The 56,354-nt window shown below is 67.9% G+C and carries 50 protein-coding genes (2 of these 50 only partly in view); 16 read left to right on the top strand and 34 right to left on the bottom strand.

The window, feature by feature from the left end; genetic code table 11:
- On the bottom strand, positions 1-187 hold the 5' end (the start) of the coding sequence (locus D571_RS0103930; RefSeq protein ID WP_018935371.1) for a lipid A deacylase LpxR family protein. The gene continues 851 nt to the left of window position 1, outside the view; only the first 187 of its 1,038 coding nucleotides appear in the window; the start codon lies at positions 185-187; the stop codon falls past the left edge of the window.
- Here D571_RS0103930 and D571_RS0103925 point away from each other — a divergent pair.
- Positions 186-1,913, top strand: a complete 1,728-nt coding sequence (locus tag D571_RS0103925) for a potassium/proton antiporter (RefSeq protein ID WP_018935370.1) — start codon at positions 186-188, stop codon at positions 1,911-1,913. The genes D571_RS0103930 and D571_RS0103925 overlap by 2 nt on opposite strands.
- Before the next feature lie 9 nt (positions 1,914-1,922).
- Here the strand turns inward: D571_RS0103925 and D571_RS0103920 are convergent, their stop codons facing one another.
- A complete protein-coding gene (locus D571_RS0103920) occupies positions 1,923-4,034 on the bottom strand; it encodes a UvrD-helicase domain-containing protein (protein WP_051076151.1) in 2,112 nt (703 codons plus the stop codon).
- Between the two features lie 53 nt (positions 4,035-4,087).
- On the opposite strand from D571_RS0103920, the gene D571_RS0103915 reads away from it, so the two are divergent.
- Genes D571_RS0103915 through D571_RS0103905 form a run of 3 tightly spaced genes read left to right on the top strand, consistent with a single transcriptional unit; the run spans position 4,088 to position 5,669 of the window.
- On the top strand, positions 4,088-4,468 hold the full coding sequence (locus D571_RS0103915; protein WP_018935368.1) for a thioredoxin family protein: 381 nt from the start codon (positions 4,088-4,090) through the stop codon (positions 4,466-4,468).
- Positions 4,465-5,073: a 1,6-anhydro-N-acetylmuramyl-L-alanine amidase AmpD gene (gene ampD, locus D571_RS0103910; RefSeq protein WP_018935367.1), complete on the top strand. Its 609-nt coding sequence runs from the start codon at positions 4,465-4,467 to the stop codon at positions 5,071-5,073. Before D571_RS0103915 ends, ampD begins: the two co-directional genes overlap by 4 nt.
- Positions 5,070-5,669 carry a histidine phosphatase family protein gene (locus D571_RS0103905; RefSeq protein WP_018935366.1) on the top strand — a complete coding sequence of 200 codons (600 nt, stop codon included), beginning with the start codon at positions 5,070-5,072 and terminating at the stop codon, positions 5,667-5,669. The genes ampD and D571_RS0103905 overlap by 4 nt, the downstream gene beginning before the upstream one ends.
- 1 nt (position 5,670) lies before the next feature.
- Here the strand turns inward: D571_RS0103905 and D571_RS0103900 are convergent, their stop codons facing one another.
- Complete coding sequence (locus D571_RS0103900) at positions 5,671-5,988, bottom strand: DUF2322 family protein (RefSeq protein ID WP_018935365.1); 318 nt, start codon at positions 5,986-5,988, stop codon at positions 5,671-5,673.
- Positions 5,989-6,184: 196 nt separating this feature from the next.
- On the opposite strand from D571_RS0103900, the gene D571_RS0103895 reads away from it, so the two are divergent.
- A complete protein-coding gene (locus D571_RS0103895; RefSeq protein ID WP_018935364.1) occupies positions 6,185-6,964 on the top strand; it encodes an inositol monophosphatase family protein in 780 nt (259 codons plus the stop codon).
- Between the two features lies 1 nt (position 6,965).
- Here the strand turns inward: D571_RS0103895 and D571_RS0103890 are convergent, their stop codons facing one another.
- The 13 genes from D571_RS0103890 to D571_RS0103830 form a co-directional block, all read right to left on the bottom strand.
- Positions 6,966-7,295, bottom strand: coding sequence for a helix-turn-helix domain-containing protein (locus tag D571_RS0103890; RefSeq protein ID WP_018935363.1), 330 nt, complete (start codon positions 7,293-7,295; stop codon positions 6,966-6,968).
- Complete coding sequence (gene dusB / locus D571_RS0103885; protein WP_018935362.1) at positions 7,292-8,302, bottom strand: tRNA dihydrouridine synthase DusB; 1,011 nt, start codon at positions 8,300-8,302, stop codon at positions 7,292-7,294. Before dusB ends, D571_RS0103890 begins: the two co-directional genes overlap by 4 nt.
- A gap of 8 nt (positions 8,303-8,310) precedes the next feature.
- The gene (locus tag D571_RS0103880) at positions 8,311-9,144 is read right to left on the bottom strand and encodes a DUF3426 domain-containing protein (RefSeq protein ID WP_026287559.1); all 834 of its coding nucleotides are present in this window, start codon (positions 9,142-9,144) and stop codon (positions 8,311-8,313) included.
- Positions 9,145-9,171: 27 nt separating this feature from the next.
- Entirely contained in the window at positions 9,172-10,056 is an 885-nt protein-coding gene (gene prmA, locus D571_RS0103875) for a 50S ribosomal protein L11 methyltransferase (RefSeq protein WP_018935361.1), read from the bottom strand.
- A 7-nt stretch (positions 10,057-10,063) separates the two neighbouring features.
- On the bottom strand, positions 10,064-11,407 hold the full coding sequence (accC, locus tag D571_RS0103870) for an acetyl-CoA carboxylase biotin carboxylase subunit (protein ID WP_018935360.1): 1,344 nt from the start codon (positions 11,405-11,407) through the stop codon (positions 10,064-10,066).
- Between the two features lie 32 nt (positions 11,408-11,439).
- On the bottom strand, positions 11,440-11,898 hold the full coding sequence (accB, locus tag D571_RS0103865; RefSeq protein WP_018935359.1) for an acetyl-CoA carboxylase biotin carboxyl carrier protein: 459 nt from the start codon (positions 11,896-11,898) through the stop codon (positions 11,440-11,442).
- Positions 11,899-11,904: 6 nt separating this feature from the next.
- Positions 11,905-12,348 carry a type II 3-dehydroquinate dehydratase gene (gene aroQ / locus D571_RS0103860; RefSeq protein WP_018935358.1) on the bottom strand — a complete coding sequence of 148 codons (444 nt, stop codon included), beginning with the start codon at positions 12,346-12,348 and terminating at the stop codon, positions 11,905-11,907.
- Between the two features lie 138 nt (positions 12,349-12,486).
- A complete protein-coding gene (locus D571_RS0103855) occupies positions 12,487-13,059 on the bottom strand; it encodes a TlpA disulfide reductase family protein (RefSeq protein WP_018935357.1) in 573 nt (190 codons plus the stop codon).
- Positions 13,056-15,371 (bottom strand): protein-disulfide reductase DsbD, encoded by a 2,316-nt coding sequence (gene dsbD / locus D571_RS0103850; protein ID WP_018935356.1) that lies wholly within the window; start codon positions 15,369-15,371, stop codon positions 13,056-13,058. Before dsbD ends, D571_RS0103855 begins: the two co-directional genes overlap by 4 nt.
- On the bottom strand, positions 15,359-15,694 hold the full coding sequence (gene cutA / locus D571_RS0103845; protein ID WP_018935355.1) for a divalent-cation tolerance protein CutA: 336 nt from the start codon (positions 15,692-15,694) through the stop codon (positions 15,359-15,361). Before cutA ends, dsbD begins: the two co-directional genes overlap by 13 nt.
- A gap of 9 nt (positions 15,695-15,703) precedes the next feature.
- The gene (locus D571_RS0103840) at positions 15,704-16,510 is read right to left on the bottom strand and encodes an efflux RND transporter periplasmic adaptor subunit (RefSeq protein WP_018935354.1); all 807 of its coding nucleotides are present in this window, start codon (positions 16,508-16,510) and stop codon (positions 15,704-15,706) included.
- Positions 16,507-17,874, bottom strand: a complete 1,368-nt coding sequence (locus D571_RS0103835; protein WP_018935353.1) for a TolC family protein — start codon at positions 17,872-17,874, stop codon at positions 16,507-16,509. Before D571_RS0103835 ends, D571_RS0103840 begins: the two co-directional genes overlap by 4 nt.
- Before the next feature lie 16 nt (positions 17,875-17,890).
- Complete coding sequence (locus D571_RS0103830; protein WP_018935352.1) at positions 17,891-18,445, bottom strand: thioredoxin family protein; 555 nt, start codon at positions 18,443-18,445, stop codon at positions 17,891-17,893.
- A gap of 177 nt (positions 18,446-18,622) precedes the next feature.
- Here D571_RS0103830 and D571_RS0103825 point away from each other — a divergent pair, with 177 nt between their 5' ends.
- The 5 genes from D571_RS0103825 to D571_RS0103805 all read left to right on the top strand — a co-directional run bounded on the left by D571_RS0103825 (position 18,623) and on the right by D571_RS0103805 (position 24,778).
- Positions 18,623-19,123 carry an FxsA family protein gene (locus tag D571_RS0103825; RefSeq protein WP_026287556.1) on the top strand — a complete coding sequence of 167 codons (501 nt, stop codon included), beginning with the start codon at positions 18,623-18,625 and terminating at the stop codon, positions 19,121-19,123.
- 142 nt (positions 19,124-19,265) lie between these two features.
- Positions 19,266-19,556 (top strand): co-chaperone GroES, encoded by a 291-nt coding sequence (gene groES / locus D571_RS0103820; RefSeq protein WP_018869763.1) that lies wholly within the window; start codon positions 19,266-19,268, stop codon positions 19,554-19,556.
- 51 nt (positions 19,557-19,607) lie between these two features.
- Entirely contained in the window at positions 19,608-21,272 is a 1,665-nt protein-coding gene (groL, locus tag D571_RS0103815; RefSeq protein ID WP_018935350.1) for a chaperonin GroEL, read from the top strand.
- A gap of 289 nt (positions 21,273-21,561) precedes the next feature.
- The gene (locus D571_RS0103810) at positions 21,562-22,206 is read left to right on the top strand and encodes an OmpA family protein (RefSeq protein ID WP_018935349.1); all 645 of its coding nucleotides are present in this window, start codon (positions 21,562-21,564) and stop codon (positions 22,204-22,206) included.
- Positions 22,207-22,336: 130 nt separating this feature from the next.
- Positions 22,337-24,778, top strand: a complete 2,442-nt coding sequence (locus D571_RS0103805) for a transporter substrate-binding domain-containing protein (RefSeq protein ID WP_018935348.1) — start codon at positions 22,337-22,339, stop codon at positions 24,776-24,778.
- Here the strand turns inward: D571_RS0103805 and D571_RS0103800 are convergent.
- From D571_RS0103800 to D571_RS0103775, 6 genes are all read right to left on the bottom strand, one after another.
- Complete coding sequence (locus tag D571_RS0103800) at positions 24,735-26,948, bottom strand: bifunctional diguanylate cyclase/phosphodiesterase (RefSeq protein WP_018935347.1); 2,214 nt, start codon at positions 26,946-26,948, stop codon at positions 24,735-24,737. The two genes, D571_RS0103805 and D571_RS0103800, sit on opposite strands and share 44 nt — an antisense overlap.
- A 94-nt stretch (positions 26,949-27,042) precedes the next feature.
- Positions 27,043-31,230 carry a translocation/assembly module TamB domain-containing protein gene (locus D571_RS0103795; protein ID WP_018935346.1) on the bottom strand — a complete coding sequence of 1,396 codons (4,188 nt, stop codon included), beginning with the start codon at positions 31,228-31,230 and terminating at the stop codon, positions 27,043-27,045.
- Positions 31,227-32,993, bottom strand: coding sequence for an autotransporter assembly complex family protein (locus D571_RS0103790; RefSeq protein WP_018935345.1), 1,767 nt, complete (start codon positions 32,991-32,993; stop codon positions 31,227-31,229). The genes D571_RS0103795 and D571_RS0103790 overlap by 4 nt, the downstream gene beginning before the upstream one ends.
- Positions 32,994-33,085: 92 nt before the next feature.
- Positions 33,086-34,171, bottom strand: a complete 1,086-nt coding sequence (locus tag D571_RS0103785) for an ABC transporter ATP-binding protein (protein ID WP_018935344.1) — start codon at positions 34,169-34,171, stop codon at positions 33,086-33,088.
- Positions 34,171-35,973 carry an iron ABC transporter permease gene (locus D571_RS0103780; protein WP_018935343.1) on the bottom strand — a complete coding sequence of 601 codons (1,803 nt, stop codon included), beginning with the start codon at positions 35,971-35,973 and terminating at the stop codon, positions 34,171-34,173. Before D571_RS0103780 ends, D571_RS0103785 begins: the two co-directional genes overlap by 1 nt.
- 166 nt (positions 35,974-36,139) lie before the next feature.
- Positions 36,140-37,189 carry an extracellular solute-binding protein gene (locus D571_RS0103775; protein ID WP_018935342.1) on the bottom strand — a complete coding sequence of 350 codons (1,050 nt, stop codon included), beginning with the start codon at positions 37,187-37,189 and terminating at the stop codon, positions 36,140-36,142.
- A 168-nt stretch (positions 37,190-37,357) separates the two neighbouring features.
- Between D571_RS0103775 and glnE the strand changes: the two genes are divergently transcribed.
- Genes glnE through D571_RS0103750 form a run of 5 tightly spaced genes read left to right on the top strand, consistent with a single transcriptional unit; the run spans position 37,358 to position 43,850 of the window.
- The gene (gene glnE / locus D571_RS0103770) at positions 37,358-40,318 is read left to right on the top strand and encodes a bifunctional [glutamate--ammonia ligase]-adenylyl-L-tyrosine phosphorylase/[glutamate--ammonia-ligase] adenylyltransferase (RefSeq protein ID WP_018935341.1); all 2,961 of its coding nucleotides are present in this window, start codon (positions 37,358-37,360) and stop codon (positions 40,316-40,318) included.
- A 35-nt stretch (positions 40,319-40,353) separates the two neighbouring features.
- Positions 40,354-41,274, top strand: coding sequence for a branched-chain amino acid transaminase (locus D571_RS0103765; RefSeq protein WP_018935340.1), 921 nt, complete (start codon positions 40,354-40,356; stop codon positions 41,272-41,274).
- 39 nt (positions 41,275-41,313) lie between these two features.
- Complete coding sequence (locus D571_RS0103760; RefSeq protein ID WP_018935339.1) at positions 41,314-41,541, top strand: zinc-finger domain-containing protein; 228 nt, start codon at positions 41,314-41,316, stop codon at positions 41,539-41,541.
- Positions 41,542-41,589: 48 nt separating this feature from the next.
- Positions 41,590-43,014 carry a bifunctional D-glycero-beta-D-manno-heptose-7-phosphate kinase/D-glycero-beta-D-manno-heptose 1-phosphate adenylyltransferase HldE gene (gene hldE / locus D571_RS0103755; protein ID WP_018935338.1) on the top strand — a complete coding sequence of 475 codons (1,425 nt, stop codon included), beginning with the start codon at positions 41,590-41,592 and terminating at the stop codon, positions 43,012-43,014.
- 26 nt (positions 43,015-43,040) lie between these two features.
- Positions 43,041-43,850, top strand: coding sequence for a sulfotransferase (locus D571_RS0103750; protein WP_026287553.1), 810 nt, complete (start codon positions 43,041-43,043; stop codon positions 43,848-43,850).
- Positions 43,851-43,874: 24 nt separating this feature from the next.
- Here D571_RS0103750 and D571_RS0103745 read toward each other — a convergent pair whose 3' ends face one another.
- From D571_RS0103745 to D571_RS0103700, 11 genes are all read right to left on the bottom strand, one after another.
- On the bottom strand, positions 43,875-45,158 hold the full coding sequence (locus D571_RS0103745) for a hypothetical protein (protein WP_026287552.1): 1,284 nt from the start codon (positions 45,156-45,158) through the stop codon (positions 43,875-43,877).
- Positions 45,133-45,813: a sulfotransferase family 2 domain-containing protein gene (locus D571_RS0103740; RefSeq protein ID WP_018935335.1), complete on the bottom strand. Its 681-nt coding sequence runs from the start codon at positions 45,811-45,813 to the stop codon at positions 45,133-45,135. Before D571_RS0103740 ends, D571_RS0103745 begins: the two co-directional genes overlap by 26 nt.
- 48 nt (positions 45,814-45,861) lie before the next feature.
- Entirely contained in the window at positions 45,862-46,464 is a 603-nt protein-coding gene (locus D571_RS0103735; RefSeq protein ID WP_018935334.1) for a hypothetical protein, read from the bottom strand.
- Positions 46,461-47,603 (bottom strand): glycosyltransferase, encoded by a 1,143-nt coding sequence (locus tag D571_RS0103730; RefSeq protein WP_018935333.1) that lies wholly within the window; start codon positions 47,601-47,603, stop codon positions 46,461-46,463. The genes D571_RS0103735 and D571_RS0103730 overlap by 4 nt, the downstream gene beginning before the upstream one ends.
- A complete protein-coding gene (locus D571_RS0103725) occupies positions 47,600-48,361 on the bottom strand; it encodes a 3-deoxy-D-manno-octulosonic acid kinase (RefSeq protein ID WP_018935332.1) in 762 nt (253 codons plus the stop codon). The genes D571_RS0103730 and D571_RS0103725 overlap by 4 nt, the downstream gene beginning before the upstream one ends.
- A gap of 87 nt (positions 48,362-48,448) precedes the next feature.
- Positions 48,449-49,405, bottom strand: coding sequence for a sulfotransferase (locus D571_RS13540; protein WP_156815756.1), 957 nt, complete (start codon positions 49,403-49,405; stop codon positions 48,449-48,451).
- Positions 49,402-50,157, bottom strand: coding sequence for a hypothetical protein (locus tag D571_RS14535; RefSeq protein WP_232196929.1), 756 nt, complete (start codon positions 50,155-50,157; stop codon positions 49,402-49,404). The genes D571_RS13540 and D571_RS14535 overlap by 4 nt, the downstream gene beginning before the upstream one ends.
- Positions 50,158-50,175: 18 nt before the next feature.
- Positions 50,176-51,240 carry a sulfotransferase domain-containing protein gene (locus tag D571_RS14215; protein WP_198003769.1) on the bottom strand — a complete coding sequence of 355 codons (1,065 nt, stop codon included), beginning with the start codon at positions 51,238-51,240 and terminating at the stop codon, positions 50,176-50,178.
- Positions 51,233-52,165 carry a glycosyltransferase family A protein gene (locus tag D571_RS0103710; protein ID WP_038046660.1) on the bottom strand — a complete coding sequence of 311 codons (933 nt, stop codon included), beginning with the start codon at positions 52,163-52,165 and terminating at the stop codon, positions 51,233-51,235. Before D571_RS0103710 ends, D571_RS14215 begins: the two co-directional genes overlap by 8 nt.
- 2 nt (positions 52,166-52,167) lie before the next feature.
- Positions 52,168-53,568, bottom strand: coding sequence for an O-antigen ligase (locus D571_RS0103705; RefSeq protein ID WP_232196928.1), 1,401 nt, complete (start codon positions 53,566-53,568; stop codon positions 52,168-52,170).
- Positions 53,569-53,585: 17 nt separating this feature from the next.
- Entirely contained in the window at positions 53,586-54,314 is a 729-nt protein-coding gene (locus D571_RS0103700; RefSeq protein ID WP_018935327.1) for a sulfotransferase family 2 domain-containing protein, read from the bottom strand.
- Positions 54,315-54,526: 212 nt separating this feature from the next.
- On the opposite strand from D571_RS0103700, the gene D571_RS0103695 reads away from it, so the two are divergent.
- A complete protein-coding gene (locus tag D571_RS0103695; RefSeq protein ID WP_018935326.1) occupies positions 54,527-55,627 on the top strand; it encodes a glycosyltransferase in 1,101 nt (366 codons plus the stop codon).
- Between the two features lie 17 nt (positions 55,628-55,644).
- On the opposite strand, the gene D571_RS0103690 is transcribed toward D571_RS0103695, so the two are convergent.
- On the bottom strand, positions 55,645-56,354 hold the 3' portion of the coding sequence (locus tag D571_RS0103690; RefSeq protein WP_018935325.1) for a sulfotransferase. Its footprint extends 196 nt past the window's final position; the window shows 710 of its 906 coding nt (coding positions 197-906); its start codon lies beyond the right edge, outside the window; its stop codon occupies positions 55,645-55,647.

The following is a 56,354-nucleotide window of genomic DNA, read 5'->3' as shown; positions in this document are numbered from 1 at the left end:
CGCCATTGGTGTAGTAGCGGTCCTCGCCGGCGAACAGGTCGTTCTCGAACTCGAAATGCAGGGCATCCACGCCGCCGCGTTCGGCCGCCGCGGGCGAGCTTGCCAGCGACCCCGCCAGCAGGGCGGTGACGGCGATTACGGAGATCGCGGGCCGGATGCGGGGAACGCTCCGGTATGATGGCGCCATGGATTTCTCCAGTCAGATCATCTTTCTCGTCGCCGTGGTCCTGCTCGGCAGCATCCTGTCCAGCGTGGTCACCTCGCGGCTGGGCGTGCCGCTGCTGCTGGTGTTCCTCGGCATCGGCATGCTGCTGGGCCCGGAGGGCCCCGGCGGCGTGGCATTCGAGAATATCACCCTGGCGCATCTGATCGGCTCCGCGGCCCTGGCCATCATCCTGTTCGACGGCGGGATGCGCACGCCGGCACGCAATTTCCGTATCGGGCTGAAGCCGGCGGTGGGCCTGGCCACCGTGGGTGTGCTGATCACCTCCGGCCTGACCGGGCTGTTTGCGGTGTGGTGGCTGGGGCTTACGTGGCTGGAGGGGCTGCTGCTGGGGGCGATCGTCGGCTCCACCGACGCGGCGGCGGTGTTTTCCCTGCTGCGCTCGCGCGGACTGGAGCTGAAGAGCCGCGTGGGGGCCACCCTGGAGATCGAGTCGGGGTCCAACGACCCGATGGCGATCTTCCTCACCATCGTGCTGATCGGGCTGATCCTGATGGATCAGCCCGATTTCGGGGTGGTGGTGCTGGTCGAGTTCGTGCAGCAGATGGGGCTGGGGGCCCTGCTGGGGGTCGGCGGCGGGCTCGCGCTGCTGGCGCTGATCAACCGAGTGCCGATGGCGGCAGGCTTCTACCCGCTGTTCGCGCTCGCCGGGGCGCTGGCGATCTTCGGCCTGACCGGCATGCTGGGCGGCTCGGGCTTCCTCGCGGTGTATCTCGCCGGGCTGCTGCTGGGCAACCGGCCGCTGGAGGCCTCGCAGAACATCAAGCGGTTCCACGATGGCATCGCGGCGCTGGCGCAGATCGGCATGTTCCTGATGCTGGGGATGATCGTCACGCCCTCGGAGCTGCCGCCGGTGGCGCTGGACGCGGGGTTGGTGGCGCTGGTGCTGATCCTGCTGGCACGGCCGCTGGCGGTGGCGCTGTGCCTGTACCCGTTCCGCTTCCCGTGGCGCGAGCAGCTGTTCATCGCCTGGGTCGGGCTGCGCGGGGCGGTGCCCATCATCCTTGCGCTGTTCCCGCTGCTGGCGGGGCTGGAGCTGGCGGAATACTTCTTCCACGTGGTGTTCTTCGTGGTGCTGATCTCGCTGATGGTGCAGGGCTGGACCGTGGCGTCCTCGGCGCGCTGGCTGGGGCTGGAACTGCCGCCGACCACTACCCGGGTCCAGCGCACCGAGCTGGACATCCCCGGGCAGCAGGAGATGGAGCTGGTGGGCTACCGGCTGGCGGAGACCACGCCGGTGGTGCGCGAGGCCTGGTCCAACTTCCGTCTGCCGGGGTCGGCGCGGGTGGTCGCGCATCTGCGGGAGGGCCAGCTGCTGGACACCCTGGAGCTGCTGGACCTGCAGGCCGGCGACCACTTGTACATCATGGTCGCACCCGCCGACCTGCCGGACCTGGACCGCCTGTTCGTGCCGCAGGACGAGGTGCCGGAACGCCTGACCGAACGCAGCGTGTTCGGGGAGTTTGCCCTCAACGGCGATGCCCTGCTGGGGGCGGTAGGCATGGCCTACGGCGCGCCGGTGCCGCCGGAACGTCAGGGCGAGACCCTGGAGGCCTTCCTGCGGGCCGAACTGCAGACCGAGCCGGTGGTGGGGGACTTCGTGGATCTCGGACCCACCCGCCTGGTGGTGCGCGAGATGGACGGGGCCCATATCACCCGGGTGGGCCTGAAACTGCGCAAGAAGGACTGACGCGAGCGGTTACTTCTCCAGCATGGCCTTGAGCCCGGCGAGATGGGCGCGCGCCGTGAGCTGCTGCGTCTCCGGGTCCGGCGGCTTCGCGTCGGGCCAGTCGAGGTGTTCTTCGGGCAGCTCGTCGAGAAAGCGCGACGGTTCGCAGTCGAGGGTCTCGCCGTAGCGCTTGCGGCTGCGCGCGTAGGTGATCAGCAGGGTCTGCTGTGCGCGGGTCAGCCCGACGTAGGCCAGGCGGCGCTCCTCCTCGATGGCGTCGTCCTCCAAGCTTACGCGGTGCGGCAGCAGCTCCTCCTCGAAGCCCACCAGGCACACGTGCGGGAACTCCAGGCCCTTGGCGGTGTGCAGGGTCAGCAGCTGCACCGCCTCGCTGTCGTCCTGGGCATCGCGGTTGCGGTCGAGGATGTCCATCAGGCTGATGCGGTTCACGATGTCGGCCAGCTCCATGCCGCCCTCGTCGTCCGCCGTGTCGTCGCCGTATTCGGCCTCCGGCGCGCGCGAGCCGGCCAGGCGCGCGACCCAGTCGATGAATTCGCGCACCTGTTCCATGCGCCGGGTGGCGGCGCGCGGGTTGGCGCTGTTGTCCAGCAGCCAGGATTCGTAGTCGATGTCCTCGACCAGCGCGCGCAGCAGGGCATCCGGGGCCTCCTCGGCCGCGCGTGCGCGGAAGCCGTCGACCCAGTCGACGAAGCGCTCCAGGCGTGCCCGGGCACGTTCGTCCATGTATTCGGCCAGGCCCGCCCCGCGTGCGGCCTGCAGCAGCGAGACCCCGCGCTGGTTGGCGTACTGGCCGAGCTTTTCCAGGGTGGCCGGTCCGATCTCGCGGCGTGGAACGTTGACCACGCGCAGGAAGGCGGTGTTGTCGTCCGGGTTCGCCAGCAGGCGCAGGTAGGCGACCAGATCCTTGATCTCGGCCTTCTCGAAGAACGACTGCCCGCCGCTCAGGCGGTAGGGGATGCCCTGTTCGCGCAGGAGTTTCTCGAACACCCGCGACTGGTGGTTGCTGCGGTACAGGATCGCGAAATCGCCCCAGCCGGCGTTCAGGCGGAAGCGCCGGCGCATCAGCTCGGAGACCACCCGCGCGGCCTCGGCGTCGGAGTCGGTGCAGTCGATCACCTCGACCTTCTCGCCTTCGCCCAGCGCGCTCCACAGGCGCTTCTCGAACACGTGCGGGTTGTTGGCGATCAGCGCGTTGGCGGTAGCCAGGATGCGGTTGGTGGAACGGTAGTTCTGCTCCAGCTTGACCACTTCCAGACGCGGAAAGTCCTGCTGCAGGCGTGCGAGGTTCTCCGGGCGCGCGCCGCGCCAGGCGTAGATCGACTGGTCGTCGTCGCCGACCACGGTCAGCCCGTCACTGACCCCGACCAGCAGGCGCACCAGCTGGTACTGCGCGGAGTTGGTGTCCTGGTATTCGTCCACCAGCAGGTGGCGGATGCGGTCCTGCCAGCGGTTGCGTAACTCCGGGTCGTCACGCAGGCAGTCCACCGGGCGCTTGATCAGGTCGTCGAAATCCACCGCGTTGTAGGCGCGCAGGGCCTGTTCATAGCGCGGGTAGAGATTGGCCGCGAGCAGGGCCCCGGGGGCTTCGTCGCCGGCCTGGCTGGCCTCGGCCAGGGCCTCGTCGGGGGTCAGCAGGTCGTTCTTCCAGCGGCTGATATGGCCGATCAGGTCATCCACCTCGGCCGCGGTGTCGTCGCGGTGGGTGATCTCGCGCAGCAGCTGGCGGCAGTCGCCGGGGTCGAGGATGGAGAAGCCCGGACGCAGGCCGGTGGCCGCCAGTTCGCGGCGCAGGAACTGCAGGCCAAAGGTGTGGAAGGTGGACACGCCCAGCCCGCGGCTCTGGTCTCTCGACAGCCGCCCCTGCACCCGCTCGCGCATCTCGCGCGCGGCCTTGTTGGTGAAGGTGATCGCGACGATCTGGCGCGCGGCCAGGCCGCGCTTTTCCACCAGGTGCGCGATCTTTTCGGTGATCACGCGGGTCTTGCCCGAACCCGCGCCGGCGAGGACCAGCAGCGGACGGTCGGTGGTGGAGACGGCGGCATGTTGCTGGGGATTGAGCTGTTCGGACACCGGCGGGTCGCTTCCTCGGGACGCGGGCGCGTAAACTACCCCACGCGTCATGGATCATAAAGCCCCGCAGGGCCGTTGCCCCGCGGACACGTCATGGAGGCAGCGTGTCGCAATCGTCGAATGCCGACAAGCCGGCCGCTTCCGGGGACCTGCCGGCCCTGGATGCCGGGGGCTTCCACCACCGCCTGCAGGAGGTGGACGGAGCGGCCGTGGTGCTGTTCACGCGGCCCGGCTGCAGCGCCTGCCACGCGATGGGCGACGCCCTGCGGCGCTGGCGCGCCGAGGGCGATGCGCCCGAGCTGTTTCGCGTGGATGCCGAGGTCGACACCGCACTGGTGCGCGAGTTCGAGGTCTTCCACCTGCCGGCGCTGTTCGTGTTCGTGGATGGCGAATACCACGGGCCGCTGCAGGCCCCGCCACGCGTGCCGCTGTTGCGCGAGGCCCTGGAGGCACGCCTGCGTCAGCCGCCGGAGGAGGCTCCGTGAGCGCGGCCGGCGAGGACGTCGCGGCGTATGACTGGTGGCCGGCCGCCGGGCGCAGCGAGAGCCCGAATCAGGATGCGCGTCCGTCCGGGATGCACCCGGAGCTGATCGTGGTGCACGCGATCAGCCTGCCGCCGGGCGAGTTCGGCGGACCGCACGTCGAGGCCCTGTTCCACAACCGCCTGGATGCGGCCGCGCATCCGTTCTTCGCCGGAATCCGCGACCTGCGGGTGTCGGCGCACGTGTTCATCGATCGCGCGGGCCGGGCCACCCAGTTCGTCCCGTTCAGCCGGCGCGCCTGGCATGCCGGCGTTTCCACCTGGCGCGGGCGCGAGCGCTGCAACGATTTCTCCATCGGGATCGAGCTGGAGGGGGACGACCACACCCCCTTTGCCGCGGAGCAGTACACCCGGCTGGCGGCGTTGATCCACTGGCTGCGGCAGCATTTCCCGGCGATTGCCGCGGACGCCGTGACCGGCCACAGCGACATCGCCCCGGGGCGCAAGACCGACCCCGGTCCGTACTTCGACTGGGAGCGGCTGCACGCCCTGCTGCGAAACCCCGACCCATCGACGCCCGGTGAATCCCGTCCTGGAGCAAGTACATGATCGTCGACCTGATGCGACACGGAGAGCCCGCCGGCGGCCAGCGTTTTCGCGGCCACGGCTGCGACGACCCCCTGAGCGAGACCGGCTGGCGCCAGATGGAACGCGCCGCGGCCGCCGAGACCGGGTGGCAGCGGATCGTGACCTCGCCGCTGGCGCGATGCCGCGCGTTTGCCGAATACCTGGCGGACGAGCGTGGAGTGGCGCTGTCGACGGCGCACGACCTGCGCGAGATCGGCTTCGGGGCCTGGGAGGGGCGCACCCGTGCCCAGCTGCAGGAAGAACGTCCGGAGGAATACCGAGCCTTCTACGCCGACCCCGAGCACAACCGGCCGGAGGGGGCGGAGATGCTGGATACCTTCCGCCGGCGGGTGGCGGCGGCGCTGGACGAATACGTGGAGGGCCCGGGCCGGGACGACGAGCATGTGCTGCTGGTGGTGCACGCCGGGGTGATCCGTGCGGTGGTCGGCGGCGTGATGGCGGTGCCCGACGGCTACTTGTTCCAGCTCGACTGTGACTACGCCAGCCTCACGCGTATCCACCGTCAGCCGGGGAGGGGCTGGCGGCTGGCGTTCACCAACCGCCCGGCGGCGGGCTGATTCAGCCGGCGTTCTGCTGGCGCCGCGGGACCGCCTTCACCGACAGGTAATAGCCCTTGTCGAGGATGTCGAACAGGCGGTCGATGTTGGGGTGCTTGCCCGGGTTGGCGCGCGCGTCGTCGGCGTGGTCGCCGTACATCAGCAGGCCGGAATTGGCCGCCTTGGGGCCGATGCCACCGAAGTCCAGCGCGAGCTGGTAGTACACCTGCAGCGAGAGCCGCTGGCCTTCCTGGTTCTCGATGGTGGCGGTGGGGTTGTAGTCCTCGCCAAACAGTTCGAGGCGTTCGATGCTGCTGACGTCGGGCAGTTTCCTGGCCATGACGGGCCCTCCTGGAAAGAATCGCCGGCATTATCCGGACTGCCCGCCTGCGCCACAACCGTCCGTGATCCCGGCGGGTCCTTCCTCCCGTCACTGGCCACCAGACCTCGCTTGCACGCACGAGCGAGTCGAGCGCGGACGTGCATCCTGGCCAGTGTTTCCCTAGGATATCGGCTTTTCCCCGAGGACCGAGAAGATGCAGGCAAGCCCGTTTCTGGAGGCCGCGCAGGCCGCGGCCGACGCCGCCGAAAAGGTGATTCGTCACTACTACGAGCACGGCGTGGACGTCGAGACCAAGGCCGACGACACCCCGGTGACCCGCGCCGACGTCGAGAGCGAAGAGGCCATTCGCTCGATCATCCGCGAGCGCTTCCCGGATCACGGTTTCTACGGCGAGGAGACCGGGCAGTCGGACATGGACTCCGACTACGTGTGGCTGATCGATCCGATCGACGGCACCAAGAGCTTCGTCCGCCGCTACCCGTTCTTCTCCACCCAGATTGCGCTGATGTACAAGGGCGAGCTGATCCTGGGCCTGTCCAGCGGGCCGCAGTTCGGCGAGCGCGCCTGGGCCGAGAAGGGGCAGGGGGCGTTCCTCAACGGGGAACGCATCGGCGTGGAGAAGGGCATCACCGCGGTCGATCGCGCGACCCTGTCCACCGGTAACCTGCGCTCGCTGGCGGCGCGCGGCGACTGCTGGAACGCGCTGGGCGGGATCGTGGCCGAGGTCAACCGCGTGCGCGGTTACGGCGACTTCTATCACTACCACCTGCTGGCGCGCGGCAGCATCGACTGCATCGTCGAGTCCGACGTGAACATCCTCGACATCGCGGCTCTGGCGGTGATCGTGCGCGAAGCGGGCGGTACATTCACCGATCTGGCCGGCGCCGAGCTGGACCTCGACACCAGCACGGTGCTGGCGGCCGGCACCCCCGAACTGCACGCCACCCTGCGCGAGCGTCTCGCCTGGGGATGAACTAGTCGAGCAGCCCGTGGCTGCGCAGTTTCTTGCGCAGGGTCGCGCGGTTGAGGCCGAGCACGGCCGCCGCGCGGCTCTGGTTGTTGCTGCAGCGCTCCAGTACGCAGGCCAGCAGCGGGCGCTCCACCTCCTCCATCACCAGGGCGTAGAGGTCATGGCCGGACTGCCCGTCCAGGGTGTCGAAGTAGGCCTCCATGGCCTCGCGTACCGACTGCGCCAGTGCGCTGTCCGAACCCTCCGCGGCATCGGCCTGGTCGGCCTCCGGCCAGGTCGCCTCCCCGTTCCCGCGGTCTTCCCGCCGCCGTGTGGAATATCCGTGCGTGCTCATGCAGCCCTGCCTGAATCATCGGTGGGCGAATCGCCCGATGGAATCAACGCGTCGAGACGCCGCAGCTGGTCAGCGGCATCTTCCACGGCGAACAGCTCGGCCCGCAGTGCGCGGGTGGCTGCCTCGCCTCTCCCCAGTTGCTCAAGATACCAGCCGAGGTGCTTGCGGGCGATACGTACGCCCTGACGCGGCCCATATTGCCGGTGCAGGGCGGCCGCGTGTTCCCGCATCAGGGCGGCGATCTCCGCGGCGCCGGGTTCTTCCGGAACCGGTTCACCCGCCAGCGCGGCGCGGAGCCGCCCCGGCAGCCACGGGCGTCCCTGCGCTCCGCGCCCGATCATCAGGCCGGCGGCGCGGGTCCGCTCCAGGACCCGTCGGGCGTCGTCGATGCCAAGGATATCCCCGTTGGCCAGCACCGGCAGATCGGTGGCGTCCACCACCCGGGCGATCGCATCGTGATCGGCCGCGCCGCGATAGCCCGCCGCCCGCGTACGGCCATGGACCGTGAGCATCGCGACTCCGGCATCCGATGCGATCCCGGCAATGGTTTCCGCGTTCATGCGTCCGACGTCCAGGCCCAGGCGCATCTTCAGGGTGACCGGTACGCCGGCGTTTTCCGTCAGGGCCTGCAGCAGCTCGCGGACCAGCCCGGTGTCGCCCATCAGCGCCGAACCGGCGGCGCGGCTGCAGACCTTCTTGGCCGGGCAGCCGAGGTTGAGGTCGATGATGTCGGCGCCTCGGTTCACGTTCTCGCGCGCCGCGGCGGCCAGGGCCCCGGGCTCGTTGCCCAGCAGCTGCACGATGCGTGGCGACGGTTCGGCCGTGTGATCCAGGCGATGCCGGCTCTTGGCACTGTCCCACAGCTGCTGCTGCGAGGTGACCATCTCGGACACCGCCGCGCTGGCGCCCATACGCCGCGCCAGCAAGCGGAACGGGCGGTCACTGACCCCCGCCATCGGGGCGAGGAAGACCGGAGGATCGGCGAATTCCCAGGGGCCCAGCTGCATCGGGCGGCTCAGCGCGGACGGATGCTGACGCCCGTCAGCCGAGGATGGTCGGCGCGGACGCGCAGGGCGATGGTGGCGGATCGGCGGGGGGGCAGCAGCGGGGTATCCTCCGGCGCGTAGGAGTGCGGATGGATGCGGTCGCTCGCATGGGTACGTCCGCGCGTGTCGAACAGGCTGATGTCCAGCAGCGGCCAGGCCTGCGCGCGCGGTTCGCGATTGTACAGGTCCAGCATCAGCCAGCGCTCCCGGCCAGTCCCGTGCAGCGAGGGCGTGGAGACCCGTACCGACTCCGGTGCCCGCAGCGGCCGCTGCGGGCAGTGCAGGTTGCGGCACAGGTCGCCCCGCAGGGTCTCCAGCGCGGGTTCCGCGGTGACCGCCGGGGGCGGGAAGGCCAGCACCTGGAACAGCAGCCCGCCCAGCAGTGCGGTGGCCAGCACCAGGGCCGGTGCGCGTCCGCGCGGGCGCGAGGCGCTGGCCGCCGGAGCGGGCGCAGCCGAGAGCGCGGGCTTTGGCGGTGGCGGTTCCGCGGGCGCCGTGGTGACCGGTGAGGCGTCCGTCGGGGCACGGGCCGGCGGTTCGCGGCCTTCCGGGGCGGGCGCTACGGGAGTGATCGTCGGCGGAGTGAGAGCCGGGGTTTCCTCCGGTCCCCCGGCGGGCCGGGGCGGCGGCGCGGCGGCCTCCACCGGCGTCAGCCCGGGCCCGCTGACCCGTTCTCCGGCCGGGGCGATCTCCAGGGCGGGAAAGAATTCGAAGACGCGGCCGCAGGCGCCGCAGCGTACCAGCCCGGGCTTGCTGCGGGGCGCGGCATGGGCGACGTCGCAATGAGGGCAGCGAACCAGCATCAGGCGCCTCGCCGCCGGGCGCGGTATTTACCCGCGGCGGCGACCATCCAGCAGGGCCCAGCCATCGCGGGAGTCGCGGACACCGATGTCGAACGCATGGGCATAGGCTTCCATGACCTCTTCGGCCTGGCGATCCAGCAGTCCCGCCATCAGGATGCGCCCGCCGGGACGGGTGGCCGCGGTGAGCACCGGAGCCAGTTCGATCAGCGGTCGTGTGAGGATGTTGGCCAGCACCAGATCGGAGCCGCCCTCGGGCAGCGGGTGATCGGTGAGTCCGGCCTGCAGACGGTCGCTGCCGATGCCGTTGGCGGCCGCGTTGGATTCGGTGGCCTGGACCGCCTGGGGGTCGTTGTCGATGCCGAGCGCGTGCCGCGCCCCCAGCTTGAGGGCGGCGATCGCGAGGATCCCGGAGCCGCAGCCGTAGTCCAGCACCTCGAGGTCACGCGGCGGGTCCTCGGCCAGCGCGGTCAGGCACATGGCGGTGGTCGGGTGGTTGCCGGTGCCGAAGGCCAGGCCGGGGTCGAGGTGCACGAAGACCCCGTCCTCCACGTCCGGCTGTTCCTCCCAGGACGGTACGATCCACAGCGGGCCGCCGCAGTGGATGGCCTCCAGCCCGTCCAGGCCCGCGCGCACCCAGTCCTGGTCGGTGATGTCGGTGACCTGCAGTTCGGACGGGACGGGGTCGCGCTGGAGCATCGAGGCCGAGGCCAGCTCTGCGGCCACGCGGTCGGAGAAAACGGCTTTCAGGCGGATGTCCGACCACAGCGGGTGGGTGCCCGGTGGCGGCTCGAACAGGGGTTCGTCGGCGGCATCGAACAGCTCCACGCTGACCGCGCCCAGTTCGAACAGCAGCTCCTCCAGGGCCTCGGCATCGCCGGGTTCGGCCCGGCATTCCAGTTCGGCAAGACTCATGCGGCCCTCAGTGTGCCTTCAGCTTCTTTTCCAGGTAGTGGATGTCGGTGGCACCCCGCTGGAAGTTGGCGTCGTTCATCAGATCGGAGTGCAGGCTGATGTTGGTGCGGATGCCGTCGACGATGATTTCGCCGAGGGCGCCGCGCATGCGCGCGATGGCGATGTCACGCGTGGTGCCGTGGGCGATCAGCTTGCCGACCATGGAGTCGTAATGCGGCGGGACCGCATAGCCGTTGTAGATATGCGTGTCCATGCGGATCCCGGGGCCGCCGGGGGCGTGATACTGCTGGATGGTGCCGGGGCTGGGGACGAAGGTCGCGGGGTCCTCGGCGTTGATGCGGCATTCGATCGCATGGCCGTGGATGGTGACGTCGTCCTGGGTAATGCCCAGCGGCTCCCCGGCGGCGATGCGGATCTGCTCACGCACCAGATCGATGCCGGTGACCTGCTCGGTCACCGTGTGCTCGACCTGCAGCCGGGTGTTCATCTCGATGAAGAAGAACTGGCCATCCTCGTACAGGAACTCGAAGGTCCCGGCCCCGCGATAGCCGATCTCCTGGCAGGCGCGGATCAGGCGTTCGCTCATGTCGCGGCGCTGGGTGTCGGTGATCTCCGGGGCCGGGGCCTCCTCGATCACCTTCTGGTGGCGCCGCTGCATGGAACAGTCGCGCTCGCCCAGACACACTGCGTTGCCGTGGGTGTCCGCGAGGATCTGGAACTCCACGTGGCGCGGGCGCTCGAGGAATTTTTCCATGTACAGGGTGTCGTCACCGAAGCCCTGGCGGGCCTCGTTGCGGGTCAGTGAGATCGCGTTGAGCAGCGAGCCCTCGGTATGCACCACGCGCATCCCGCGGCCACCGCCGCCGGCGGCGGCCTTCACGATGACCGGGTAGCCGATCTCGCGGGCCAGCTGCAGGTTGGCATCCGGGTCCTCGCCCAGCGCCCCGCCGGAGCCGGGTACGCACGGGACGCCGGCGGAGATCATGGCCTTCTTCGCCGAGACCTTGTCGCCCATCAGGCGGATGGTCTCGGCGCGCGGGCCGATGAAGGCGAAGCCGCTGGATTCGACCCGTTCGGCGAAGTCGGCGTTCTCCGACAGGAAGCCGTAGCCGGGGTGGATGGCGCCGGCGTCGGTGACCTCGGCCGCGGCGATCAGCGCCGGGATGTTGAGATAGCTCTCGTTCGAGGGGGCGGGGCCGATGCAGACCGACTCGTCCGCCAGACGCACGTGCTTGAGGTCGCGGTCGGCGTCGGAGTGCACGGCCACGGTGGCGATGCCCATCTCGCGGCAGGTGCGCAGCACCCGCAGGGCGATTTCGCCGCGGTTGGCGATCAGGATCTTTTCAAACATGCTCGGACCTGTGTTCGGCGAGGACGGAAGGCTCACGCGATGATGAACAGTGGCTGGCCGTATTCCACCGGGTTGCCGTTCTCCACCAGGATCTGGCGGACGGTGCCGGCCTGGTCCGCCTCCAGCGGGTTGAGCATCTTCATCGCCTCGATGATGCACAGGGTGTCGCCCACCTCGACCTGCTGCCCGACCTCGACGAACGGCGTGGCGCCGGGGCTGGGGGCGCGGTAGAAGGTGCCGACCATGGGGGCGGTCACGCGATGCCCCTCGAGCTCCGCAGGTTCCTCCGCGGGCACCTCCTCGGCTGCGGCGGGCGGAGCGGGTTGCGCCGGCGGCGGGGCGGCGGCCGGCATCGGCGCGGGCTGGGGCTGCAAGACGCCACCGGGCGAGCGCGTGATACGCACCGATTCCTCGCCCTCGTTGATCTCGATTTCGTGGATCCCGCTCTCCTCGAGCAGGTCGATCAGTTTCTTGACCTTGCGGATGTCCATGGGTGCCTATGACTCCTTGATGGCTGCAATCGCCGCGTCCAGCGCCAGCCGGTAGCCCCGGGGTCCGAAACCGGCCAGGGTGGCGGCGGCGACGTCGGCCAGCAGCGATGTGTGCCGGAACGCCTCGCGGGCATGTACGTTGCTGATGTGGATCTCGTAGAACGGGATCGCGACCCCCAGCAGGGCGTCACGCAGGCTGACGCTGGTGTGGGTCAGCCCGCCCGGGTTGATCAGGATGCGACGCACGTCCTCGGCGGGCGCCGCGTGGATACGGTCGATCAGGGCGCCTTCGTGATTGCTCTGAAAGCACTCCAGGCGGACTCCCGCCTCATGCGCCCGTTTCTCCAGGTCGGCCTCGATGTCCGCCAGCGTGGTATGGCCGTAGCGCTCCGGCTCCCGCTGTCCCAGCAGGTTCAGATTGGGGCCATTGAGCAGGAGGATGGAGGCCATGAGGGGAATCGGCGGCGATCCGGACGTGAATGGGAGCGAACGCGCCGGAACATGCCGGCGTGTCCATGTTCGCGATTCTGCCGCAGGGCGGACGGGGTGTCCAGCGCCGTGGCGGGGCATGGCGACCCGCCGGTCTGCTCAGAGGTAGGCCTCCAGCCAGCCGTCCAGGTCGTCCTCGGTGACCTCCCCGCGGTGGGTTTCGCGCACCGTGCCGTCGCGGTCGATGACAACGGTGTAGGGCAGGGCTCCGATCCGGTTGCCGTACTCGGCCTGGACCTCCATGGCCTCGTCCTGCCCGATCAGGATCGGGAATTCGATGCCGTAGGTGGCGACGAACTGTTCGGTGGCCGACAGCTCATCCACCGCCACCGCGACGATGTTGAAATCCTCGTCCCGGTGTTCCTCCCAGGTCTCCTGGAACAGCGGCATCTCCTTCTTGCAGGGCGGGCACCAGGTGGCCCAGAAGTTGAGCACCACCAGGTCCCCGTCCCACTGGTTGAAGGTCTGATCGGCCCCGTCGAGATCCGGCAGCGTGAAATCGATCCGCGCATCCCCGGTCGGGGTGTCGTCCGGACCGGCCACATCGGCGGCATCGACCTTTGGATCGCCACCGGTGGCGGTGTCCTCGGCGGTGCCGTTGTCGCCACAGGCCGTCAGCCCGAGGGCGAGCAGGGCGGCCAGCGTGCCGGCCGCGACTTGGGTACGGGTCATGGGCTTACCCCCAGGGCGTTGTCCAGATGTTCCAGGAAGGCGTTGGCGTTCATGTACCCGACCCGGCGGTATTCCGGCAGCAGTTCGCCGTCACGGTCGTAGAACACCATCGCCGGCGGACCGAACAGCTCGAAGTGCTGCATCAGTTCGCGGTGCTCCGAGGTGTTGTCGGTGACATCCGCCTTCAGCAGATGGACATCGGCGGTGGCCTGAATAACCTGCGGGTCCTGGAAGGTGGTGCGGTCCAGGCGCACGCAGTCCACGCACCAGTCAGCGTAGAAGTCGAGGAACACCGGTTCGCCGCGCGAGGCAGCCTCCTCCACCTCACGTTCGAGGTCCTCCAGGCTGTCGATGTAGGTGAACTCCATCTCGGTCGGGCCGCCATCCGCGGTGGTGGCCGCCGGCTGGCTGAGGGTGGCCAGCGGCCGGGTCATGTCCTTGCCGCCGGTGGCCGCCCCCAGCATCAGCAGGATGCCGTAGACCAGGATTACCAGGCCGAGGCCCTTCCACAGGCTGTACCAGCCGGACTTGCCTTCGGGGAGCGTCTGCAGTGCGCCCATGTACACCGCGACCACGATGAACAGGGCGGCCCACAGGAACATCGCCACTTCGCCCGGGATCACCCGTTCGAGCAGCCAGATGCCCATGGCCAGCAGGCCGACGCCAAACACCGCCTTGATCGCATCCATCCACGGTCCGGCCTTGGGCAGCAGGCGCCCGGCGGAGGTGCCGATCACCAGCAGCGGGGCGCCCATGCCCATGCTCAGGGAGAACAGCGCGATCCCGCCCAGCACGGCATCGCCGGTCTGGCTGATGTAGAGCAGGGCCCCCAGCAGCGGTGCGGTCACGCAGGGCCCGACGATCAGGGCCGAGAGGAAGCCCATGATGCCGGCCCCCATGTAGGTGCCACCTTCCTGCCGGTTGCTGATGTTCGACAGCTTGCTCTGCACGCCGGCGGGCATCTGCAGGTCGTAGAAGCCGAACATCGACATCGCCAGCGCGACGAAGATGGCGACGAAGGTGCCGATGATCCACGGGTTCTGGAACGCGGCCTGCAGGTTGGCGCCGGCCATGCCCGCCAGGACCCCGGCAATGGTGTAGGTGAGCGCCATCGCGAGCACGAACACCAGCGAGATGAAGAACGCCTTGCGGGTGTTCATCTCCTTCTGACCCAGAATGATGTTGGACAGGATCGGGATCATCGGAAACACGCAGGGCGTGAAGGTCAGCAGCAGGCCGAAGCCGAAGAACGCCAGGGCTACCAGCCACACCCGGCCGTCGGCGAGCTGGGCCGCGATGCGGTCCTGTTCCGAGGCCGGCGGTGCCGCGGCTTCCTCGTCCTCCGGGGCGGCCTCGCCCTCGTCCGGGAGGGCCGCCGGGTCGGCTTCCTCGGCCAGGTCGGCGTCAAAACTGACCGCAACCTCCTGGGTCAGCGGCGGATAGCAGATGCCGGCGTCCGCGCATCCCTGGTAGTCCACCGCCAGCACGATGTCGGACACGTCGTCCTCATCGCGCTGTACCGGCACCAGGATCTCCACTTGGTCGCGGAAGATCCGGGTCTCGCCAAAGAATTCATCCTCGTGCAGTTCGCCGTCCGGCGGGCTGATGTTGCCAAGCTCGATCCCTTCACCCTCGGCGATCCGGACGTCCAGCTGGTCGCGGTACAGGTAGTACTCGTCCGCGATGTCGAAGCGCAGCACCACGGCGTTCTGGCTGATCGCCTCGGCGGAGGCGGCGAACGCGTCCTCGGGATCGAGCAGGTCCTCGTCCCCGGCGAGGTCTCCGGACATCTGGCCCAGTTCGTCCAGCGCGCCTTCCTCGGCCGGCGCGGTTTCGGCCTCGGCTTCGGCATCATCCGGCAGACCGGGCAGGGTGATCGAGACGGTCTGGAAGTGGGGCGGATAGCAGATCCCCGCGTCCGCGCAGCCCTGGGAACGGGCGGTCAGTTCGATCTCCTCGGAGGCGGCGGCCTCGACCGGGATCTCGATGCTGACCTCGCCGCGATAGGTCTCCACGCGACCGAAGAATTCGTCTTCGGTGACCTCGCCGTCCGGGATGTCGGGTTCGCCCAGTTCGAGGCCCTCGCTCTCGGGTTCGAACTCGAACTGCTCGCGGTACATGTAGTACTCGTCCGCAATGTCCCAGGTCAGGCGGATGGTGGACGCGTCCACCGCCTCGGCGCTGATGGCGAAGGCGTCGTCGGGGTCGAGCAGGTCGTCGTCCATGCCGAACTGCGCCGCCGCCACGCCGGGCAGCAGCAACAGTACGGTGAACAGGGCGGCGAGCCAGTAACGCAGGTTCATCGGGTACATTCGCGAATCCAGTCCAGATAGTCGGGCAGCCCGTCCTCGATCGGCAGAGCGATGATTTCGGGGGTGTCGTACGGATGTTGATCGTGCAGGGCGGCTCGAAGTTCGGGCCAGGCCTCGTCCGAGGTCTTGATCAGCAGGGTGACCTCCTGGTCGACCTCGATGCGGCCCTGCCACTGATAGACCGAGCGGCCGGGCGGCAGCATGTGTACACAGGCCGCGTGGCCGGCTTCCACCAGTCGGCCGGCCAGCTGTTCGGCGGCCCCGGCGTCGTCCAGCGTGGTGATTACGAGCCAGGCGGCCGGTGCGGTATCACGTGCGCTCATCGGTCCTCCTCAGTCCAGTTCGAGATCGATGCGTGCCGGCTGGCCGGCGCGCAGACGCGCATCCTCCGGCGGGGCGAATTCGACCCCGACCCGGTAGCCGCTGTCATCGTCCCCGCCGCTGCGTTCCCAGTCCACATGGGCGATGCGGCCGTCGATCCGGGTGTCGTCGTCGAGGATGACACGGGCCGCGTCGCCCGGTTCCAGGCGGGCGGCGGTCTCGGCATCGACGCGCCCGCGGGCGTGCATCGGGTCGTCACGCCCGATGACCGTCAGCACCGGCGCGACCAGGCCGGGGTTCACGTATTCGTTCCGGCTGACCTCCAGGCGCAGCACGCGTCCGTCGCCCGGGGCCTTGACGCGGGTGTCGTCCAGCGTGGCGCGCGCCTGGCTGGCGCGGGCGCGGGCCTCGGTGAGACGGGACTCCGCCGCCGTGTGATCGATGCGAGCCAGTTCGAGTTCGCGTTCGGCGATCAGGGTCTGATCGTACAGGTCCTCGGCCTTGCGCAGCTCGCGCGCGGTTTCGGATTTCTCCAGCTCGCGCCGTTCCACCTCGGCACGGGCCGCGGACACCTCGGCGCGCGCGCGGCGATCGTCCAGCCGGAACAGCGGGTCTTCGGCTGCGACCCGCTGACCGGGACGGATCTCGATCTCGCGCACCTGACCGTGCACCGGGGCCGTAACCCGGTAGCGTTCGCTCCAGGCGAGCTCGGCGTCGATGGTGTCGGCGGCGGCACCGGGCGCCAGCAGCAGCACGGCCAGGCCCGCACCCAGGGCCCCGCGGAGGTTCCGCCGGAAGGGGTGATCGGGGGTCTTCATGGGGTCCCTCCAAAGGCAGTGGCTTCGGCCGCGAAAGGACTGAGGTCCTCGCGGCCGGTCAGCAGCGCGAGACGTTCGTAGGCCAGCGCCAGTTCGAATTCCGTGCGAGCGTTGAAATATGCAGCGGCGCTCTGCTGCACCATCGAGTCCCCGAGGTCCGCCTCGTCTTCCATCTCGTAGAGGTAACGGGCGCGACTGATGTAGAGGTCGCGGTAGTCCATGCGCGACAGGGCCTCGTCGCGCTGGACCTGCAGGGCCTGGATCTCGTGGACCAGCTCCCGCACCCGGTTGCGCGCCTCGATCAGGGTCTGGTCACGGTCGGCCTCCGCCTGGCGGCGTTGCGCCACCGCACGCCCGACCCGGGCATCGCTGCGGCGTCCTTCGTACAGCGGCACTTTCAGGACCAGTCCGGCGGCGAACGGGTTGCGGTCGCCGCCGAAGTCGCGGTTCCAGTAACCGGTCTCGGCCTCGGCGTAGAGCCGCGGGCGGCGCTTGCTGCGCGCGGCCTGCACTTCCCCGCTGGCGGCCTCGACGCGATAGCGTTGTGCGGCCAGGGCCGGGCTCTCCGCCTCCAGCTCCGCCAGCAGCGAGCGCAGGTCGGGGGCCTCGGGCAGGTCCAGCGGCAGCGGTGGCGCGAGCACGTCGGCCGGAGCCCGGCCGCGATGGTTCAGGGCCTCGGCAAGTTCCGCGCGCGAGCGCTGCTGGCGATAGAGGGAGCGCTGGCGCTGGGTGAAATATTCCTGGTAGTCGGCCTCGGCCTCGAACAGGTCGATGTCCGATACCTGACCGAGTTCGTTGCGTTCCTCCAGTCGTTCCAGGGTCACGAAGGCGGCCGCCATGGCCTCGGTGTCACGGGCGAAGGCGAGGTCCGCGAGGACGACATCGAAATAGCGTTCCAGGACCTCCAGCCGATGGCGGGCGAAGGCCAGCCATTCTTCCTGGCGGGCCGCTTCCACCGCGCTCGCGCCGGCGTCCTCGCGGGCCCGCGAATGGCCGAAATCGCTCAGCAGCTTGCGCGCGACCAGAGTGGCCTGCGAGTCGTTGTTGCGGTCATCGACGACCCGGTCGTTGGGTTCGATCCAGCGTGCCTCGAGGCGGGCGTCGATACGCAGGTCGCCCTCGGCCCGGGTAGCGTCGAGTTCGGCCTCGGCTTCCTCGCGCTGTGCGCGGACCTGCCGCACGCGGGGGTGCATCGCATGTACCGCCTCCATCGCATGTTGCAGGCGCAGGGGCTGCGGCAGGGGTTCGATATCGGGGATGACCTCGGCCGACGCGGGGCCGGTCGGTCCGAGGGTCAGGGCGATGCAGGTGGCGAGCACGGCGCCCGTGCGCCGCGCACGCGCAGCGGTTCGGCAGAAGACCATGACTGCCCCCGGTATGTCAGCGGCCACGCTGTTCGCGGCGGAAGCGGTTGAAGCTGGTCTCCTCAAAGTGGCCTTCGGCCACGAACTTGCCCAGGGTCAGGAACTCCTCGGTGTCGCGGGTCGCGCCGGTGAAGCGGTGGATCGGTTCGCCATCGAGATCGAAGAACTGGAATACCGGGGTGGCGCGTACGCGGAAGTCGCGCGTGGCGAAGTCTGCCTGGCGGCGGGGTTCGCCCTCGAAATCGGTGATCTCGATATCGCCCTCGATATCCACGCTGAAGATCGCGAAGTGTTCGCGATAGTAGTCCTGGACTTCGGGCTGGTTCAGGACCTGGTTCTTCATCCGGTGACAGAACGGGCAGTCATCCATCTCGAAGAAGATCAGGATCCCCTTCTTGCCGTCTTCGCGCGCCATCTCCAGCTCTTCCTGGAAATCCCCGAAGGTTGGCTGGAAGAAGTACTCCTCCGGATCGCGCGGGTCTTCCTGGGCCACGGCCGTACCGGCCAGCAGGAACGCGAGGGCCAGCATCAGGGCTGCAAAAATGCCATGGTTGGGGGACTTGCGTGTCATGGGGCCTCCTGCGCTGACCGTCTTGTTGTGCGTAGGACGAGCGGGAGACTGGTTCAATTCCATGGCCGCGGCAAGGGGGACCCGCGTGCGGCGCGCCAGGCAACGTGCGGGCCGCGTCGACACCCGGGGGCAGGGCGTGCTCCAATGGCGATCTCCGTGTACTTTCCTCCCGGTATCATGCGCAATCCGCTCTTTCCGCTGCTGGTCTTTCTTGGCCTGATCCTGCTCGAGATCTTCGGGTTCGCCTGGGTCGGGGGTGCCGTGGGTGCCCTGGCCACCGTGGCCCTGGTGGTGGCGACCGCGGCGGGCGGGCTGTTGCTGTTCCGCGTCCAGGGCTTCTACCACTGGCGGCGGCTGCAGCAGAGCCTGGCGCAGGGCGAGGTGCCCGCGCGCGGACTGCTGGAGGGCTGGCTGCTGATGGCCGCCGCGGTACTGCTGCTGGTGCCGGGGTTCTTCTCCGATGCCGCCGGGGCGGTGCTGCTGGTGCCGCCACTGCGCCGGTTGCTTGCGTCCGGCATCCTGCGGCGCGGCATGGTGCGGGCGCACGCCGGTCCGTTCCGCGGGGCCGGCGGTGACGGTGACGGGCCGATCGAAGGCGAGTTCCGCCGGCACGACGAGCACGCCGGCGGACGCGACGCCCTCGACCACGACTCCGACGACGATCCCCCGCGTCGCTGAGTTGGTCCCGGGCGGCTCCCGGTGCCCTTGACTCACGTTCGATCGCCCCTATGATTAGCACTCGTTGCGGGTGGCTGCTAACAGGGCACCCACCCGGTTCCCTCAGACCCCTGTTATCGACATCTAGAAAGGAGTTTCCACCATGAATCTGCGGCCTTTGCACGATCGCGTGATTGTGAAGCGCATGGAAGAGGAACGCACCACGCCCGGCGGCATCGTGATCCCGGATTCGGCGGCCGAAAAGCCGATCCGCGGTGAAGTCGTGGCCGTGGGCAACGGCAAGATCCTGGAGAACGGCGAGAAGCGCGCGCTGGACATCAAGGCCGGCGACAAGGTGCTGTTCGGCAAGTACTCCGGCACCGAGGTCAAGGTCGACGGCGAAGAGGTCCTGGTGATGCGCGAAGACGACATCATGGCCGTCATCGAGGGCTGAGCCCGCATTCGCGTCACGTAGTCTTATTCAATTTCAGGAGCAGAATCCGACATGAGTGCAAAAGAAGTCCGCTTTGGCAACGATGCCCGTACCCGCATGGCCAAGGGTGTGAACACCCTCGCCAACGCCGTGAAGGTCACCCTCGGTCCCAAGGGCCGCAACGTGGTGCTGGACAAGGCCTTCGGCGCCCCCACCGTGACCAAGGACGGCGTGTCCGTGGCCAAGGAAATCGAGCTGGAGGACAAGTTCGAGAACATGGGCGCCCAGCTGGTCAAGGAAGTCTCCTCGCAGACCTCCGACAGCGCCGGTGACGGCACCACCACCGCGACCGTGCTGGCCCAGTCCATCGTGCACGAAGGCATGAAGGCCGTGACCGCCGGCATGAACCCGATGGACCTCAAGCGCGGCATCGAGAAGGCCGTGACCTCCGCCACCGAAGAGCTGAAGAACCTGTCCAAGCCGTGCACCGAGCACAAGGCCGTGGCCCAGGTCGGTTCCATCTCCGCCAACTCGGATACCGCCGTGGGCGAGATCATCGCCGACGCGATGGACAAGGTCGGCAAGGAAGGCGTGATCACCGTCGAGGAAGGCTCCTCGCTGGAGAACGAGCTGGATGTCGTGGAAGGCATGCAGTTCGACCGCGGCTACCTCTCCCCGTACTTCGTCAACAACCAGCAGAGCATGAGCGCGGAGCTGGATGACGCCTACATCCTGCTGGTGGACAAGAAGGTCTCCAACATCCGCGAGCTGCTGCCGGTGCTCGAGGGCGTGGCCCAGAACAGCAAGCCGCTGCTGATCATCGCCGAGGACATCGAGGGCGAAGCCCTGGCCACGCTGGTGGTCAACTCCATGCGCGGCATCGTCAAGGTCGCCGCGGTGAAGGCCCCGGGCTTCGGTGACCGCCGCAAGGCCATGCTGCAGGACATCGCCATCCTGACCGGTGGTCAGGTGATCTCCGAAGAGGTTGGCCTGTCGCTGGAGAAGGCCACGGTGGAAGACCTGGGCCGCGCCAAGAAGGTGCAGGTGACCAAGGAAAACACCACCATCATCGACGGCATGGGCAACAACGACGACATCCAGGGTCGCGTCGCCCAGATCCGCAAGCAGATCGAGGAAGCCACCTCCGACTACGACAAGGAAAAGCTGCAGGAACGCGTGGCCAAGCTGGCCGGCGGTGTTGCGGTGATCAAGGTCGGCGCGGCCACCGAGGTCGAGATGAAGGAGAAGAAGGCGCGCGTCGAGGACGCCCTGCACGCCACGCGTGCGGCGGTCGAAGAAGGCGTGGTGCCCGGCGGTGGTACCGCCCTGCTGCGGGCCTGCAATGCCATCCGCGACCTCAAGACCGACAACGAGGAGCAGAACGCCGGTATCAACATCGCCCGCCGCGCGATGGAAGAGCCGCTGCGCCAGATCGTCTACAACACCGGTGACGAGCCCTCCGTGGTCCTCAACCAGGTGCTGGAAGGCGAGGGCAACTACGGCTACAACGCCGCGACCGGCGAGTTCGGCGACATGATCGACATGGGCATCCTGGATCCGACCAAGGTGACCCGTTCGGCGCTGCAGAACGCCGCTTCGGTCGCCGCCCTGATCATCACCACCGAGGCCATGGTGGCCGAGCTGCCGAAGAAGGACGACAACGGCGGCGGCGCCGGTGGCGGCATGGACGAGATGGGTGCCATGGGCGGCATGGGAGGCATGGGCGGCATGATGTAATGCCGACCCGGCCCTTGCCCGGCCCGTCTGACGGACCCCGCTTCGGCGGGGTCTTTTTGATGCAGACCCCGCAACGATGTGTCATGCATGTGTCATTGAAGGCACAGCGTTGCGACATGGATACAAAATCCTTGCTTTCGGGCGTGCAAAAGCGTGGATGGTGTGCCACTATCAACCTGATGTGGAGGGTCCGGGCCCCGAGCCGTCCTTCCGCCCGGATCCGGTGGCCCGGGCAACGCCGCCAGAATTTCCGTAACCTGTCGTCATTGTTTCTCCAAGGAGGCAAAGAATGAATCAAAAGCTTGTCAAGAACCTGCTGGCTGCCTCGGTGGCCTCGCTCATGTTCGGCGCCGCCGGTCAGGCCGTTGCGTCCCCCTCCAACCCGGCGGCGAACGTCACCGATTCCTCCGGTGCCGTGGTCATCGACGGTTCTGGCGAGTGCGTGCGCACCGGCAGCTGGGATCCGGAATTCGTGCGTCATTCGCAGTGCGCCGGCTACATCGAGGAGACCGCCGAGGCGCCGGAGCCGGAACCGGAACCCGAGCCGGAGCCGGAACCCGAGCCCGAGTTTGAGACCACGACCCTGAGCGCCGAAGTGCTGTTCGAGTTCGACAGTGCCGAGCTGCGTTCCGAAGGCCGCGATGCGCTGCGTGACCTGGTCGCCGATCTGACCGCCGAAGGGGCCTCCTACACCTCCGTGCTGGTCGAAGGCCACACCTGCACCATCGGACCGGCCGACTACAACCAGGGCCTGTCCGAGCGCCGTGCCGACAGCGTGGCCGAGTTCCTGGCCTCCGAAGGCATCAGCGAGGACGACATCGAGTCCATGGGCCACGGCGAAGACCGTCCCACCGCGGACAACGACACCCGCGAAGGCCGCGAGGCCAACCGTCGCGTGGAAGTGACCTCCGACGTGGAGCGTCGGGTCGACTGATCGACCCCGCTCCGGACCGGAGTCCCGAGCCCCCGGCCGCTTTCGCGGTCGGGGGTTTTTTTGTGTACGCTCCGGAAACATCGGGATGACCGCGGGTCGCGCGTCGTCCGCAGCCGCGACAGGGAGGGTCATGCCAAGCGCATTCCGCCGGGGGCCGAATTCGCGCCGTACTACCCGCTTCCGGTCGGTTGCGGCTTTTTTCGCGCTCGCGTGGCTGCTGGCCGGATTGCTCCTGGCGGTGGTCCCCGCGCAAGCGGCGGACGAGCCGTGGCGGGTGGCCGTGGCCGAACCCGGCTGGCCGCCGTTCGAATATCTCGACCACCGTGGCGAGTGGTCCGGGCTCACCGCGGACTATCTCCGCCTGGTCGCCGAGCGCCGGGGGCGTGAGCTGGAGACGGTGGTGGTCCCGGACTGGGACGCGGTACTGGAGGCGCTGGAGGCCGGCGAGGCGGACGTCGCGGGATCCTTCGCACGGGTCGAGGGCCGCGGCGACGCGCTGAACTACACCGACAGCTATGTCGACAATCCCGTGGTTCTGGTTACTCGGCGGGACACCGAGGACCTGCGCCGTCTGGAGGATCTCGCGGGCCGCAGCCTGGCGCTCGAGCGCGGTCACGCCCTGGATCAGCTGATCCCCGACGCCCATCCGCAGATCGATCTGCAGCGTTTTGCGGACGCCGAGGCCGCGCTGCGGGCCGTGGCCACCGGCGAGGCGGAGGCCTGGGCCGGCAGCCTGCTGGTGATGGCCTGGGTCGCGGAACGTCACGGTCTGGCCAACCTGCGGGTGCGCGGGCCGTTGCCCTACGCCACCGGCTCCCTGCGTTTCGTGACCGGGCCTGAGGATACGGCGCTGCGCGATACGCTCGATCGGGAACTGGAGGCGATGGATGATCCCACCCACGCCGAGCTGCGGCGCCCGTGGATGGCGGACGCGGTGAGCGCCTGGGGCACCGGACGGCTGGTCGAGTTGACCGACGAGGAGCGCGCCTGGCTGGGCGAGCACGGCGCGATCCGCTATGCCGCCACCCCGGACTGGCCGCCGTTCGACGATCTCGGGCCCGAGGGCCAGCACCGCGGCATCAGTGCGGACTTTCTTCAGCATGTGGCGGAGCGCACCGGCCTGGTGTTCGAACATGTCCCGGTGGAGTCCTGGAGCGAGGCGGTGCGCCTTTTCCGGGACGGCGAGGTCGATCTGTTGACCAGCGTGCAGCGGACCCCGGAGCGCGAGGCGTTCATGGAGTTCACCCGGCCCTATCTGGAGATCCCGCTGGCGCTGGTGACCACGATGGATGGCCCGTCGGTCGGGTCGCTGGCGGACCTGGCCGGTCGGCGGGTCGCGGTGCTGGCCGATTCGGGGATGCTGGCCGGCCTGCAGCGCGCGCAGCCGGATGCGGAGATCGTCGAACGGCCCGCCACCGATGCGGTGCTGCGGGCGGTGGCCGATGGCGAGGCCGAGGTCGCACTGGACAATCTGCTGGTGGTGGCGGGGCCGGTAAGGGCGCGCTATGCCGGACTGCTGGAAATCGCTTCCACGGTCGAGGGCACGGACGAGCGTCTGCGCCTAGCGGTGCAGCCCGGCGAGGAGCGCCTGCGCGAGATCCTCGACCGGGGACTGGACAGCGTGACCCCGGCCGAGGCCGCCGCGATCCAGCAGCGCTGGACCACCATCACCATCGAGGAGGACGTCGACTGGGGGCGGGCCCTGCGGCTGGCCGCGCTGGTCGCCGGGGTCGCCCTGGTGATCCTCGCCATCGTGCTGTATTTCAATCGCCGCCTGCGCCGGGCCTACGCCGACCTGGAGGCCACCCAGGCGCAGCTGGTCGAATCGGAGAAGATGGCGGCACTGGGATCCCTGGTGGCCGGCGTGGCACACGAGATCAACACCCCGCTGGGCGTGGCGATGACCACGGATTCACAACTGAAATCGGACCTGGATTCGTTGCAGCGGCGCTATGCCGCGGGCGAGATGACCCGTTCCGATCTGGAGCGGCTGCTGGAGCGCGCGCGTGAAGGCCACGACATCGTGGCCTGGAACCTCGAACGTGCGGCCGGCCTGGTGCGCGACTTCAAGCAGGTGGCGGTGGACCGCCAGCGCGACGAACGGCGCGAATTCGAGCTGCGCGGGTTCGTCGACGAGGTGCTGCACGGGCTGTCGCCGCGTCTGTCACGCGCCGGTATCGAGGTGGAGAACGCAATCCCGGAAGGTATAGCCCTCGATTCGTGGCCGGGGTCCCTGTCGCAGATCCTGACCAACCTGCTGATCAACGTCGAGGAGCATGCCTGTCCCGATGGCTGTCGGGTATGGCTGCGTGGCCGGGTGCTGGAGGACGGCAGGGTGGAGCTCGAGTGTGCGGATGAGGGGCGGGGCATGGACGCCGCGACGCGCGCACGGGCGTTCGAGCCCTTCTTCACGACCCGGCGCGCGCAGGGCGGGAGCGGGCTCGGGCTGCACATCGTCTGGAACCAGGCGACCGGGCGCCTGGGCGGCAGCGTGCGAGTGGAGAGCGAGCCGGGTCAGGGCGCCCGTTTCATCCTGCGTTTCCCCCGGCGGGGCGGGCCTGCCACGCGCTGAATTCGTCGGCCGGCAGGGCCGGGGCCCACAGAAAGCCCTGTCCCTCGTCGCAGCCCATGCTCAGCAGCAGGTCGCGCTGTGCCGCGGTCTCCACACCTTCGGCGATCACCCGCATGCCCAGATGATGCCCCAGCTCGATGATCGCTCGGGTGATGCCGCGCGCGTCCTCGCTGGTCTCCAGCGGGGTGATGAAGGCGCGATCGATCTTCAGGCGGTCGGGACGCACACGCCGCAGATAGGCCAGGGACGAGTAGCCGGTGCCGAAGTCGTCGATTGCCAGCTCCAGGCCCAGCTCGCGCAGGGCGTCCAGGCTGGTCATGCTGGATTCCACGTCTTCCATCAATACGGTCTCGGTGATCTCCATTTCCAGCGGAGCCTCCAGCGGCTCGTGGCGGCGCAGCAACTGGCGCAGGCGGGCGGGCAATCCCTCGTCCGCCAGCTGCACGGCGGACAGGTTGACGCTCAGCCGACACGGGCGGTCGCGGCGGCGTGCCAGCACACGCTGGTATTCCAGCGCGCGCTCCAGCACCCGTTCCCCGATCGGCCGGATCAGGCCGGAGGATTCGGCGATCGGGATGAACTCCGCAGGTGACACCAGTTCGCCCTGGCGACGCCAGCGCAACAGGACCTCCGCGCCCACGGTCTCGCCGGTGGCCAGGTCGATCTGCGGCTGGAACCACGGCATCAGTTCGTCGCGTTCCACCGCGCCCCGCAGATCCTGCAGCAGACCCAGACGACGCGCCAGCCCCTCGTCGATGGCACGCGAATAGCTCGCGATCTCGCCCGGATGGTCGCGCCGCGCCAGGCCCAGTGCGACGTCGGCGTTGCGCAGCAGGGTCTCGGCGTCGGTGCCGTCCTCGGGGTAGCGCGTGAGCCCGGCACTGATCTCCAGGCGCAGCGGGGTGTCCACGATGTCGAATGGATCGGCGGTGGCCTGTAACAGGCGTTCCGGCGGGGTGTCCCCCGGCAGCAGGACGACGAAGGTGTCGCCGCTGATGCGTGCGGCCGCCTGGGCTTCGGGGAACTGCTCGACCAGACGCTGCCCCAGCGCCACCAGCAGGCGGTCCCCCGCGCTGCGGCCCAGCACCGAGTTGAACTCGCGAAAGCGCACGATGTTGACCATCGCGATCTGCAGCCGGCGCGGCTCCGCCGGCGTCGCGCTGCGCTGGATCAGCGCATCCAGCTGCTGGGCAAACAGCGCACGGTTGCCGAGCCCTGTCAGGGTGTCGAAAAAGGCCAGCTGGCGGGTGCGCTCGTACAGTGACAGGTTGTCCAGCGCCACCCCCAGATTCATGCCGAAGACCTGCAGCAGCTGGCGCTCGACCGATTCCAGTGGCCGCCCCACCTGCAGCCAGATCACCGCCGGTGCCTCGTCTTCGCCCGAGCCGATATGCACGAACAGATCCCCGTTGCCGTCATCGCCCATGCCGCGTTCGAGGCTGCGGCGAATTGCCGACACGGGCATGCCCGACCCCTGGCTGTCCAGCGCCTCGCCCGGAGCGGCGTCGATGCCGGCGACCGCCAGCAGTCGTGGGGGATCGGTTCCCTCGATCACCGCGCCGTGCGGCGCGACATCCAGCGCCCGGGCCAGCTGCTGCAGCATGTTTTCGGCAAAGCGGCGCCGTTCGCGGTCGCGCAGCAGCAGTGGCACGGTGTCGACGATGAAGCGCAGGCCTTCCTCGCTGCGGTGCACCATCATCAGGTCGCGATAGGCTCGCAGGGCCGCCAGCGTGGTTGCGTACAGCCGCTCCGCGCTGAGCTCGGTCTTCACCCGGTAGTCGTTGATGTCGTAATCCGCGATGACCTGGTATTCGGGTGCCAGTCCCGGGTAGCCGGTGCGCAGCACGATGCGCACGTCGCGGTTGCCGATCTCCTCGCGGATGCTGCGTACCAGTTCCAGTCCGGCATGGTCGTCTTCCATCACCACGTCGAGGAACACCAGCGCGATGTCGTCCTGCTGCTGGAGCACGCGCCGCCCTTCGGCGGCGGAGTAGGCGCTGAGGAACTCGAGTGGACGGCCCTGGAAACGGACGTCGCCCAGGGCGAAGCGGGTTGCGCGGTGCACCTCGGGTTCGTCGTCGATGATCAGCACCCGCCAGGGCCGCTCTTCGCTGGCGGTGGCGGACGGATCCTCTTCGTGAAAAAGAGGGGGGTCGGTGGAATCCTGCACGGGCCCTCCGGCACGTCGGGACAACTCCCGCAAGTATCGCACGGGATCTCCCGGCGCAACAGGCGCGTGCGCCGCAGCCCCGGGCTGGCCGTTATCAACGCTCGTGGCGGTAGATGAGGTCGATCGTCTGGCCCTCGCTGCCCGAGGAGGTCTCCACGCTAAGCGAGCGGGTGAGCTCGTAACGCAGCAGCACCCGCGAGGTGTTGTCGAACAGCCCGACCGTATAGCGCAGCAGCAGCCGTGGCGACAGGTAGAGCCCCAGGGTCAGCGCGCTCTGGTCGAGGCCGGCATCGGTGTCCAGCTCCACCTCGTCCAGGCCCAGCTCGGTGCCGATGCGCTGGGTGATCATCGCCCCCTGTTCCAGTCCCCAGCCAGCGGCTGCCGCGGCCAGCATGTTGCCGTCGGATTCCGATGCCCCGGACAGCGGCCGGCCGGTCAGCAGGTAGGACAGGGCCTCGGTCTCGTCCATCGGCGGCTCGGAGAAGATCCGGCTGCGCAGGGCCTCCGGGGTGCCGCCGATCTCCAGGCCGACGGTCACGTTGTGGTCCGGCACGCGCCGCACCGCGCGCAGGTCGAGATCGGGGGCCTCCGGCGGACCCTGGAACAGCAGGATCCCGCGGTCGATCTGCAGGTCCTGACCGTAGGAGGTGTATTCGCCCTCGGGGATGCGGATCTCTCCGAACATCTGCGTCGGGCGGCCGGTGACCTGTTCCACGTCCACTTCTCCGGCAAACCGCGCACTGAGTCCGAAGCCGTCGAAGCGCACGTCGTCGCCCAGATGCAGGCGCACGCGGATATCGATGGGGAGCGCCGCCGGACGCTCCTCTTCCTCGCCGACGATGACCTGATCGCCCGAGACCCGCACTGCCCCGGGCGGCAGGTCGGGCGGGCGCAGGCGCGCCCACGGCACGCCGATGCCGCCACGGATCGCCAGGCCCTCGTCCGGGCGGAAGCGGATGCGCAGGGCCGGTTCGATCAGGGCCTCGGCATCGGCGCGGTTGACCGCGAGGAAGTCTTCGCCGTCGATCCGCACCAGGACCTGCGGGCCGTCCTCGCCAAGATCCGCGCGGCCGTCCAGATCGATCCGGCCCTCGCCGGATTCCAGGGCTCCGGTGATCGTCATCTCGCTCGCGGACAGGACATCGGCGCGCAGCTCCGGGACCGCCACGTCGATGCCCGCCTCGGGGATCGTGACCCCGCCGTCGATGAAGCGCAGTCCGCCCTCCACCAGCGGGTCCTCGAGCGGCCCGTCCAGCTCCAGCGCCAGCTCGAACGCGCCGCGCAGGTTCTCGATCTCGGGGCTGGTGGCCGCGAGCCAGGCAAGATCCTCCAGCCGCGCCTCGAGGTCGCCCTGAATGCCTGTCACCCCGTCTTCCTCGCGCAGGGCGATGTCGGCCCGGGCCATGCCGTCGTCGAGGAAGTCCATGCGCAGCTCGGCATCCACGTCGCGGTCGCGCACCCGGGCCGTCAGCCGGGTGTCCCGCCACGGGACCTCCTGCAGGAGGTCGTCGCCGTCGCGTACCTGCAAGACGCCATCGCTCGGGGTGACCGCGAGATCCGCATCCACCCGGCCTTCGGCATCCAGACGCCCGTCGGCTTCCGCATCCACGGTGCCCTGCAGCGCCAGTTCCGGGGTCAGCAGCGGTTCCAGCCACGCCAGGTCGATGGCCCCCAGGCGGGCGGCGAAACTCGCCTCCCCGGAGGGGTCCAGGCGACCTTCGGCGCAGATCTCGCCACCGTCGCGTTGCAGGCACAGCCGTTCCAGGCGCGCCGACTCGGGCCCCCCTTCCACCGCCACCGGCCCCGCCAGTGACCAGCGTCCGGCGAGCGGCTGGTCGAGCGCGAGCTGCTGAATGCGACCCCTCCAGTGCAGCGCTTCGGTGTCCAGACCGCCATCCACGGCCAGCTCCAGCTGGCCGAATTCGGCCGCCTCCAGGTCCAGCCGCGCCCGATGCTCGCCGGCGGTGCCATCGGCGCTCAGCTCAAGGTGTTCGATCAGGGTCTGCCCCGCGCTCGCGACCCCGTGCAGGCTCAGGTCGATCTCGGCCGGGGCGGTCTCCGCGAGCCCGGTGTCCGCCTCCAGTTCCAGCCGCTCCAGGACGAAGTCCTCAAAGCGCAGTTGCGTGCCGTGACCGCGGGCGGTGATCCGCGGGGCATCGCGGTCGCCGTGCAGGCGTGCGTCCAGCTCCAGTTCGCCACCCAGTCCCGGCATCAGTGCGTCCAGCCCGGGTGCCTGCAGCGCGAGGTCCAGGTCCAGGGTGTCGGCCACGCGCCCCGCGATCCGGGCCCGGTTGTCGCCCAGCTCGAGCACGAGCTCGCGGATGTCGAGGATCTCGTCTTCCAGGCGCAGTTCGCCGCTCCCGGAGACCGGCTGCTCGCGCAGCTCGCCGTCGAGCCGACGGATGCGGGCCTCCACCGTCGGTCCGGCTTGCGGGTCCAGCCGGCCCGCAGTGTGCAGGTCCAGAGCGAGGCGTCCGGGGAAATCGGGGGCGGCCAGGCCGGGATCGAGCTCGCGCGCGCGCAGATCGAGGTCCCAGTCCAGGCCGGCACCGTAGCCAACCTCGCCGCTCAGGCCCAGGTGCGCTCCGGGGTCGCTGCGCAGGTTAAGCTCACGGATGCGCGCGCGCCGGGCGTCCAGCTCCACGCGGCCGTCGCCACGCACCCCGACCCCCTGTGCGCTCGCCTCCAGCGCGGTCAGCGCCAGGCCGGCATCGAAATCGGCTTCGGCCGGTGCCAGGGCGCCGGTCAGGGCGAGCCGCAGACGGTCCAGTCGGGCATCGGCATCGGGCCGGAACTGCGCCACATCCACTCCCTCGAGGTCGAGGTCCAGGGCGAACGGCCAGCGGGTCTCGGGGTCGTCGGCCGCCGCCTGCAGCCCGTCCAGGTGCCCCTGCAGGCTCAGGCGGGCATCGCCCAGGCGGAACTGGCCCTGTTCGAAGCGAGCCCGGCCTTCGGCCAGCTGCAGGTCGAGTTCGCCGGTCAGCGGCTGGTCTTCGAAATGGCCCTCCAGTTCGGTGAGGGTCACCGCGGCCTCCAGCGCGGCCAGCGGGTTCTCCGCCCCCGGTGGCAGGCGTCCCCGGCTGGTCGCGCTCAGGCGCCGGATTCCGGCATCCAGCTCAGGCATGTCGTCCAGTGCCGTTTCCAGCGCCGCGAGATCGAGATCGTCCAGATCCAGTCCCAGGTCCCAGGTGAGCTCGTCGGCGAAGCCCGCCTCGCCGCTGACGGCGAGATTCCCCGCCGCGGAGCGCAGATCCAGGGTCTCCACGCGCGCGGACTCCAGGTCGCCCTGCGCCGCCAGCTGCAGGTCCAGCGCGGGCCACGGATCCAGCCGTGCACCGGCGGTCAGCGCCAGATCCCAGTCGTCCGGGGTCGCGTCCGCCTGCAGCCGCCCGGCGTCCAGCGCCAGCCGGGTGTCGGGTTGCAGCGCCAGCGCGAACGCCTCCCAGGCGTGTTCCAGCTCCAGCGCGGGGGCATCGAACGGGTCGTGCAGCGTGACGCGGGTCTCCATCGACGGGCCGGCCTCCACCCGGTGGTTCAGGCGCAGGCTGCGCCGCAGATCACCTTCCAGGTCCAGCATGCCGGCGACGTCCTCACGCTCCAGCCAGCCGCCGGCCGCCTCGGGCAGCCCCAGTTGCCAGCGTCCGCCGGCCTCCACCGGGAAGTCGCCGTCGGCCTGCAGTCGGGCGTGCAGGTTCAGCCGCAGCTCCGGGTCCGGCAGCTCCACGTCCAGGTGGTGCAGGTGCAGTTGCGTATCGCGGGCGCTGGCGCGGGCCTCCAGGTGCGTGAGGGCGAACAGATCCTCGCCGGTCCGGGTCACGCGCAGATCGGCCAGCCACAGGCGGTCGAGATGGACGCCCAGCAGCGGGATGGCGATGCGCTCGGGCAGTTCGAAGGCCGGCGGATCTTCCTCTTCCTCGGGCTCGGGCACCTCTTCCGGGGCATCCGGCAGATCCACTCGCAGGCCGCGCGCCCCGAGCTCGGCCACGCGCACATCCAGGGCCAGCAGCCCGGCGATGTCCAGGGCCACGCGGGCCTCGTCCACCGCGATGTTCGGGCCCTCGGGCAGCTCCAGGGTCAGTCCGCGCATGGACAGGCCGCGGAACAGCGTGCCTTCCACCTCCGTGATGGCGAGATCCACCGGGGCGTGGCGTTCGCCCTGTTCGGCCAGCCAGCGGGTGCCGGATTCGGTGGCCAGCAGGGTGACCAGGGCGGCCACCAGCCCCACAAGCAGGACGAGCAGCGCCCCCAGGCCGCGGACCCCGATGCGCAGCCAGCGCTTCACAGGTCCGGCCCCATGGAGAAGTGGATGCGGAAGTCATCGTCGGAGTCCGGTCCGTGGGCGATATCCAGACGGATCGGACCGACCGGCGAGCGCCAGCGTACGCCGACACCGGTGCCGTACACCGTGTCGAAGTCGGAGAAGTCGTCGAAGGCGTTGCCGGCGTCCACGAAGACCGCGGCGCTCCAGTCCCCGAACACCGGGATCTCGTATTCGGCGCTGCCCACCAGGCGGTGCCGCCCGCCGATCACGTCGCCGTCCTCGTTCTCCGGGCCCAGCCGCTGGTAGCCGTAGCCGCGGATGGAGCCGTCGCCGCCGGCGTAGAAGCGCAGGGAACTGGGCAGCTCGCGTACCGAATCGACCTCGGTATAGCCGGCATCGGCCCGCAGCAGCGCGCGTCCCGGCCCCAGACCGCGGATGTAGCGGGCGTTGCCGCGCACCTGGGCGAAGGTGGTGGTGGAGAGGAGGTCCTCCGCGGCCCCCTGGACCGTGCCTTCCAGGCGGTAGCCCCGGCGCGGGGTCATCGGGTCGTCGGCTTCGGTGCGGCTGACGCGATACGACGGAATCAACAGCTGCGAGGTGTCGGTTTCGTCGCCGACGGTGTAGTCCTCGTATTCGTAGCGCACCATCTCGGTGGTCTGCCAGCCGGAGTCGCGCTGCAGTACGCGGCTGGTGCCCAGCTGGAAGCGGTCGAACTGCTGGGTGCTGGTGTCCTCGGTGCGCCAGGAGGTGAACAGGTTCAGGCGTTCGCGCAGCGGATCGCGCAGCGGGATCTCGTAGTTGAAGGCCACGCCGGAACGCACGGGCGAGGCCTCCACCTCGCCGGTATAGCGGTGACCGCGGCGGTTGGCGTAGCGGTTTTCCATGCCGAAGCGCGTGCGCGGGCCGATGTCGGTGGAATAGCCGATGCCGGCCTCGAAGGCCAGGCGGTTGCGCGGTTCCAGTTCAACCGCGACCGGTACGTGGCGCTCGTCGGCCTCGTCGCGCAGCGGGCGTACGCGCACCGACTCGAAATAGCCGCTGTTGTTCAGGTTGCGCTGCAGTTCGATGATCCGCGCGGAGGCGTACGGATCGCCCGGTTCAAAGGGGACCAGTCGCTGCATAAGGCGCCCGCGCAGGATGTCCTGCTCGATGCGGATCTCGCCCAGCCGGTAGCGCGGGCCGGTATCCATGTGCAGGCGGATGGAAGCGGTGCGCTGTTCGGTGTCCACCTCCAGGCGGCGCAGGGTGAGCTCGGCGTCGAAATAACCACGTTCGGCCGCCACCCGGGTGAAGCGCGAACGCAGGGCGTCGTAGCGGTCATGGCGCAGCACGTCGCCGGTGGCGATCTGCGTCTGCATCAGGATGGCTTCGAATGCCGGGTCCATGCGCCCCTCGCCGGTTACCTGCAGGTCCAGCCACTCCACCGTGGTCGGCGGGCCGGGATCGAAGTCCAGGTTCAGGGTCCAGCAGGGCTCGGCGTCGCGGTCCAGCGACAGCTCCATGTCGGGGTGATAGTGGCCGATGGCGCGCAGGGCCTCCCGGGCGCGCTGTTCGCTGTCGCGCAGCACCCGGCTTACGCGGAATTCGGGCAGATCGCAGCGCTGGCGCGCCATGTTCAGGGTGGCGCGGATATTGTCGCGCTGTTCCGACGTGCCGCCGTCCAGCGCCAGCCGGGGGCGTTCGTCGTTACCGCTGGCGGGCGCGACCAGCCCGAGGGCCAGGTACCCGAGGAGGAGTACGGGCACCAGACGGCGGGGCTGGATGAGGAACGGGCCTGAGGTCATCGGTGACGCTTCGCGTGCTTGGGTGGTCGCGGATGCTCGACCGACTCCAGTTGGGAGTAGACGGGAGCCCCGCGGGTTCCCCGGCGCGGGTGTCAGCCCGCGGGGCAGTCGACGCCGCTCTCCCGAGAGAATACCACCAGATGCGAGAAGTCCAGGCGCAGGCGGACGTGCTCGCCGATCACGAAGTTGTCGTGCGACGGGGCCATGCACAGGACGCTGAGCCCGTCCGGCAGGCGCAGGGTGTAGAGGAAGTCGGCGCCGCGGAAGGCCTTGTCCAGGACCTCGGTGCGGACCTCGCCCTGTTCGTTGTCAATGGCGATGTCGTCCGGGCGCACCAGCACGTCCACCGCGGTCCCCGGCGGCAGATCCTCCGACAGGGGGCCCTGCAGGTGGCCCAGCGCGGTGTCCACCTGATGCCCCGGCTCGACCATGCCGGGGATCAGGGTGCCCTCGCCAATGAAATCGGCGACGAAGCGGTTGGCCGGGCGGTGATAGAGATTGTACGCGCTGTCGAGCTGGGCGATGCGGCCTTCGTGGATCACCGCGACGCGGTCGGCGAAGGCGAAGGCCTCGTTCTGGTCGTGGGTCACCAGGATCGCGGTGGTGTTCTCCGCGCGCAGGATCTGGCGTACCTCGCGCGCCAGTCCGCCGCGCAGCTCCACGTCCATGCTGGAAAACGGTTCGTCCAGCAGCAGCAGGCCGGGGCGCGGCGCCAGGGCGCGGGCCAGCGCCACGCGCTGCTGCTGCCCGCCCGACAGGGCATGCGGGTAGGCCGGCTCGTAGCCGATCAGACCGACCAGGCGCAGCAGCTGCCGGACCCGTTCATCCTGTGCCGCGCGGCTCCAGTGGCGGATGCCGAAACGCAGGTTGTCGCCCACGCTCAGATGCGGGAACAGGGCGAAGTCCTGGAACACCATGCCCACGCCGCGGCGTTCCGGCGGCACCGTGTAGCCCGGTTCGCTCACGGTTTCGCCGTGCATGCGGACCTGGCCGCGCATTACGGGCTCGAACCCTGCGATCGCCCGCAGCAGGGTGGTCTTGCCGCAGCCGGAGGGGCCCAGCAGGCACCCGATCTGACCCTCCGGCAGCTGCAGCGTTGCATCGTGAACCACGGCCCGGCCGTCATAGCCGATGTCCACGTGGTCGAGGTCCAGAAGCGGTGTGTGCGGTACCTGCATCAGCGGTCCTGTGGGTCGTCGGCGGACGGATTCACGGCCGTGCCGGCAGGCACCGCCAGCGGGCGGGAGCGCGGGCGCCGTCCGGGGTCCTCGTCGGTCGCGTCCTCCTGGCCCGCGCCCTGGCCGGGGCGTGAACGCCCGATCGTCATCGACAGCAGGATAACCGGAACAAGGCCTACCAGCACGATCGCCAGCGCCGCGCTGGAGGACTCCGGCAGGCGCTCGTCGCCGGCCAGCTCGAAGGCGCGCACCGCCAGGGTGTTGAAGTCGAACGGCCGCAGGATCAGGGTGGCCGGCAGTTCCTTGAGCACGTCGACGAACACCAGCAGCAGGGCGGTCAGCAGGGTGCCGCGCATGATCGGCATGTGCACCTGCCACAGGGTCTTGAGCGGGTGCAGGCCGAGCGAGCGCGCTGCGTCGTCCATGCTCGGCTGGATCTTGCCCAGCCCGGCCTCCACCGTCTGCAGGGACACCGCGAGGAAGCGCACCGCGTAGGCGAACAGCAGCGCAAACACCGTGCCCGACAGCAGCAACCCGGTGCTGACGCCGAAGGTGTCGCGCATGAAGGCGTCCAGTGCGTTGTCGAAGGCCGCGAACGGGATCATGATGCCGATCGCGATCACCGTGCCCGGCACCGCGTAGCCCATGCCGGCGATGCGCACCGCCACCCGTGTGACCCGGCCCCCTTCCATGCGCTGGGCGTAGGCCAGCACCAGCGCGAGGCCGACCGCGATGATTGCCGCGGCGATCGCCAGCCAGAAGGTGTTGAACACCAGGCCGGCGAAGCGCGGATTCATCCACTGGTCGGTGGTCTGCACGGCCCAGATGCCCAGCTGCAGCGTGGGGATCAGGAAGCCGAGCAGGATCGGCAGCAGGCAGGCGAAGAACGCGCCGGCGGCCTTCCAGCCGCGCAGCCGGTAGCGTGGCAGGGTGGAATAACGGCGGCTGGTGTGGTGGAAGCGGGCCTTCGCGCGCGACCAGCGCTCCAGCAGAATCAGCACGAAGACGAAACTCAGCAGTACCGCCGACAGCTGGGCCGCCGCGGCCGGGTCGCCCAGCCCGTACCAGGTGCGGAAGACCCCGGTGGTGAAGGTGCTCACGCCGAAATACGCGACCGTGCCATAGTCGGCGAGCACCTCCATCAGCGCCAGGGTCAGCCCGGCGATGATCGCCGGGCGGGCCAGCGGCAGCGCGACCCGGCGAAAGCCCTCCCACGGGCCCGCGCCCAGGGTCCGCGAGACTTCCAGCACGCAGACCGACTGTTCCAGGAAGGCCGCACGGCTGAGCAGATACACATAGGGGTACAGCACGAGCAGCAGCATCACCATCGCGCCGCCCAGCGAGCGGATCTCCGGGAACCAGTATTCGCCGTAGCCCAGGCCGGTCAGTTCGCGGATCAGCCCCTGGACGGGGCCGGAGAAGTCAAGTATGCCGGTGTAGGTGTAGGCGATGATGTAGGCGGGCATCGCCAGCGGCAGCATCAGGGCCCACTGGAACACCGAGCGTCCGGGGAACTCGCACATGCTGACCAGCCACGCGACCGGGACGCCGATAAGCAGTACGCCGATCCCGACCCCCACCAGCAGTACCAGGGAGTTGGTCACGTAATCGGCCAGCACGGTCTGGCGCAGGTGTTCCCAGACCTCCCCGGCGGGGATGAATACGTGGCCGAAGATCACCAGCACCGGCAGCGCGAGCACCAGCGCGGTCACCACGGCCGCCATCGACCACGCGCTGAAGGGCAGCCGCAGGCGGCGGGAGGCGGGGGCGTGGGCCCCGGGGCTGGTGGCGGAGGCGGTCATGGAGTGCAAATAGTAAACGTTCTTGTTTCGAATTCCATGGGTGACCCCGCAGTCTTCGGGGAGTCCGGCCGCCACCGCTTGAACGGCGCCCGGCTGCAAGCGCCCCGACCCGTGTCTCCCCGGAGGGCGGGTCGGGGCGCTGAGTCGGTTCCCGGATCAGGCGTGATCAGCGCCAGCCGCCACGGTCCATGATGCGCACGGCCTCGGCGTTGTTCTTTCCGAGGACGTAGAGATCGATGTCGTCGGAGATGAAATCGCCGAGGTCGGCGAGGATCTCGCTGGTCGGTACGTCGTCGCGGATCGGATATTCCTGGTTGGCCTCGGCGTACCACTCCTGAGCCTCGGCCGAGCTCAGGTATTCGATCAGGCGGATGGCGTTGTCCCGGTTGGGCGCGTGGGCGGTGACCCCGGCGCCGGACACGTTCACGTGCGTGCCGCGGTCGTCCTGGTTGGGCCAGAACACGCCGATCTGTTCGGCTACATCGCGGTCGCGGCCGTCACCTTCAAGCATCAGGCCGAGGTAATAGGTATTGGCCACGGCGACATCGCACACCCCGTCGGCGAGGGCGCGGATCTGGTCGCGGTCTCCGCCCTGCGGCCGGCGTGCGAGATTGGGTACCAGGCCGTCGACCCACGCCTGGGCCGCGTCCGCGCCCTCGCTGGCGATCATCGATGCCACCAGCGACTGGTTGTAGACGTTGTCGGACGAGCGGATGCAGATGCGTCCTTCCCACTGCTCGTCGGTCAGGGCCTCGTAGGTCGACAGTTCGGCGGGGTCGACCCGATCGCGGTGGTACATGATCGGGCGCGCGCGCATCGACAGCCCGAACCACTCGCCGTCCGGGTCGCGGTAGCGCTCGGGGATGTTGTCCTCCAGCGTCTCGCTCTCGATCGCCTGGAGCACGCCTGCGGCATGCGCCTGATGCAGGCGGCCGGCGTCCACGGTGATGAACACGTCCGCCGGCGAGTTGCGGCCCTCCTGGCGCAGCCGCTGGAGCAGTGCATCGGCGCTGCCGGTGACCAGATTGACCTCGATCCCGGTTTCGTCGGTGAACTGTTCCAGCAGAGGGGCGATCAGGTTTTCCTGGCGCGCAGAATAGAGGTTGACCTCCTCGGTTTCGGCGCCCGGGCTGCAGCCAGTCAGCGGCAGGGAGGCGGTGGTCGCGGCCATGGCGGCCAGGGTCCAGATCAGGGGGCGGGGCAGCAGGGCGCGCATGGCAATGACTCCTCGGGGTGGTCGTTCGGCTGGATGGCGAAAGATATTCGAGAACGATTTTTATTTGTATTAGCATCCGTGGTCAAGATTCCGCCACACCCATCCATGTACGGCGGGTGCCCGTGAGGCGAGAGTGCACATTGATCGGCGTTTCCCTACCCTTGGGCCATGGACAAGCCACTGCCCGCCAACCCCGCGCCGCTCCCCCCGGCGCTGGAAGAAGAGATCCTCCGTGTCTGGGAGGAGCTGAAGACCGCCGCCGATGACGCCTGTCCCGAGGGGCCACCGGCCGAGCATCGCCCGCTGGCCTTCAGCCACTATCTGGTCAAGACCGCGCGCCGACACCCGGCCTGGCTGCTGGAGGCGCTGGATGCCGAGGGCCGCATGCCAGCCCTGGACGACGCGGCGTTCCATGCCGCGCTGTGGGAGCGGGTGGCGGCCGCGGAAGACGAGGCGGGCCTCAAGCGCGCCTTGCGCGAGAGCCGTCATCGCGAGCTGCTGCGCATCGCCTGGCGTGACCTCGCCGGGGAGGCGGATCTCGACGAGGTGATGCACGACCTCACGCGCCTGGCCGATGGACTGGTGGGGACGGCGCTGGACTGGCTGGATGCGCGGTACCGCGCGCGCCATGGCCAGCCGCGCAGCGCCGAGGACGGCGCGCCGCAGTCGCTGGTGGTGCTGGGTCTGGGCAAACTGGGCGGCGGCGAGCTCAATTTCTCCTCGGACATCGATCTGATCTTTGCCTTCGAGGAGAACGGCGAGACCGACGGCGCGAAGCCGCTGGACAATCCGACCTATTTCCAGCGCCTCGGCCGGGCGTTGATCGCCGCGCTGTCCGAGGTGACCGCGGACGGCTTCTGTTATCGCGTGGACATGCGCCTGCGGCCGTTCGGCGACAGCGGTCCGCTGGTGATGCACTTCGACGCGATGGAGGACTACTACCAGGCCCACGGCCGCGAGTGGGAACGCTACGCGCTGATCAAGGCGCGGGTGATCGCCGGCGACGGCGAGGCCGGGGCGCGCCTGATGCGTCGGCTGCGCCCGTTCATCTATCGCCGCTACCTGGATTACGGCTCGCTGGCCAACCTGCGTCAGCTCAAGCAGATGATCAACGACGAATCCGCGCGCAAGGGCCGGTTCGAGGACGTGAAGCACGGCGAGGGTGGCATCCGCGAGATCGAGTTCATCGGCCAGGCCTTCCAGTTGATCCGCGGCGGACGCGACCAGGCCCTGCAGCGGCGCGACCTGATAGGTGTTCTGCGGGTGCTGGGCGAGCGCGAGCTGTTGCCCGGCTACGTGGTGGAGCAGCTGGAGCGCGGCTATCGGTTCCTGCGGCGGGTGGAGAACCGCCTGCAGATGTTCAACGACCAGCAGACCCACCGCCTGCCGCGCGAGGGAGATGACCGCGCGCGCCTGGCGCTGGCCATGGGGTTCGACGACGAGGGCAGTTTCGAGGCCGCGCTGGTACGCGAACAGCATCGGGTTCATGCCCATTTCGACCAGGTCTTTGTTGCCCCGCAGCGTGCCGGTGAAGAGAGCATGGAAGACTCGCCGGAGGCCGATCGCGAGCAGCAGATCCAGCGCCTGTGGGTGGGCACCCTGAACGAGGAGGAGGCCCGGGAGGCGCTGGCCGGACTCGGCTTCAACGATCCCGGTTCGGCCTTCGCCGGCATCCATGATCTGCGCGAGAGTCCCGGGGTCCGCGCGATGAGCACCACCGGGCGCCAGCGCCTCGACCGCCTGATGCCGCTGCTGCTGGGGGCCATCGGCGAGCAGGACGCCCCCGATGATGTCCTGCCGCGGGCGCTGCAGCTGATCCGCACCATCGCGCGGCGCTCGGTGTATCTGTCGCTGCTGGTGGAAAACCCGCTGGCGCTGTCGCAGCTGGTGCGCCTGGTGGGGGCGAGCCCGTGGATCGGTGATCAGCTGACCCAGCACCCGCTGCTGCTGGACGAGCTGCTGGATCCGCGCGCGCTGTATGCCCCGCCCGACCGCGACGGGCTGCAGGCGGAACTGGAGGAAGAGCTGGCGCGCTTCCCGGGGCAGGACCACGAGCAGATGCTGGACCGCCTGCGGCAGTTCAAACAGGTGCAGACCCTGCGCGTGGCGGCCGCCGACATCACCGGCTACCTGCCCCTGATGAAGGTCTCGGACCATCTGACCTGGCTGGCGGAGGTGCTGCTGGAACAGGTGCTGCATCTGGCCTGGGAACACATGGTGGAGCGTTTCGGCGCGCCGCAGTGTGGCGAGGACGCCAGCGCCTGCCGTCCGGCGCGTTTCGCGGTCATTGGCTACGGCAAGCTGGGGGGCTTCGAGCTGGGCTACGGTTCGGATCTCGACGTGGTGTTCCTGCACGACAGCGACGACAGCGCCAGTGCGCGTACCGCCGGGCCGAAGGTGATCGACAACAGCGAGTTCTTCGCCCGGGTCGCCCAGCGGGTGGTGCACCTGCTGGGGGCGTTCACCGCCTCGGGGCGGCTGTACGAAGTAGACACGCGGCTGCGCCCCTCGGGTACGGCCGGGCTGCTGGTTTCCGGGCTGGAGGCGTTCCGTCGCTATCAGGACGAGTCGGCCTGGACCTGGGAGCACCAGGCGCTGGTGCGCGCGCGTTTCGTCGCCGGGGATCGTCTGCTCGGCGAGGACTTCGCCGCCCTGCGCCGCGAGGTGCTGACCCGCCCGCGCGATGCCGATGCGCTGCGCCAGGAGGTGGTGGAGATGCGCCGGCGCATGCTGGGCGAGCACGCGTCGAAACCGGGCGAAGGGTTCCATCTCAAGCGCGATCGTGGCGGTATCACCGACATCGAATTCATGGTTCAATACTGGGTTCTGGTTGCCGCGCACGAGCATCCGTCGGTCTGCGAGTACCCGGACAAGATCCGCACCCTGGAGGCCCTGGGCACCAGCGGGGTGATCGATGCCGGCTTCAGCAGCGAACTGGCCGATGCCTATCGCGATCTGCGCAACCGCATCCATCGTTTGACCCTGGCCGGGCGCGACGCCCGCGTGGAACAGCCGGATGCGGAGCTGGAGGCGGTGCGCGCGCGGGTGATGCGTGCCTGGGAGAGCGTATTCGGTGACGCCGGTCCTGATGAATCCGGGGTCGAATCCGAGGTCGATTCCGGGGCCTGACCCGACGAAACAACACGAAACAGAGGACACAAGCGATGTCGATGGCCGACCGGGACGGGGTGATCTGGCTGGATGGCGAGATGGTGCCCTGGCGGGATGCGAAGACCCATGTGCTGACCCATACCCTGCATTACGGCATGGGGGTGTTCGAGGGCGTGCGGGCCTATCCCACCGATCACGGGCCGGCCATCTTCCGCCTCGAGGACCATACCCGCCGGCTGTTCAACTCCGCGCGGATCCTGGGCATGACCCTGCCGTTCACCGCCGAGCGCCTGAACCGTGCGCAGCAGGCGGCGATCACCGAGAACAACCTCGACAGCGCCTATCTGCGTCCGATGGCCTTCTTCGGTTCGGAGGGCATGGGTCTGCGGGCCGACAACCTCGAGGTGCACGTGATGGTGGCCGCCTGGAGCTGGGGCAGCTATCTCGGTGACGAAGGGATCGAGAACGGTATCCGCATCCGCACCTCGTCGTTCAGCCGGCACCACGTAAACGTGACCATGTGCAAGGCGAAGGCCAACGGCAACTACATGAACTCGATGATGGCCCTGCAGGAAGCAACCCGCTGCGGCTACGACGAGGCCATGCTGCTGGACACCGAGGGCTACGTCGCCGAGGGAAGCGGCGAGAACATCTTCATCATCCGCGACGGGGTGATCTATACCCCGGACCTGACCTCAGCCCTGGACGGCATCACGCGGCGCACGGTGCTCGAGCTGGCAGCCGAGGAGGGCTTCCGCGTGGTGGAGAAGCGCATCACCCGCGACGAGGTCTACATCGCCGACGAGGCCTTCTTTACCGGGACCGCCGCCGAGGTTACCCCGATCCGCGAGGTGGACGACCGGCCGATCGGCACCGGCAGCCGCGGCCCCATCACCGAACTGCTGCAGTCGCGCTATTTCGACGTGGTCCACGGGCGCGATTCCCGTCATCAGGACTGGCTGACCTACGTCTGATTGATCCACGCGACCCCGAACCGGAGCGAGACCCGAACCATGGTGAACCCCGATACCGCCAATCATCAGGATCAGTACGAAACCGCCAACGCGGAGACGACAGTGCGGGTAACCCGAGCGGACCTGCCGCTGCACTGCCCGATGCCGCGGGCCGCTCTGTGGGCCTCGCATCCGCGGGTGTTCATCCCGATCGACGAGACCGAGGACGGGCGCTACCAGTGCCCCTACTGCGGCACGATCTACATCCTCGAAGACGCCGACGACTGATCCCGTGCCCGGGGGCCACCGCCGCCTTTCGGGCGCGAGCACACGACCATGAGTCTGCCCCCCCTCGACCGGGCCCGCGTGCTGGTCGCCGGCGATCTGATGCTGGATCGCTACTGGCACGGCGCGACCGACCGTATCTCGCCGGAGGCCCCGGTGCCCGTGGTGCACGTGCGCGACATCGAGCAGCGCCCGGGCGGGGCCGGTAACGTCGCCCTGAATCTGGCCGCGCTGGGCGGGTGTCCCGATCTGGTCGGGGTGACCGGGGACGACACCGCCGCGGCCGATCTGTCCGCCTTGCTGGAGGAGGCAGGCGTTCGCTGCCACTTCCGGCGCCGGTCGGGGGCCGCGACCATTACCAAGCTGAGGGTCATCAGTCGCCATCAGCAGCTGATCCGGCTGGATTTCGAGGACGGTTTCCCCGGGGCGACGGCCGGCGACCTGCTGGCGGATTTCGAACCGTTGCTGCGCGACTGTCAGGTGGTGGTGCTGTCCGACTACGCCAAGGGCGCGCTGCGCGACCCGCAGCCGCTGATCCGCGCGGCACGGGCCGCCGGCCGCCCGGTGCTGGTGGACCCCAAGGGCACCGATTTCTCCGCCTATCGCGGCGCCAGTCTGGTGACACCCAATCTCGCGGAACTGGAGGCCGTGGCCGGTCCCTGTCCGGACACGGCGGCGCTGGAGCGCGCGGCCACCGGTCTGCTCCGCGAGCATGGCATCGAGGCGTTGCTGGTGACGCGCGGCGCGGAGGGCATGACCCTGTTCCGTCCCGACCGGCCGCCGGTGCATCAGCCGGCCCGCGCCCGCGAGGTGTTCGACGTGACCGGTGCGGGCGACACGGTGATCGCAACCCTGGCGGCCGCGGTGGCGTCTGGCGAGACGCTGGAGGATGCGATGCATCTGGCCAACCTCGCCGCCGGGATCGTGGTCGGCAAGCTGGGCACCGCGACGGTCTCGCCGGACGAACTGCGCGCGGCGCGGCACGAGCCGGAGGGCGCCGATCGCGGCGTGGTGTCCCGCGCCGGGCTGATGGCCGTGCTGCAGCGCGCGCGGGCCGCCGGCGAGCGCATCGTGATGACCAACGGCTGTTTCGACCTGCTGCATGCCGGGCACGTGGCCTATCTGGAGCAGGCCCGGGCTCGCGGCGACCGGCTGGTGGTGGCGGTCAACGATGACGCCTCGGTGCAGCGCTTGAAGGGCCCCGGACGACCGGTAACCCCGCTGGAGGGCCGCATGGCCGTGCTGGCCGGCCTGGCGGCCGTGGACTGGGTGGTGCCGTTTGCCGAGGACACCCCGGCGGCGCTGATCGGCGAGGTGCTGCCCGACGTGCTGGTGAAGGGCGGCGACTACAGGCCGGAAGACATCGCGGGGTATGATGCGGTCACCGCGGCCGGCGGCCGGGTCGAGGTGCTGGACTTCGTGGACGGCTGCTCGACCAGCGCGGTGATGGAGCGGATCCGACAGGGCCATTACTGAGGCGAATTCCGGGGCGATACCGACACATGAAAGTACTCTACCTCGTGGGCATGGGCCGCAGCGGCTCGACCCTGCTGGACATCCTGCTGGACGCGCACAGCCAGGTGCGCGCGCTGGGCGGGGTCCGGCGCCTGGCGCATTACGCGCGCAAGCATCCCTGCCCCTGCGGCGCGCCCAGCTTCTGGGCATGCGAGTTCTGGTCGGCGGTCAACGCCCGGCTGGAGGAGCGCCTAGGCTGCAATCTGGAGACCCTGGACGTGCATGCGCGCGACCCGGCGCGCTTCAACGAGCACAACCGCACGCTGTTCGAGGTGGTCTCCGAGGTCAGCGGGGTGCCGTTCGTGACCGACAATTCCAAGTCGGTGCAGCGCCTGCGCCGGCTGATGGCTGCGCCCGACATCGACGTGGTGCCCATCCACGTGCTGCGCGACCCGCGCGGGCGGGCGCAGTCGCTGCGCAAGCGCAAGCAGCAGAACTATATCCCCACCTTCTCCTATTCCCATCGCTCGCTGCGGCTGTACTACCTGCTGCGCAACGAGCCGCATATCGTGGTGAATTACGAGAAGCTGGCCTACGACCCCGAGGACCAGCTGCCGAAGCTGATGGAGCGCCTGGGGCTGGAGTTCGAGCGCCCGCAGCTGGATTCCTGGGCGGAGATGGCGCATCACAACATCGGTTCGGCGGATGTCTTTCGCAAGACCGAGGGCAGCGTGATCTGGCCGGACGATGCCTGGAAGCAGGTGATCCCGCCGTACATGCAGCGCATCCAGAACGTGATCGCCTGGCCCGGACGCGTGGCCAACGACGCCAAGGAGCGTCGCTGGGGTCTGGACTGACGCCCCCGCGTCGTCAGCGCCGGGTCAGCGCGCCTCGCTGACCTGCCGCAGCCATTCCCGGTCGCGCTGCGCGGCGCGCAGAAGACCGCGCCCTCCCGGCCGGGCAAAGGCCAGCGGTAGCGGATCGAGGATCCACAACGCATGGCCGTCGCTGCCCAGCATGCGCGGGTCCCGCCCGCGGAACCGGATCCCGTAGTCCCGCAGACTCGCCCACAGCGTCTCGGCCGCTTCCGGTCCGGGCGGTTGGCCGCCGACCGTCAGCGGGTGCATGTCCGGGATCGCCTCCTGGACCAGCCAGATCATGCCGCAATCCGCGGCGACCACCGCCACCGGCCGCGGCACCGCCAGCCCCAGCCGCCGGAGGGTGAGGGCATGGCTCCAGACCCGACGCGCGGTCCGGCGGGTGAGGGCCGGGCGCAGCAGCGCAGGCAGGGTCTGCCAGGGTGCATCAATCCGCCGGGCCCCCAGCTCGTTGTTCGCCACGGTCTCGGGCAGTTTGCCGGTCGCGTACAGCTGGCGGGCGATCTCGCCGGCCTGCTCGCGCGTAAGCCTGCGTCGATCGTGGATGACCCCGAGGTCGGCGCTGCGAAAACGCGGATAATGTTTCCAGCCGCGTGCCGCGCGGTGCGCAACCCGGCGGGCGTGACGGACGCGGGCGTGGCGCAGTGTCCGCAGGAAACGTTCCAGTTCGGCCTCGGTCGGGTCCCAGCCACGCAGTTCGTGGTAGAGCCGGAAGCCCTCGCGGATGCGCGCCTCGGGCACGCGGGTCTTGGACGCGTACAGCCGCTGCAGGTGGCGCAGGGCGGGCCCGCGGCCCAGCGCTCCGGCGCGGCGCCGGACCCGGTCCCCGTCGATCGCGTACAGCTTTCCGTCGCGGGGGATGAAGTTCAGCCAGTTGAGATCGTTCTGCATGATGCCGGCGCGGTGGTGTTCGGCCAGGGTGGCCAGCAGCCGGGCATGGGCCTCGTGCCCGGGATCGCCGCCGGGCGGTGGCCAGGGGGTATCCGCCTCGACCAGGTCCAGCACCAGCAGCCACGCGCGGTATTGCGGGCAGTAGCCGGCATGGTGCACCGCCGGCGCGGGCACGCCGGCCGCCTCCAGTCGGCGCGCCCCGCGCGTGCCACGGCGCCATTCGGCCCACTGCGCGATGCGCCCGAGATAGAACTTGGCGACCACCGCCCGATCGTCGGGTAATCGGGCGCGAAAGATCCGCCGCTTGCCCGGGTACTCGTGGAGGCAGTCCTCCAGCGCGAGGGTCCCGAGGCCAGGGATCTCCGGGCGGTCACCGGTTTGTGGCAGTCGGGGCATCGAATTCGTACCCCAGCAGGTCTAGGTCGCGGCGATAATGCTGCGCCACCATCTCCGCCAGGGTGTCGTCGTAGTAGCTGCGGTAGTCGTCGCGTTCACTGGCGCGGCGCAGATGCGGGAGCTCGGGCGTCGGGATCCCGATGCGCTGACAGATCGTGCCGAAATCCTCGTGCAGGTTCTCGTAGCGGCCGATGAAATCGACGATCACCCGCCCCTGCAGATCGACGATGTATTCGTGCTGCAGCTCCGCCGAGGTGTCCAGCATGTAGTCGTACGGCCGTTCGGGGTCGAACTTCAGCCGCAGGAAATCTCCGAAGGTTTTGACCCCTTCCAGGACCTCCGGCTTCTCCCGCCGGATGTGGTGCCAGGAACTGACCTGCAGATCCCAGGGGTTGCGCACGATCGCGCACTTGAACAGCTCGCGGTAGACCGGCTCCGGCAGCATCTCCTTGGCCGCGATGGCCTTCGCGTGGCGCGGAAACTTCAGCCCCAGCTTGTGCCGGGGCCGCGTCAGCTGACTGACCTGGCTGGCCGCCCACAGCGGGATGCTGTACCAGCCGCCCCAGCGATACGGCCGCAACGCCGCCCGGATGCTGGTCCCGCCCGTCTTGGCGATGTGCACGAACAGGAAATTCTTGCGATAGGAAATCAGCATGGATCAAGGCTGGCGGGGATCGGTCGCGGTATTGTAACCGCGGCTGCGTCAGGAATCCGCGGGATTGCGTCGGGCATTCAGCGAGCCCAGGGCATGCAGCAGGGTCTCGTCGACGTCGCGTTGCGAGGGCTGGCGGCGCAGCCAGTCGCGGTGCACGAACTGGATTTCACCCACCACCTGCGGGACGCCGACCAGGCGGGCCACCGCCAGCCGATGATTGCCGTTCGCCACCTTGATGAATTCGCCGTCCGGGCCGATGGCCACGCCGATCTCGTCCTTGCCCAGGCCGGCGACGTATCCGTTCTCCGCCATGTTGCGGGCGAGGCCGCGGTAACGCTCGAGGTACTTGTCCAGCGAACGCGTGATCTTCTCCTCGGCCTGATCCTCGGTCTTGCCGCGCGCGCGGTAGTAGTGGCGCAACGCTTCGATGTGTTCCGACCGACTGCGCTGCTCGTCCAGCAGGTGTTCCAGCAGACCGTAGATCGGGTGCTGATCGAAGGGTTCGGTCCGCCGGTGCCATTGACCCCGGCGTACGCGTCGGGGAAGGAACAGACCGTCGATGAAGAACCGGGCCTTGGAGGACCGATCGCGCTTGGCGAGATAGCGCTGCAGGGCCTCGGTCGGCAGGTCGATGAGCAGGGGCGTGGTCATGCGGTGTCGGCCGGTTGCGTTGTGGGTGGCGCGATGCCCAGCGCCTCCAGATAGGCGCGGGCGCTCGTTTCGACGGTGTAGTCAGCGACGGCCTGTTGCAGCAGTCCCGGCTCGATGGGTGCCTCCAGCCCGCGGGCCATCCCTTCGGCCAGCGCGGAGGCATCGCCCACCCGGACGAGCGGGCCAAGGCGGCCCCCGGCGAGGATGTCTCGCGGACCGCTCGGGCAATCCGTCGACACCACCGGTGTCCCGAGCGCCATGGCTTCGACCAGGACATTGGGCGATCCCTCGAAGCGGGAGGACAGCACGAACAGGCTGGCAGCGCGCATCAACGGATATGGATTGGAGCGGAAACCCGCAAGATCGACATGGTCGGCGATGCCCAGTTCGCGCGCCAGGCCTTGCAGGCGGTCCCGCTCCGGTCCTTCCCCCAGGATGATGAGCCGGCACGGTCGCCGGGCATGCAGCAGCGCGAAGGCTCGCAGGAGGGTAGCGAAATCCTTTTGCGGCCGCAGTCGGCCCACCGCCAGGATGACTGGCGTACCAGTCCGTGTGGCCGCTTCCAGCCATGGATGCTCTGCGGCTTCTTCAGCCCTGGCCATCAGGGATGGCGAGATCACCGGGTTGGCGATCACGCGGAAACGCTCCGACGGGATGCCCCCGATGCGGGCGAGGTCGTCGGCCACCGGCTGCGCCACGGCGACGATGGCATCCGCCAGCGGGTACAGTTGCCGGACGGGGCGGTAACGCAGCCATCGCTGCAGGGCGGTCTTGTCGGCCAGCGAGCCGCTGAGGTGCATCCCCATCCGCAGAATGATCCGCGTCGGTACCCGTGCCAGCCGGCGCGCGCGCAGGGCCACGCGGCCGGCGCGGTCCTTGGCGGCCAGCAAGGCGTCGGGGCGCTGGCGACGCAGGTAACGGGTGACCGCGGGCAGCGCCAGCAGGGAGGTGCGCGCATCCAGCCGGATCACATTGACCTCTGCCGGGATATCCTCCACATGGCCGCCGCGGGCCTTCAGCAACAGCAGATCCACCTGCACGCCGGCATCCACGAACCCGCGCAGCAGATGGTTCATCATCTTTTCGACGCCGCCATCCCCGGTGTAGGACACGAGCACGGCCAACCGCGGGGTAGTCATGCCGGTTTTCGTTCCTCGTTGTAGGCCTGAAGCAGGTGCGGCCAGCCGAGGGCGCCGCGCTCGCGAGTCGCCGGCCATTTGTCCAGCGAACGCCGCAGACGCGACAGGTTGTCCTGAAGCCCCCGATGGTGGCCGATCCGGCCCCGGTCCCAGTCGATCACCCAGACCCGCCCATTGTCCTGGATCAGGATGTTGCGGGCGTTGAGATCCGGATGCCAGGCGCCATGGACGTGGAACCGGGCGATCACCCGGCCGATTGCGTCCCACAGTTCGGGCGCGTCCTTTCCGTCCCCGATCCATTCGTCCAGCGGGTGGCTGTCCGGGATGCGTTCGCTCAGCAGATCGCCTCGATACACCGGCCCGTGGCGGCAGACCCGTGCGGCGCCCGGACGCGGGACCGGCAGCCCGAGTTCGTGCAGGCGCGCCAGCAGGCGCCACTCGCGCACCGGACGGCTGCGTTCCAGCCCGGTCCACAGGTAGGTATCCGTGGCAACCCGGGCCATCAGTCCGCCCCGCCAGTAATGGCGCAGGACCCAGTCGCGCCCCTCGTGATGCAGGAAGTGGGTCGCACGCCGACCGCTGCTGCTGCCGGTCCACTGACCTCGTGCCCGCAATGCCTCGGGATCGAACAGATCGTTATTGCACCCCCGGAGCATTCCGGGATCGGACAGGATGCGGCAATGTCCATTCCACGGATGGGATCGCCAGTCTTCAAGTGCGGGCTCGTCGACCTGTCGTGGATTGTCCATGAAGATCACTGGTATTCCAGCTGGTGAATGGCAGGATGAGGGTCTATGTTCCGCTGGCACTCGTCACGGAGGCTCCCTTGAGAGACACACGACGTTTCAGTGGCGTCGCACGCGATGGGTGAGACCGGTCATCCAGAGCGAAAAAGCCTCTTTCCAGTGGCCCGCTCGCGCTCGCCCACGGGCTGCGCGGGAGCAGAGCCTCGGGCGTATCAGCCCGCACCGGACTGCGTGATGAGCCATCACCTCGGCTTCGCGGTCGTTTTCCCGTTCGAGAATCTCGGACAACATGGCATACGGCTTCGGCTGGTCCGGCTCGTGCTGGATCGCGCAGCGCAGATGCTCCCGGGCTTCCTTAACCCTTCCGGCGTTCAGGAGGTTGGTAGCCAGGAAATACCGGGCATCAGATTTGTAAGGGCAAGCCTCCACCCACTCGCGGCTTGTCTTCATATCCTCGGGGGACGGGCGTCCCGAAAGCCGGGGGAGGGGTATCGGATCGTGCCCCAGAAATGCGCAGATTTGTTCCCCGGCGTTGCCGTCTGCGATGTCCACAGTACAAAGGCGATCTGCCTCACCCAGATGTTTCTCAAAATGCTCCCGTACCTGATGCGTGTGTTGTTCGTGGATTTCCGCAAGCCTTCCCTTCGGAAGCTCAGGCAATCGCTGGATGTTTGCATCCACGTAGAGACGGTACTGAATCCGGTTGTAGGGTGACAGTTTCCGATCCTTCATATGGCCGCGGGCGCTACGTTCCCAGTGGTCAGGGTCACGATGGACTAGTATGAAGCGGCTATCTGGCCAGCGCTCGGCGAGCTGCGGGTAAAGGCCCGGAAACGGGACGTCGCTGAAGGCGTCACGTGACTCTATGAGTGGGGTCAGCCGTTGCAGTACCTCTTCAGGATTATCCTCCAGCCCACGTACTGCCTCCATCAGATTCTCGCCATTGAAGAACTTGGGAAAATGGAGTGTGGTGTACCCTAGGCTGGACAGAAGGATGTCCGTGCTGCGAGTCATCGTGCGGTGCAGGGAGATCACAAAAATCTTGCTTTCCGTCACGGGCACTCCTCGAACTCGAAACCCAGCAACTGAATCTCCCTTGCGAAGAAGACCTCCACAATCCTTCGCGTCTCGTCATCATAAAGGCTCACCACATCTCGGCCTTTGCGATACCCCCCCTTGGCAGAAAGGCCCCGGAGAGTTTCGCCTACATCCTCCGGTAGTCCGAGCTCACGGGACACGTCGCCCAGCTCTTCGTTTAGTCGGTCATAGCGGATCAATCGATCTACGCCAAGGATGCCGTTGAGGGTATAGTAGTTGAAATTGCTCTTCAGTCCGTTCCCGGAAAGAATAAATTCCCTGAATGAAAGCCCGGCCTTCCGCTTCTTGGGGTCCCAGAAGTACCGAGAAACCATTTTATCCCAAGGGTTTCGTTCAATGGAAAATTTGTAGTACGAGTTCCAGACTTCTTCGCCCACGCGCTCACGTATCGCCCTGGCGGGCATGTGGTCCCAGTAGCGCTTGGGAGCTCTGGTTGTTGCTCGCAAGGCCTTTTCCCGGTTGCCTAATCGAGTGCCGATAGCTGAACGGAACCAGCGTGGCCATTGTCGGGGCGTCAGGCCGCGCAATGCCTGTTCGAAGTTCTGTGCTGTAGGGTAGCCGCGTTGGTAGCGTTCCTTCTCATCACCCCAGGTAAGTGGAGTGATGATGTCTTCGGGGTCCATGAACCTTGAAAGGGCCATCTCCAGTGATGTCCCGCCGACCTTTCCGGTCTTGATGAAGATGAATTTGTATTTGTGAGAGATCAGCATCGGCTAAAACTACCTTCGTCAATACCCCAGCTGGGAAAGGTCGGTCTCCAGCGTATGGGACAACATTGTATTGCCGCTATGAAACGCTTCCTTTATCTGTGCTCGCAACTCCGGGGTCAGGGTGATTTTTTCGTCCCTGGCCCGATCGATGGTGATGGAAAATAAAGGGCGAAAACAGGGTTCGATTCGGCGAATAACTTTTAATGTCCACTCAAACGCCGAACGCTTGCCTTCGCCCAAAAGGGGCGACAAGAGTTTTTTGCTGTTGAGTGGGCGCAAGCTCCATGTGTCCGGCGCTGATTTGGGACGCACGTTGCGCGGGTGGGACGCAAAGGATTCCCAACGCCAGATCGGTTGCTCCAAATGTAGGAACTCGCTCAGCTGCTCCCAGTATTGCCGTGTCCCGATTAACTCCATCGGTAGTACACAAGTATTGTCCGTTCCCACAGTGGCGGTGATTTGTTCTACCCATGCAGACCACTCGAGGAATGGTTCGGGCGCTCTGATGAGCATCTTTACACGAGCTTCAAAGTCTCTCTGACAAGCACCGGGGATGCGGTTGCTCATATGGCTGTAGTGGGATGCTAGCCAGTCCGCCTGGTTACGCAGGGTGAGCAGAACCTTGACGCGCCCGTCAGGCCACAGCTCTTCTCGAACAGCCTGGAGGAATGCAACGAAAGGTGCAGGGTGGTGCCGATCAGGGAGGTTGCCGACGGTCGATCGTCGGGAACCCGGCTGGATTGGCCACTTGGATACGTGGCCCTTGTTTACAGGCCACATGGCGAGCCGCTCTTCGCTCAGGATGAGAGGACCCGAAAGCTCCCGGTCCGTATGCTGCGCCTGAAAGAGTCGCATGCAATCAGTACGCCACCGGACTAGCTCCTGACGCAGCGACTCGTCCATACCGTTGCGAAAATGGCGTTCCATAAGCCGCGTCAACCCTTGCGCCGCCTCGCGGGTGCCGGACAGGCACCGACCCTGCTTTTCTTTTCCGAGAAAGCCGGGTAGCTGCGAGAATACGTTACCCTGCAGTGTTGTCGTGCCAGTCTTTGGCATGCCCATGTGGATGACGAGGTCAGTCACCGGAGTGCCCTCCATGATTGCGGTCCTTGTTTCTTGCGCGAGCGGCCTCCCTCTTTTTCTTGCGTTTCAGACGTCGATGAATGAAGCGAATTGATTTCGTCGCATCTTCGAAGAGCCATTTTTGGTCTTCCTTCATGCCCGTCGGCCGAAGGACTTCCTGGGCAAGCGGTAATATGCTCAGGTCACGTTCGTAAAGCCACTTCACTTCGGACGGGGTCATGGGTTCGTACGGATAGAATCCGACTTCCCGATACCATTCGGCGAAGCGGTGAAGGAGGCTCTTGCGCCGGAATTTTGAGCTCTCGGCATTGGGGAGCCACATCATGAATGGATACGGTGTAAATCCCATTTTGACGCCGAGTTCGCGAGCCTGCTGGTTGTTTTCGCCTTCGGTAGGCATGAAGCCCCAGTTGGCTTCACGCAGGCGAGCGGTGTGAAACAGCCCGGTGGCAGCAAAATGGGCACGGCGGCTGACTGAGTCATCGCGGAAATAAACTGGCACTTCCGGGTCGATGTGGAAGTTGAGCGAACCGGGGCGCCGGTTGGCCTTGAGGAACGTCGTGGCGAGTTCCACGGCTTCCGGATGGACTGCGAAAAAGCGCTTCCAGTGTTGCTCGTCCCGATCGTTCAGATCCCTCACGATCTGCTGGTCGTCCTGGATGAACAGGGCCAGGTCGTCACCGCCGCGATCATCCAGGGCTTGCTGCATGTTTGCGTAGAGACCGCCCAGATATGCAGTGCTTGCGCGGTCGTTCCGTATCACACGAATCTTCTCGCCAAACGCTTCCAGCGCGGTGTCCACCGCGGGGTCAGTGCTGCCATCATCCATCACCGTAACGGGATAATGGGGTGCATGCCGAAACAGCGAGGCGAGGCAATTTTGCAGGTAACGGCCCCGGTTGTAGGAAAAGACGACAATCCGCACGGTTAGCTCGGTTCGTTGGATTGAATGGGGGGGGCAGTTGGTCGGATGCTGTCCCATCCGAGTTTTCGGGCGAATGCGGCGGCCCACATCACCCCGAACATGATTCCATAAAGGTGTTCCACCCGGAAACGATTAAGATTTGCACTGGCCAGTGATGCGACTAGGAACGTTATCAGGAACGCAGCTGTCGCAAGTGCCAGGAAGCGCGCTGCATTTTTTCGTCTCACCTGAATGCGTATTTCATTGATGGAGAGCAGGATGGTCATGACGATGAATGCGTATCCAATGCCTCCAAACCGGAGCATGATCTCAAGGTGGCCGTTATGGAAATGCCCCTGCCGGCCTTCAAGGACGTCGGGAAGATCAGGGTCCTCGAATCGGAGATATCGCGGATCAGCTGGCCCGTATCCCATCATGGGGCGTTCCATGAGATATTCGAACCCTGTCACCAGATAAGCGGCCCGGATGGCCTGCCCGTCTGAGGGCAGCTCCTCGATCCAGTTGCTCGGTGGTGTGGTGATCATCCCCCGGAGGAATTCACCCTGGTCGCCCGCGGCCCACCGGTCCTGAATGTTGTCCCATGATGAGGCGAGTACCCCTGCCGCCGTGATTACTCCGAGCAGAATGGTGACGCCGATCGTGCGAGAATGTTTCCCCGAGAGTTCCCGCCGGCCGAACCAGAGCATGGCCGGCACCAGGAATAGGAGACCGATCAGAGTGGCAAGCCAGATGGTCCGGGCCTGAAAGACAACGATCCCGACCAACGCCATGGTCGTTGCGCAGGTCCAGAGGGTGATTCGCCATGCCAGTCCCCAGCCTCGTGTCTGTCCCAGCAGGGCGGGCGCCAGGGCGAGAGCCGCTAAAACTAGGGTCGCGAGTTTGAGGCCATCAATCCAGGGGTTGACACCCTCCATGTAGCGATGTCCTTCGAAAATGGCGGCATGCAACTCCGACAAGGAAAAGCCGCTGGCCAGCATCAGCAGGAAGCCCAGTGCCCAGGTGACCACGATGCCGAGCGAATGACGTATCCAGTTGCCGCTCGCTGCCAGCATCAGGCCCATCAGCAGGATGGGGAGCGGCCCGGTTCGGACCCAGTCACCGGTTCCCTCCCATTGTTCGGCAGCCATGTCGGGGCGTTCTAAAAGCGCCGCTGCTGTCCCGCGCCCTATGACGTAGAGGATGAACCCCACCGTTACCCAGAGCATCGGGGAACTGCGCAGTGAAGACCAGTGCCGGATGACGATAATGATGGCCAGCACCAGCATGATTGCCTGGAACAGTTGGCCCAGGGATATGCTAATGGACCCGAAGAAGGCGAAGCCGTATGCCGAGCCTATGGCCCAGTGTCTGAGTGGCCCGAGGCCTTTTTTGCCCTCGGAGCCGGGCTCAGCGGTTGTTTCCATTATGACCATCGCGTCGCTTAAAATTGATATCCGAACGCACGGATCTCGGGTTGGCAGACCCGCTCGATAAGGGTCCTGTCTGATTGGCCGAGTACATCCCGGTATGAGCGTGTGTCTTTCCGGAACCCGCCTTTTGCCTTTTGTTCTGGCAGTTGCAATTGCGTCGCGTCGACCCCGAGCGTTTGCGCGAGTTCGGCCAGATCCGAGTCGAGCCGTTCGTAAAGAAGAACCCGGTCGACGAGCAGGCCATCGTCGATGGCGTAGTGTGCCCAGTTAGAGATCCACTGAGGCTTGTTTTTCTCCATCCAGATCAGGTACTCGGACACGCTGGGGAAATCCGTCTGCCCCTGTTCTTCGCGCCGGCCCTTCATCCACCAGTACCGCGACAGGGCACGGTCCCATGGGTTACGCTCGACCGTGATCTTGAGATAGCTGTCCCATACATGGCTAGGAAGCAGCTCGCGAAGAGTTCGTGCAGTAGTGTGCTGCCTCCAGCGTGCGCGTTGTCCCTGCGTAAGCAGCCGGCGCCACTCCCGGAACCCACGGTGTGCAAGAACGGGCTTCCGGTCGCCGGTGGGGCCATAGCCGCCCTCTTCTTGTCGGAGTCTTTCTTCGCCCCGCTCCGAGCTCAGGCGCGTGACGATGTCTCCGGGGCCGCAAAGGCGGGAGAGCGCGATCTCGATGCTGCTGCCGGCGGTTTTGCGGGTCTTGATGAAGATGAAACGGTGCCGGTGGCAAACGATCATCCGGCGGGCCCCCGGTGTTTGGCGAGATTATCGGTCTTATTACACCACAAACCGAGCAGGGCCGACCAGATGAGCGGCTCATTTGAGCCCGTCACGATTAAGCCGGATGTGGAATTTCGCAGGATGCATCATATGTGTACACGAGATCGAGTATGGTGAGTGCGTGCCTTCATTCCGGCCGAGGAACGGGAGCGGTGGCATTGAGTTCGAGATTGGTGATTTTCGCACCCTTCAAGGCCTGGGGCGGGATCGAGCGCAAGATGCTGATCCTGTGTCGGGAGTTCCTGCAACTGGGCATCCGGCCCCGGCTTGTGCTGACCCGTGGCGGACAGGTGCCCTACCCGGAGGAACTCCCGGCGGCCGTCGAGGTGGTGGATCTTCAGAGCAGGGGCAAGTTCGACAGCCTGTTCAAACTGCGGCGTCTGCTGCGGCAGGAACCACCTGCGGCGGTGCTGACCGCCAAGGATCATTCGGCCAAGGTGGCGGTGCTGGGGCGCATGCTGAGATGGGTGCCGTCGCCGGTGTTCGTGAAGGTGACCAACACTCCCAGCCAGACGTTGCGTCGCCGATTCAAGCGGCGTTCGGCGCGGTGGCTGTACCGGCATGCCGACCGGGTCATCGCGATCTCCGAAGGCGTCCGGGATGATCTGATCGAGCATTTTGACGTGGATCCCGAACGGATCGAGGTAATCTACAACCCGACCGTAACCCCGGACATTCCCGAGCGCGTGAAGGCGCCCGTGGATCATCCCTGGTTCGCCGGTGACGGACCGCCGGTCATTGTCGGGGCTGGTCGCCTGACACCGCAGAAGGACTTTGCCACGCTGCTGGAGGCCTTCGCCCGGCTGCACGAACGGCGTGCGGTGCGACTGGTGATCCTGGGCGAGGGGCCCCTGCGTGAAGCCCTGCTGGACCAGGCACGGCGGCTGGGGGTGGCGGAGGCCGTTGACCTTCCCGGCTATGTCCCGGACCCGTTGCCCTATTTCGCCCGGGCCGGGGTCTTCTGCCTTTCTTCGCGTTATGAAGGACTGGGTAACGTCCTGATCGAAGCGCTGGCGGCCGGAGCGCCGGCGGTGGCCACCGACTGTCCTTCCGGTCCGGCCGAGATTCTTCAGCACGGGCGGATCGGGCCGCTCGTGCCGGTGGGAGACGCGGATGCACTGGCCGCAGCCCTGGAGGCGACGCTGGAAAACCCGCCCGGGGAGGGGCGGATCCGCGAAGGCCTGGATCGCTTCCGCAGCGACCGCGTCGCCCTTCGGTATGCGCAAGTCATGGGGCTCGTGAAGGACGAGTCGCCTGCCGCGCGTTCGTGACACCTTGCCGGCTGCCGTTATCCGGTTCTGGCCGGGGCATTCTCGGCAGACGGGGCATAACCAAGCCGGGCAAGGCGGTCGGATACGCTGGCAGCAAAGGCGCGCAGCTCTTCATTATGCTGCCAGGCGTGGGCTCGGTCGGGACGGAAACTCGTCGCTGCAGCAGCCACCCGTTCGGCATGGGGGGGGCAGCCGCAGAACTCCAGGGCCTGCGGCAGCAGTCGCGCCGGATCTCTCAGCAGGTCCTCGTAAGCGATCTCCATCGCATTGGGTCCCAGGGCCCGGACATGCTCCTGGGCCCGCTGCAGGTAGCTTTCCCACAGAGAGAAGCCGCCTTCCAGCGTACGGCACCGTACCTGGGGAGCGAAACCGCGCCGCGCCGGGGCGCCGGGGTGATTGCGATACCACCCCCGCAGGGATCGATAGCGGCGCACGCGCTTGTCGAAGACCCCGCGGCGGCGGGCGCGCAGGCTTGCCGCCACATCCACGCCGTGCCGCGTGATGTGCAGCACCCGGGCCTGCGGAAAGAGCTCCAGCCACAGCGGCAGCGTGTAGGTATTGCGCGGATCTTTCCAGCCCCAGGGAGCGGTTTGCCCGGGCATGCCGCCGCCGCGCAGACCGCGGCGTAACCCGAGAAAGCGCAGGCTGGCCGGCCCGCGCACGACCCCTTCCATGTAGTCCAGCAGCCACGGCCTGAGTGTTTCGTCCTCCAGTAACCAGTCGAACG

Origin of the sequence: Thioalkalivibrio sp. ALJ24 (assembly GCF_000377785.1) — a bacterium.
In the GTDB taxonomy this organism is placed as follows: Bacteria; Pseudomonadota; Gammaproteobacteria; order Ectothiorhodospirales; family Ectothiorhodospiraceae; genus Thioalkalivibrio.
Note: the sequence above shows the minus strand (reverse complement) of the source record. Positions and strands in the feature narration are given on the sequence as shown.

What these genes read in the sequence shown, in the direction of transcription:
- D571_RS0103785 (WP_018935344.1), bottom strand. Translation starts at nt 34,171, where the DNA reads ATGCAGGTACCGCACACACCGCTTCTGGACCTCGACCACGTGGACATC.
- D571_RS0103705 (WP_232196928.1), bottom strand. Translation starts at nt 53,568, where the DNA reads ATGGAAACAACCGCTGAGCCCGGCTCCGAGGGCAAAAAAGGCCTCGGG.
- D571_RS0103810 (WP_018935349.1), top strand. Translation starts at nt 21,562, where the DNA reads ATGAATCAAAAGCTTGTCAAGAACCTGCTGGCTGCCTCGGTGGCCTCG.
- groES (WP_018869763.1), top strand. Translation starts at nt 19,266, where the DNA reads ATGAATCTGCGGCCTTTGCACGATCGCGTGATTGTGAAGCGCATGGAA.
- D571_RS0103760 (WP_018935339.1), top strand. Translation starts at nt 41,314, where the DNA reads ATGGTGAACCCCGATACCGCCAATCATCAGGATCAGTACGAAACCGCC.
- D571_RS0103765 (WP_018935340.1), top strand. Translation starts at nt 40,354, where the DNA reads ATGTCGATGGCCGACCGGGACGGGGTGATCTGGCTGGATGGCGAGATG.
- dsbD (WP_018935356.1), bottom strand. Translation starts at nt 15,371, where the DNA reads ATGTACCCGATGAACCTGCGTTACTGGCTCGCCGCCCTGTTCACCGTA.
- accB (WP_018935359.1), bottom strand. Translation starts at nt 11,898, where the DNA reads ATGGACATCCGCAAGGTCAAGAAACTGATCGACCTGCTCGAGGAGAGC.
- D571_RS0103900 (WP_018935365.1), bottom strand. Translation starts at nt 5,988, where the DNA reads ATGGCCAGGAAACTGCCCGACGTCAGCAGCATCGAACGCCTCGAACTG.
- D571_RS0103735 (WP_018935334.1), bottom strand. Translation starts at nt 46,464, where the DNA reads ATGACCACGCCCCTGCTCATCGACCTGCCGACCGAGGCCCTGCAGCGC.
- D571_RS0103925 (WP_018935370.1), top strand. Translation starts at nt 186, where the DNA reads ATGGATTTCTCCAGTCAGATCATCTTTCTCGTCGCCGTGGTCCTGCTC.
- D571_RS0103700 (WP_018935327.1), bottom strand. Translation starts at nt 54,314, where the DNA reads ATGATCGTTTGCCACCGGCACCGTTTCATCTTCATCAAGACCCGCAAA.
- D571_RS0103835 (WP_018935353.1), bottom strand. Translation starts at nt 17,874, where the DNA reads ATGGTCTTCTGCCGAACCGCTGCGCGTGCGCGGCGCACGGGCGCCGTG.
- accC (WP_018935360.1), bottom strand. Translation starts at nt 11,407, where the DNA reads ATGTTTGAAAAGATCCTGATCGCCAACCGCGGCGAAATCGCCCTGCGG.
- glnE (WP_018935341.1), top strand. Translation starts at nt 37,358, where the DNA reads ATGGACAAGCCACTGCCCGCCAACCCCGCGCCGCTCCCCCCGGCGCTG.
- D571_RS0103775 (WP_018935342.1), bottom strand. Translation starts at nt 37,189, where the DNA reads ATGCGCGCCCTGCTGCCCCGCCCCCTGATCTGGACCCTGGCCGCCATG.
- D571_RS14535 (WP_232196929.1), bottom strand. Translation starts at nt 50,157, where the DNA reads ATGCTGATCTCTCACAAATACAAATTCATCTTCATCAAGACCGGAAAG.
- D571_RS0103890 (WP_018935363.1), bottom strand. Translation starts at nt 7,295, where the DNA reads ATGAGCACGCACGGATATTCCACACGGCGGCGGGAAGACCGCGGGAAC.
- aroQ (WP_018935358.1), bottom strand. Translation starts at nt 12,348, where the DNA reads ATGGCCTCCATCCTCCTGCTCAATGGCCCCAATCTGAACCTGCTGGGA.
- D571_RS0103880 (WP_026287559.1), bottom strand. Translation starts at nt 9,144, where the DNA reads ATGCTGGTTCGCTGCCCTCATTGCGACGTCGCCCATGCCGCGCCCCGC.
- hldE (WP_018935338.1), top strand. Translation starts at nt 41,590, where the DNA reads ATGAGTCTGCCCCCCCTCGACCGGGCCCGCGTGCTGGTCGCCGGCGAT.
- D571_RS0103730 (WP_018935333.1), bottom strand. Translation starts at nt 47,603, where the DNA reads ATGACTACCCCGCGGTTGGCCGTGCTCGTGTCCTACACCGGGGATGGC.
- D571_RS0103805 (WP_018935348.1), top strand. Translation starts at nt 22,337, where the DNA reads ATGCCAAGCGCATTCCGCCGGGGGCCGAATTCGCGCCGTACTACCCGC.
- D571_RS0103825 (WP_026287556.1), top strand. Translation starts at nt 18,623, where the DNA reads ATGCGCAATCCGCTCTTTCCGCTGCTGGTCTTTCTTGGCCTGATCCTG.
- dusB (WP_018935362.1), bottom strand. Translation starts at nt 8,302, where the DNA reads ATGCAGCTGGGCCCCTGGGAATTCGCCGATCCTCCGGTCTTCCTCGCC.
- D571_RS0103745 (WP_026287552.1), bottom strand. Translation starts at nt 45,158, where the DNA reads ATGCCCCGACTGCCACAAACCGGTGACCGCCCGGAGATCCCTGGCCTC.
- cutA (WP_018935355.1), bottom strand. Translation starts at nt 15,694, where the DNA reads ATGAGCGCACGTGATACCGCACCGGCCGCCTGGCTCGTAATCACCACG.
- D571_RS0103750 (WP_026287553.1), top strand. Translation starts at nt 43,041, where the DNA reads ATGAAAGTACTCTACCTCGTGGGCATGGGCCGCAGCGGCTCGACCCTG.
- D571_RS0103790 (WP_018935345.1), bottom strand. Translation starts at nt 32,993, where the DNA reads ATGACCTCAGGCCCGTTCCTCATCCAGCCCCGCCGTCTGGTGCCCGTA.
- D571_RS0103855 (WP_018935357.1), bottom strand. Translation starts at nt 13,059, where the DNA reads ATGACCCGTACCCAAGTCGCGGCCGGCACGCTGGCCGCCCTGCTCGCC.
- prmA (WP_018935361.1), bottom strand. Translation starts at nt 10,056, where the DNA reads ATGAGTCTTGCCGAACTGGAATGCCGGGCCGAACCCGGCGATGCCGAG.
- D571_RS0103830 (WP_018935352.1), bottom strand. Translation starts at nt 18,445, where the DNA reads ATGACACGCAAGTCCCCCAACCATGGCATTTTTGCAGCCCTGATGCTG.
- D571_RS0103840 (WP_018935354.1), bottom strand. Translation starts at nt 16,510, where the DNA reads ATGAAGACCCCCGATCACCCCTTCCGGCGGAACCTCCGCGGGGCCCTG.
- D571_RS0103920 (WP_051076151.1), bottom strand. Translation starts at nt 4,034, where the DNA reads ATGACGCGTGGGGTAGTTTACGCGCCCGCGTCCCGAGGAAGCGACCCG.
- D571_RS0103895 (WP_018935364.1), top strand. Translation starts at nt 6,185, where the DNA reads ATGCAGGCAAGCCCGTTTCTGGAGGCCGCGCAGGCCGCGGCCGACGCC.
- groL (WP_018935350.1), top strand. Translation starts at nt 19,608, where the DNA reads ATGAGTGCAAAAGAAGTCCGCTTTGGCAACGATGCCCGTACCCGCATG.
- D571_RS0103780 (WP_018935343.1), bottom strand. Translation starts at nt 35,973, where the DNA reads ATGACCGCCTCCGCCACCAGCCCCGGGGCCCACGCCCCCGCCTCCCGC.
- D571_RS0103740 (WP_018935335.1), bottom strand. Translation starts at nt 45,813, where the DNA reads ATGCTGATTTCCTATCGCAAGAATTTCCTGTTCGTGCACATCGCCAAG.
- D571_RS0103905 (WP_018935366.1), top strand. Translation starts at nt 5,070, where the DNA reads ATGATCGTCGACCTGATGCGACACGGAGAGCCCGCCGGCGGCCAGCGT.